The 57,671-nt window shown below is 34.8% G+C and carries 51 protein-coding genes, 2 tRNA genes and 3 pseudogenes (1 of these 56 cut by a window edge); 42 read left to right on the top strand and 14 right to left on the bottom strand.

The annotated features are described in order from the left end of the window. Positions 1 to 80: 80 nt before the first annotated feature. Positions 81 to 392, top strand: a pseudogene (locus ACQH2O_RS02530) (hypothetical protein); the annotation flags it as partial. A gap of 7 nt (positions 393 to 399) precedes the next feature. Continuing rightward, the gene (locus ACQH2O_RS02525; RefSeq protein ID WP_010082231.1) at positions 400 to 1,422 is read left to right on the top strand and encodes an Mrp/NBP35 family ATP-binding protein; all 1,023 of its coding nucleotides are present in this window, start codon (positions 400 to 402) and stop codon (positions 1,420 to 1,422) included. Between the two features lie 74 nt (positions 1,423 to 1,496). On the opposite strand, the gene ACQH2O_RS02520 is transcribed toward ACQH2O_RS02525, so the two are convergent. Beyond that, positions 1,497 to 2,126, bottom strand: a complete 630-nt coding sequence (locus ACQH2O_RS02520; RefSeq protein ID WP_010082230.1) for a hypothetical protein — start codon at positions 2,124 to 2,126, stop codon at positions 1,497 to 1,499. Positions 2,127 to 2,694: 568 nt separating this feature from the next. Between ACQH2O_RS02520 and ubiH the strand changes: the two genes are divergently transcribed. Then, positions 2,695 to 3,843: a 2-octaprenyl-6-methoxyphenyl hydroxylase gene (gene ubiH, locus ACQH2O_RS02515; RefSeq protein ID WP_425385276.1), complete on the top strand. Its 1,149-nt coding sequence runs from the start codon at positions 2,695 to 2,697 to the stop codon at positions 3,841 to 3,843. 442 nt (positions 3,844 to 4,285) lie between these two features. Further along, complete coding sequence (locus ACQH2O_RS02510) at positions 4,286 to 5,248, top strand: IS481-like element ISWpi4 family transposase (RefSeq protein ID WP_425385275.1); 963 nt, start codon at positions 4,286 to 4,288, stop codon at positions 5,246 to 5,248. 2 nt (positions 5,249 to 5,250) lie between these two features. Here ACQH2O_RS02510 and pth read toward each other — a convergent pair whose 3' ends face one another. Both pth and ACQH2O_RS02500 read right to left on the bottom strand, forming a co-directional pair. Further along, positions 5,251 to 5,799, bottom strand: a complete 549-nt coding sequence (gene pth, locus ACQH2O_RS02505; protein WP_070356754.1) for an aminoacyl-tRNA hydrolase — start codon at positions 5,797 to 5,799, stop codon at positions 5,251 to 5,253. Next, positions 5,799 to 6,410, bottom strand: a complete 612-nt coding sequence (locus tag ACQH2O_RS02500; RefSeq protein WP_010962412.1) for a 50S ribosomal protein L25/general stress protein Ctc — start codon at positions 6,408 to 6,410, stop codon at positions 5,799 to 5,801. Before ACQH2O_RS02500 ends, pth begins: the two co-directional genes overlap by 1 nt. Positions 6,411 to 6,555: 145 nt before the next feature. On the opposite strand from ACQH2O_RS02500, the gene ACQH2O_RS02495 reads away from it, so the two are divergent. After that, entirely contained in the window at positions 6,556 to 6,855 is a 300-nt protein-coding gene (locus tag ACQH2O_RS02495; RefSeq protein WP_425385274.1) for an ETC complex I subunit, read from the top strand. A gap of 301 nt (positions 6,856 to 7,156) precedes the next feature. On the opposite strand, the gene ftsL is transcribed toward ACQH2O_RS02495, so the two are convergent. Continuing rightward, positions 7,157 to 7,468 (bottom strand): cell division protein FtsL, encoded by a 312-nt coding sequence (ftsL, locus tag ACQH2O_RS02490; protein WP_010962410.1) that lies wholly within the window; start codon positions 7,466 to 7,468, stop codon positions 7,157 to 7,159. After that, on the bottom strand, positions 7,465 to 8,409 hold the full coding sequence (gene rsmH / locus ACQH2O_RS02485) for a 16S rRNA (cytosine(1402)-N(4))-methyltransferase RsmH (RefSeq protein ID WP_425385273.1): 945 nt from the start codon (positions 8,407 to 8,409) through the stop codon (positions 7,465 to 7,467). Before rsmH ends, ftsL begins: the two co-directional genes overlap by 4 nt. Before the next feature lie 218 nt (positions 8,410 to 8,627). Here rsmH and ACQH2O_RS02480 point away from each other — a divergent pair. Beyond that, positions 8,628 to 9,874 (top strand): annotated as a pseudogene (locus ACQH2O_RS02480) (MFS transporter). A gap of 27 nt (positions 9,875 to 9,901) precedes the next feature. Here the strand turns inward: ACQH2O_RS02480 and map are convergent. After that, on the bottom strand, positions 9,902 to 10,684 hold the full coding sequence (gene map, locus ACQH2O_RS02475; RefSeq protein WP_095742848.1) for a type I methionyl aminopeptidase: 783 nt from the start codon (positions 10,682 to 10,684) through the stop codon (positions 9,902 to 9,904). A gap of 132 nt (positions 10,685 to 10,816) precedes the next feature. Continuing rightward, a complete protein-coding gene (ftsA, locus tag ACQH2O_RS02470) occupies positions 10,817 to 12,055 on the bottom strand; it encodes a cell division protein FtsA (RefSeq protein ID WP_010962406.1) in 1,239 nt (412 codons plus the stop codon). A gap of 138 nt (positions 12,056 to 12,193) precedes the next feature. Here ftsA and def point away from each other — a divergent pair, with 138 nt between their 5' ends. The 10 genes from def (at position 12,194) to uvrC (ending at position 24,453) form a co-directional block, all read left to right on the top strand. Next, a complete protein-coding gene (def, locus tag ACQH2O_RS02465) occupies positions 12,194 to 12,733 on the top strand; it encodes a peptide deformylase (protein WP_010962405.1) in 540 nt (179 codons plus the stop codon). After that, positions 12,723 to 13,544, top strand: a complete 822-nt coding sequence (locus ACQH2O_RS02460; protein ID WP_010082207.1) for a uracil-DNA glycosylase — start codon at positions 12,723 to 12,725, stop codon at positions 13,542 to 13,544. The genes def and ACQH2O_RS02460 overlap by 11 nt, the downstream gene beginning before the upstream one ends. A 934-nt stretch (positions 13,545 to 14,478) precedes the next feature. Continuing rightward, complete coding sequence (locus ACQH2O_RS02455; protein WP_006279675.1) at positions 14,479 to 14,691, top strand: hypothetical protein; 213 nt, start codon at positions 14,479 to 14,481, stop codon at positions 14,689 to 14,691. Positions 14,692 to 14,696: 5 nt separating this feature from the next. Further along, complete coding sequence (gene nuoG, locus ACQH2O_RS02450) at positions 14,697 to 16,745, top strand: NADH-quinone oxidoreductase subunit NuoG (protein ID WP_425385272.1); 2,049 nt, start codon at positions 14,697 to 14,699, stop codon at positions 16,743 to 16,745. Further along, complete coding sequence (gene nuoH / locus ACQH2O_RS02445) at positions 16,729 to 17,754, top strand: NADH-quinone oxidoreductase subunit NuoH (protein WP_038199678.1); 1,026 nt, start codon at positions 16,729 to 16,731, stop codon at positions 17,752 to 17,754. The genes nuoG and nuoH overlap by 17 nt, the downstream gene beginning before the upstream one ends. After that, the gene (gene hemB / locus ACQH2O_RS02440; protein WP_425385271.1) at positions 17,747 to 18,742 is read left to right on the top strand and encodes a porphobilinogen synthase; all 996 of its coding nucleotides are present in this window, start codon (positions 17,747 to 17,749) and stop codon (positions 18,740 to 18,742) included. The genes nuoH and hemB overlap by 8 nt, the downstream gene beginning before the upstream one ends. 146 nt (positions 18,743 to 18,888) lie before the next feature. Continuing rightward, positions 18,889 to 19,647, top strand: a complete 759-nt coding sequence (locus ACQH2O_RS02435; RefSeq protein WP_138265045.1) for a phosphatidylglycerophosphatase — start codon at positions 18,889 to 18,891, stop codon at positions 19,645 to 19,647. A 44-nt stretch (positions 19,648 to 19,691) separates the two neighbouring features. Then, positions 19,692 to 20,531, top strand: a complete 840-nt coding sequence (locus ACQH2O_RS02430) for a glycine--tRNA ligase subunit alpha (protein WP_010082308.1) — start codon at positions 19,692 to 19,694, stop codon at positions 20,529 to 20,531. Positions 20,532 to 20,534: 3 nt separating this feature from the next. Further along, positions 20,535 to 22,652, top strand: coding sequence for a glycine--tRNA ligase subunit beta (gene glyS, locus ACQH2O_RS02425; RefSeq protein ID WP_425385270.1), 2,118 nt, complete (start codon positions 20,535 to 20,537; stop codon positions 22,650 to 22,652). Then, on the top strand, positions 22,636 to 24,453 hold the full coding sequence (uvrC, locus tag ACQH2O_RS02420; protein WP_425385269.1) for an excinuclease ABC subunit UvrC: 1,818 nt from the start codon (positions 22,636 to 22,638) through the stop codon (positions 24,451 to 24,453). The genes glyS and uvrC overlap by 17 nt, the downstream gene beginning before the upstream one ends. A gap of 101 nt (positions 24,454 to 24,554) precedes the next feature. Here uvrC and ACQH2O_RS02415 read toward each other — a convergent pair. Then, positions 24,555 to 24,631, bottom strand: a tRNA-Arg gene (locus ACQH2O_RS02415). A 147-nt stretch (positions 24,632 to 24,778) separates the two neighbouring features. On the opposite strand from ACQH2O_RS02415, the gene ACQH2O_RS02410 reads away from it, so the two are divergent. From ACQH2O_RS02410 to ACQH2O_RS02385, 6 genes are all read left to right on the top strand, one after another. After that, positions 24,779 to 25,552: an ABC transporter ATP-binding protein gene (locus tag ACQH2O_RS02410; RefSeq protein WP_006280146.1), complete on the top strand. Its 774-nt coding sequence runs from the start codon at positions 24,779 to 24,781 to the stop codon at positions 25,550 to 25,552. A 128-nt stretch (positions 25,553 to 25,680) separates the two neighbouring features. Continuing rightward, positions 25,681 to 25,848: a twin-arginine translocase TatA gene (tatA, locus tag ACQH2O_RS02405; protein ID WP_006013840.1), complete on the top strand. Its 168-nt coding sequence runs from the start codon at positions 25,681 to 25,683 to the stop codon at positions 25,846 to 25,848. A gap of 166 nt (positions 25,849 to 26,014) precedes the next feature. Further along, complete coding sequence (locus ACQH2O_RS02400) at positions 26,015 to 26,671, top strand: exopolysaccharide biosynthesis protein (protein WP_010962397.1); 657 nt, start codon at positions 26,015 to 26,017, stop codon at positions 26,669 to 26,671. Positions 26,672 to 26,761: 90 nt separating this feature from the next. Continuing rightward, a complete protein-coding gene (locus ACQH2O_RS02395; RefSeq protein ID WP_010962396.1) occupies positions 26,762 to 27,418 on the top strand; it encodes an exopolysaccharide biosynthesis protein in 657 nt (218 codons plus the stop codon). Then, on the top strand, positions 27,411 to 28,784 hold the full coding sequence (gene cysS / locus ACQH2O_RS02390; RefSeq protein ID WP_425385268.1) for a cysteine--tRNA ligase: 1,374 nt from the start codon (positions 27,411 to 27,413) through the stop codon (positions 28,782 to 28,784). Before ACQH2O_RS02395 ends, cysS begins: the two co-directional genes overlap by 8 nt. A gap of 6 nt (positions 28,785 to 28,790) precedes the next feature. After that, positions 28,791 to 29,210, top strand: coding sequence for a YqaA family protein (locus ACQH2O_RS02385; RefSeq protein ID WP_010962395.1), 420 nt, complete (start codon positions 28,791 to 28,793; stop codon positions 29,208 to 29,210). Between the two features lie 91 nt (positions 29,211 to 29,301). On the opposite strand, the gene ACQH2O_RS02380 is transcribed toward ACQH2O_RS02385, so the two are convergent. Together ACQH2O_RS02380 and gatB are read right to left on the bottom strand one after the other, a co-directional pair. Beyond that, positions 29,302 to 32,139 carry an ankyrin repeat domain-containing protein gene (locus tag ACQH2O_RS02380; RefSeq protein ID WP_425385267.1) on the bottom strand — a complete coding sequence of 946 codons (2,838 nt, stop codon included), beginning with the start codon at positions 32,137 to 32,139 and terminating at the stop codon, positions 29,302 to 29,304. A gap of 225 nt (positions 32,140 to 32,364) precedes the next feature. Beyond that, the gene (gene gatB, locus ACQH2O_RS02375; protein WP_010962393.1) at positions 32,365 to 33,789 is read right to left on the bottom strand and encodes an Asp-tRNA(Asn)/Glu-tRNA(Gln) amidotransferase subunit GatB; all 1,425 of its coding nucleotides are present in this window, start codon (positions 33,787 to 33,789) and stop codon (positions 32,365 to 32,367) included. Positions 33,790 to 34,972: 1,183 nt separating this feature from the next. Here gatB and ruvX point away from each other — a divergent pair. From ruvX to rnc, 16 genes and pseudogenes are all read left to right on the top strand, one after another. Beyond that, complete coding sequence (gene ruvX / locus ACQH2O_RS02370) at positions 34,973 to 35,440, top strand: Holliday junction resolvase RuvX (RefSeq protein ID WP_010082183.1); 468 nt, start codon at positions 34,973 to 34,975, stop codon at positions 35,438 to 35,440. An 83-nt stretch (positions 35,441 to 35,523) separates the two neighbouring features. Then, positions 35,524 to 36,356, top strand: a protein-coding gene (locus ACQH2O_RS02365) for an IS5-like element ISWpi1 family transposase (protein WP_094189578.1) whose coding sequence is annotated in 2 segments (ribosomal slippage) — positions 35,524 to 35,893 and positions 35,893 to 36,356 — 834 coding nt in all. Because the reading frame shifts where the segments join, the coding sequence is not laid out codon by codon here. 26 nt (positions 36,357 to 36,382) lie between these two features. Next, positions 36,383 to 37,126 (top strand): annotated as a pseudogene (locus ACQH2O_RS02360) (cupin domain-containing protein); the annotation flags it as partial. Positions 37,127 to 37,254: 128 nt separating this feature from the next. Continuing rightward, on the top strand, positions 37,255 to 38,463 hold the full coding sequence (locus ACQH2O_RS02355; protein WP_070357004.1) for a hypothetical protein: 1,209 nt from the start codon (positions 37,255 to 37,257) through the stop codon (positions 38,461 to 38,463). Positions 38,464 to 38,743: 280 nt separating this feature from the next. Then, positions 38,744 to 39,973, top strand: coding sequence for a lipoprotein-releasing ABC transporter permease subunit (locus tag ACQH2O_RS02350; protein ID WP_070357005.1), 1,230 nt, complete (start codon positions 38,744 to 38,746; stop codon positions 39,971 to 39,973). Further along, positions 39,966 to 40,697 (top strand): hypothetical protein, encoded by a 732-nt coding sequence (locus ACQH2O_RS02345; protein WP_038199598.1) that lies wholly within the window; start codon positions 39,966 to 39,968, stop codon positions 40,695 to 40,697. Before ACQH2O_RS02350 ends, ACQH2O_RS02345 begins: the two co-directional genes overlap by 8 nt. Continuing rightward, positions 40,694 to 41,914: a hypothetical protein gene (locus ACQH2O_RS02340; RefSeq protein ID WP_007548692.1), complete on the top strand. Its 1,221-nt coding sequence runs from the start codon at positions 40,694 to 40,696 to the stop codon at positions 41,912 to 41,914. The genes ACQH2O_RS02345 and ACQH2O_RS02340 overlap by 4 nt, the downstream gene beginning before the upstream one ends. A gap of 198 nt (positions 41,915 to 42,112) precedes the next feature. Further along, positions 42,113 to 42,985 carry an ATP synthase F1 subunit gamma gene (gene atpG, locus ACQH2O_RS02335; protein WP_425385266.1) on the top strand — a complete coding sequence of 291 codons (873 nt, stop codon included), beginning with the start codon at positions 42,113 to 42,115 and terminating at the stop codon, positions 42,983 to 42,985. A gap of 18 nt (positions 42,986 to 43,003) precedes the next feature. Continuing rightward, complete coding sequence (locus ACQH2O_RS02330; protein WP_010081974.1) at positions 43,004 to 44,338, top strand: TldD/PmbA family protein; 1,335 nt, start codon at positions 43,004 to 43,006, stop codon at positions 44,336 to 44,338. Positions 44,339 to 44,512: 174 nt separating this feature from the next. Next, the gene (locus ACQH2O_RS02325; RefSeq protein WP_006279919.1) at positions 44,513 to 44,764 is read left to right on the top strand and encodes a cold-shock protein; all 252 of its coding nucleotides are present in this window, start codon (positions 44,513 to 44,515) and stop codon (positions 44,762 to 44,764) included. A gap of 35 nt (positions 44,765 to 44,799) precedes the next feature. Continuing rightward, positions 44,800 to 46,026, top strand: a complete 1,227-nt coding sequence (locus ACQH2O_RS02320; protein ID WP_425385265.1) for a DEAD/DEAH box helicase — start codon at positions 44,800 to 44,802, stop codon at positions 46,024 to 46,026. Between the two features lie 203 nt (positions 46,027 to 46,229). Beyond that, complete coding sequence (locus tag ACQH2O_RS02315; RefSeq protein ID WP_070357007.1) at positions 46,230 to 48,536, top strand: AAA family ATPase; 2,307 nt, start codon at positions 46,230 to 46,232, stop codon at positions 48,534 to 48,536. A 64-nt stretch (positions 48,537 to 48,600) separates the two neighbouring features. Beyond that, positions 48,601 to 49,497, top strand: coding sequence for a class I fructose-bisphosphate aldolase (locus ACQH2O_RS02310; RefSeq protein WP_038228077.1), 897 nt, complete (start codon positions 48,601 to 48,603; stop codon positions 49,495 to 49,497). Between the two features lie 5 nt (positions 49,498 to 49,502). Next, positions 49,503 to 49,574 (top strand) — tRNA-Cys (locus ACQH2O_RS02305). Positions 49,575 to 49,695: 121 nt separating this feature from the next. After that, positions 49,696 to 50,763 carry a quinone-dependent dihydroorotate dehydrogenase gene (locus ACQH2O_RS02300; RefSeq protein ID WP_010082053.1) on the top strand — a complete coding sequence of 356 codons (1,068 nt, stop codon included), beginning with the start codon at positions 49,696 to 49,698 and terminating at the stop codon, positions 50,761 to 50,763. Between the two features lie 90 nt (positions 50,764 to 50,853). Next, the gene (gene rnc, locus ACQH2O_RS02295; RefSeq protein WP_006279914.1) at positions 50,854 to 51,552 is read left to right on the top strand and encodes a ribonuclease III; all 699 of its coding nucleotides are present in this window, start codon (positions 50,854 to 50,856) and stop codon (positions 51,550 to 51,552) included. Between the two features lie 338 nt (positions 51,553 to 51,890). Here the strand turns inward: rnc and ACQH2O_RS02290 are convergent, their stop codons facing one another. The 3 genes from ACQH2O_RS02290 to ACQH2O_RS02280 form a co-directional block, all read right to left on the bottom strand. Next, positions 51,891 to 52,433 carry a hypothetical protein gene (locus tag ACQH2O_RS02290; RefSeq protein ID WP_425385264.1) on the bottom strand — a complete coding sequence of 181 codons (543 nt, stop codon included), beginning with the start codon at positions 52,431 to 52,433 and terminating at the stop codon, positions 51,891 to 51,893. 109 nt (positions 52,434 to 52,542) lie between these two features. Continuing rightward, positions 52,543 to 53,073 (bottom strand): phospholipase D family protein, encoded by a 531-nt coding sequence (locus tag ACQH2O_RS02285; RefSeq protein WP_010963125.1) that lies wholly within the window; start codon positions 53,071 to 53,073, stop codon positions 52,543 to 52,545. A gap of 857 nt (positions 53,074 to 53,930) precedes the next feature. Beyond that, the gene (locus tag ACQH2O_RS02280; protein ID WP_022626161.1) at positions 53,931 to 54,755 is read right to left on the bottom strand and encodes a hypothetical protein; all 825 of its coding nucleotides are present in this window, start codon (positions 54,753 to 54,755) and stop codon (positions 53,931 to 53,933) included. Positions 54,756 to 54,922: 167 nt separating this feature from the next. On the opposite strand from ACQH2O_RS02280, the gene ACQH2O_RS02275 reads away from it, so the two are divergent. Genes ACQH2O_RS02275 through ACQH2O_RS02260 form a run of 4 tightly spaced genes read left to right on the top strand, consistent with a single transcriptional unit; the run spans position 54,923 to position 57,213 of the window. After that, complete coding sequence (locus ACQH2O_RS02275) at positions 54,923 to 55,561, top strand: HAD family hydrolase (RefSeq protein ID WP_425385263.1); 639 nt, start codon at positions 54,923 to 54,925, stop codon at positions 55,559 to 55,561. Continuing rightward, the gene (locus tag ACQH2O_RS02270; RefSeq protein WP_425385262.1) at positions 55,561 to 56,058 is read left to right on the top strand and encodes an RDD family protein; all 498 of its coding nucleotides are present in this window, start codon (positions 55,561 to 55,563) and stop codon (positions 56,056 to 56,058) included. The genes ACQH2O_RS02275 and ACQH2O_RS02270 overlap by 1 nt, the downstream gene beginning before the upstream one ends. A gap of 59 nt (positions 56,059 to 56,117) precedes the next feature. Further along, positions 56,118 to 56,594 carry a bacterioferritin gene (bfr, locus tag ACQH2O_RS02265; RefSeq protein ID WP_010081932.1) on the top strand — a complete coding sequence of 159 codons (477 nt, stop codon included), beginning with the start codon at positions 56,118 to 56,120 and terminating at the stop codon, positions 56,592 to 56,594. Position 56,595: 1 nt separating this feature from the next. After that, complete coding sequence (locus tag ACQH2O_RS02260) at positions 56,596 to 57,213, top strand: SURF1 family protein (RefSeq protein ID WP_070357010.1); 618 nt, start codon at positions 56,596 to 56,598, stop codon at positions 57,211 to 57,213. A 30-nt stretch (positions 57,214 to 57,243) separates the two neighbouring features. Here ACQH2O_RS02260 and ACQH2O_RS02255 read toward each other — a convergent pair whose 3' ends face one another. Then, positions 57,244 to 57,671: the end of a monovalent cation:proton antiporter-2 (CPA2) family protein gene (locus tag ACQH2O_RS02255; protein ID WP_425385261.1), read on the bottom strand. It continues 1,291 nt past the right edge of the window; 428 of the gene's 1,719 nt are visible here — the last part of the coding sequence; its start codon lies beyond the right edge, outside the window; it ends in the stop codon at positions 57,244 to 57,246.

The following is a 57,671-nucleotide window of genomic DNA, read 5'->3' as shown; positions in this document are numbered from 1 at the left end:
AGAGAAGCCGTATGAGGCGCAAAGTCTCACGTACGGTTTTGAAGTCGAGTGAGGAGGGGCGACCTTCTTCACTTAGACAACAATATGCAGATGAAACTACGGAAGAAGACTTAAGGAAAATAGCAGAAAAAGCACCAATAATAAAGTTAGCCTACGATGAATTAGACAGGTTTAGCTGGAATGAAAAAGATTTAGTAGCATATGAAGAAAGAATAATGGATCTGCGGAAAGAAGAAGGCATCCTCGCTAAAAAACTTGATGAGGGAAAGATTGAAGGAAAGATTGAAGTAGCAAAAAACCTACTTAAGGCTGACATCTCTATTGATATTATCTCTCAGACAACCGGCCTTCCTCAAGCTGAGATTAAACGACTTCAGGAAGAAATCACCTAAAAGGCTAATGATCAACGAAAAAATTGTAAGAGAGAACTTAAAAAAAGTCATAGAGCAAAAAAGCGGTAAAGATGTGATCGCTCTTGGCATAATATCCTCAATTATTATTAAAGGTCAAGATGTTGGTTTTGTGCTTGAAGTTGCCGGTAACACGCAAGCAAATGAAGAATTAAGAAGAAATTGTGAGCAAGCTGTTAAAGCTATACCGGGGGTGACAAAAGTGACCGTGGTTGCTACTTGTCAAAAACAAACTGGGCAACAAAAAGCTAAATTACATATCGAAGGAGTGAAAAATATAATCGTTGTGGCCTCTGGTAAAGGCGGTGTGGGCAAGTCCACAGTTGCGCTAAATCTTGCTCTCTCATTAGCAAAGTTAAAACACAAAGTTGCGCTGGTTGATGCAGATATATATGGTCCTTCAATTCCTAAAATGCTTGGCGCTGAAAAATTAAAGCCAGAAATACAGGATAGTAAAGCAATGCCTATAGAAAAGTATGGACTGCATACTATTTCAATTGGCTATTTTATCGATAAAGATCGTGCAGCAATATGGCGCGGACCTATGATTACAAAAGCACTTTATAATCTGCTAATGGGAACAAAATGGTCCGATATAGAGTATTTGATAGTTGATACACCACCTGGAACTGGCGATGTGCATTTAAGTCTTATGGAAAATTTTAACTTAACTGGGGCGATAATAGTTTCAACTCCACAGGAGCTCTCTTTAATCGATGCTCGCAAAATTTATGATATGTTTACAAAGCTCAGCGTACCGGTTATTGGCATTGTAGAAAATATGAGTTATTTCATTCAAAGCGGCTCAAAAATATACATATTTGGAAAAGACGGTGCAAAAAAAATGTCTGAGGAGCTGGGCATCAAACTTCTAGGCAGAGTTCCTCTAGATCCACAAATATGCCATGCTTCTGATTGCGGAAATCCTTTAATGTTAAGTGAGGATTTGGCAAAAATTTATAAAGATATTGCTTTGGAAACAGTAAAACATTGCATAGCTGTAAAATTCTAAAAAAAACACAGCTTTACGCAAAGAGACTTTAAGAATTCGTCTGTCCTCTTTACTATAAAATAGATATTCGTCTATCAAATATTATCTTCAACTTGAATATATTTAAAGATGTTTTGTGTATCATCTAAAAAGTTATTCTTTATATTAGTTAATTCCGATTGTTTTTGGGATAGATTATCCTTTATTGTTCTATCAAAACAATCAAGATCTCTGCACTTTAATTGAGAATCCATGTCTCCATTTTCATACAAACCTCGTATAATGTCATAATATGCTCGAGTTTCATCAGTTTCTGGTTGTTGCTTTTCTCTGAATATTGCCTTTAATTTCGAATCTATGTCTAATTCTCTTTTTATAGCTTCAACAGCATTTTCATGATACTTTTCATAATCTTCAAAACTCTTTAATATTTTGTCTTTTGCTTTATCTTGTAGCATTTTTAGCAAATCTTTAGCATGAGATTTTTCAATTTTTTGCTTCCAGTCATCATACGTATATTCTGAGTTACCATGTTTTGTATCTTGACACTCGCCTCCTACATTAAATATTTCTTCGTTGCAGATTTTATCACCCTGGTAAAAGTGATCGCTTATATTGATTTTATCATTAGTTAAAGTTTGTTTGATTGCTGCTTTGTTTTCTCCAAGTTCTTCTCTGTACTTACTAATGCAATTTAACATTTTTGCTTTGCAATCTGTAGTCATAAACTAATACCTTTAATAAAATAAGATCTATCTTAGCATGAAGTAATTAACATTTTATTACAGAAGTTTACTTTTAGGTGTTCTCAAGATGATATAGCTAAAGTGGCTTAGGTTTACCGACAATTTGAAAAACCGTCATTCCGCTACTAGTGAGCGGAATCTATACCGCGCACAACTGTACGAACGTTGTAGTTTGGGCCACCAGTGGGCAGTGCCCAGACACTGGGATCCAGGAATTTTATTAAGTTGGTAAGCATAAAAGTAGCTGTTTTATGTTAAAATACAACATTTTGATGATTATGAAAAAGCTGGATCCCAGTGTCAAGCACTGGGATGACATCATAGAGGCACTGGAATAACATCATCCTTTTTTCTGAATTCCAGTGTCAGCTACTTTCATGACATCGTTTACTATGTGCCACATTGCAATGTTCGTACAGCTATGGAATGAATCGCGGTATGACGTAGGGAAACCTTTCTTGGGTTAGCTATAGGTCTTTGTCTATAAAGTTTGTTTAAACTATTTTCAAAACAGATAAAATATAATTTTACAATTAGCGTAAATAAAATGAATTATGATGTAATCATTTCAGGTGGTGGGTTACTTGGTCTTATTACTGCCATTGGCCTCAGTTGTGACTCTGTGTCTGTAGCTGTGATTGAAAAAAATAGTCTACCACGTGTAGTAGATGATAATCGAGCATTTGCTATTTCTCAAGGCTCGAAAAAAATATTGGAAAAGTTAGGGATTTGGCAGTTTGTGGAAAGTGAAGCTGAGCCAATACTTGATATATGCATATTAGATGCGGTTACTGTGCATTACAATCATAAAATGGTTAGCGAAGAGCCAATGGGTTATGTTATCAACAATGCTACTATATGGAATGCAATCAACAATAATTTTCTAAATAAACTGAATATATACTCTCCACATTCCTATAAAACAATTGCTTGTGATTCAGGATATGTGGAAGTGATTCTTGATAATAACCAGGAATTAATATCATCGCTACTTATCTGTGCTGAAGGCAAAAACTCTAAATTACCAGAGTTATTTTCTATACCGACAGTGAAATTTGACTATAAACAAAGTAGCATAGTATTTAATGTAAAGCATGAACTGCATCACCAAAACTTAGCTGTGGAGCGTTTTTTCCCTGGCGGTCCATTTGCAATTCTACCGATGAAGGGTGGCTATACTTCTTCGATAGTTTGGACAGAAAAATCTGAAATTTCAAAAATGCTAATGGATCTGTCTGAAGAAGAATTTATTATAGAGCTTAAAAAAAGATTTGGTTCTTATTTAGGAGAGATAAAATTAGAGGGTGAAAGAAAACTTTATCCTTTAAGTTTTGTTTTCGCAAAAAAGTTATATAAGGGTAGAGTTTTGCTTATCGGCGATGCAGCACATTCAATTCATCCAGTTGCAGGTCAAGGGCTTAATCTTGGAATTAGAGATGTAGAAAGTATTATAAAGCACGTAGTTGCCGCAAAAGCATCTGGTATTGATGTTGGCAGTAGTTATTTATTAAAGAAAATTTCACGTAACAGATACTTTGATAATTTTACAATGGCGCTTGCAACTGATGGATTAAATAGGATGTTTTCCAACAGAATATTCTGCGCTAAAGCACTAAGAAATCTTGGCTTGATTGCAGTTGAAAATTCAAATTTCCTCAAAAAAAGCTTCATTCGGCATGCTATGGGATTTATATAAATCACTATTTTATAGCTAATGCAAGTCAGGTTTCCCACGGCATACCGCCGCGGTATCTTGGCCGCTAACACGTAGCGGGATGACGAATGTATCTGTTCAGCAGTTGTGTTAAAAGTCAATAGAAAAATTGATGTAGCTGTGGATAAGTACTTTTATCTGTATAAACGTGCTTATCCACAGCTATACTGGCTCTTAGATAGAAACAGACAGAGAGTTATATTCCTCAGTAAAAACCCTGTCATCTCTGACTAAAGAGTTAGCAAGAATAAGCAATTTCCTCATGGCAGCAGTGGAAGCAATTTTATATGGCTTTTTATATTGACTATATAATCTAGTAAAGAAAGGTTTGATATAGGAATTAGGGGGGGAGGGGGGGATGTATGGTCCCAGAGTGTGATGGTATGATAAAATATGAGAAAACAATACCATCAAAGGAGGAATTATGGGACAAATATTACATGGGTGCGCCAAAACAACAGAGACAATTCGTAGAGCAATACAAAATAGTAAAGAGAGCATAGCAAAACTCTCCAGGTACTATAACCTTAATCCAAAAACTATCATTAAATGGAGAAAACGGTCTTTTGCCAAAGACGCTGATATGGGTCCGAAGCATGCAAGATCAACTGTTTTAACTTTAGAAGAGGAGGCTGTAATTGTTGCATTTCGTAAGCATACTCTATTGCCATTAGATGATTGTCTCTACGCTTTGCAAACCTCAATCCCACACTTGACTCGCTCTAGTCTACATCGTTGCTTACAGAGGCACAGCATTAGCAGACTACCAGATGTTGATGGCGAAGTTAAACCAAAAAAGAAATTCAAACAATATCCTATAGGCTATTTCCATATTGATATTGCAGAAGTCAGAACAGAAGAAGGAAAGTTATATTTGTTTGTTGCAATAGATAGAACATCCAAATTTACGTATGTTGAGTTGCATAAAAGTGCTACAAAACCTATAGCTGCTGAGTTTCTATGTAATTTGATTAAAATTTTACCATATAAAATCCACACTATTTTGACAGATAACAGTGTACAATTTACCAACCAAAAACGCCATAAATACGCTTTTCAACATATATTTGATAGAGCTTGTGAAGAAAATGACATTGAACACCGTCTAACAAAAGTTAGCCATCCTTGGACAAATGGGCAAGTTGAGCGTATGAACAAAACTTTAAAGAATGCCACTGTTAAGAAGTATTACTATCAGTCTCACCAGCAACTCAAAGAGCATCTTTATGACTTTGTTATGGCCTACAATTATGCTAAAAGACTCAAAACTCTTAAGGGTCTTACACCTTTTGAGTTTATATCTTTACAGTGGACAAAATCTCCTGAATTGTTCATACTAAATCCACACCATCACACTCTGGGACCATACACTTCCTGTGTTTCGTAATATTATACAATCAAATTGATAAAAGCTGTATTATCTCCTTGCAGCATTAAGTGTATATTTTTTGCTATTTTTTCCACTAAGGGAGTAACATTATCAAAATTTGAAAATTTTGATAACACATAATCTGCTAAGCTTCTTTGATCTTCAGGTCTACCCACTCCAAATCTCAAGCGCCAATAATCGTTGCCAATAAAACTATCTATGGATTTAAGTCCATTATGTCCAGCAGAACTACCACCTTTCTTTACTTTTATTCTTCCAAGTTCCAAATCAGCGTCATCGTGTATGACAACGATATTATCTAGCGATAATTTGTAAAAGTTTCGTATTTTTGCAACAGGGATGCCTGAATTATTCATAAATGAATAAGGCTTTATTAACATAATTTTATTATCATTAATTATGCCAGAGGTTATCAGATAATCGGCTTTTTTAGAGAACGAATGGAAATTCCAATATTTGCAAATTGTATCAACTACGATGAAGCCGATATTATGATGAGTTAACTCATATTGACTACCAGGGTTACCAAGCCCAACTATCAGGTGCACTATTCCTCTGTTTCTGCTTGAGGTTCTTCAACGTCACTATCGGCAGCAGAAATTGTAACAATGGTAAAATTTTCTTCTTCATGAGCTACAAACTTAACACCTTCTGGTAATTTTACATCATTGATATGTATAGATTGGCCAATCATTTTACCGGATAAATCAACTTCAATAACCTGAGGTATTTTATCAGGAGAGCATTTAACAGCAATAGAACGACACAAAACATTAAGCACTCCACCTAATTTGATTCCTGGAGCTTTACTTTCATTCACAAATGATAGAGGTATGTCTATTTTAATTTCACTGCCTTTATCAACAAACTGAAAATCAACATGTTGCACAGTATCCTTTACTACATGCAATTGGATATCGCGAACAAGAGCATATTCCTTTTTGCCCGAAATATTCAGCTCTATCAAATGTGCAGAAAGAGAGCCTGACTTATATTGCTTTGTGAATTCCTTTGCAGACAATGTCAAATTTACATTATCATGGCCCTTTCCATATATGATTCCAGGGATGTTTCCTTTCTTCCTTAGAGAATGCATCGCTTTTGTTTTTGTTATATCACGTAACTCTGCATTAATTGTTACTATTTCCTGTTGCGTCATCGGTTACTCCTATTCAGCTAATCCTTTTAATATAATTTAACAATAATATAACATAAAAATATTTATTTCAAACTTCATTCTTTCATACTAATTGTTTGTGAAAGGATTTATTTAGATATATATTTAAGCTTATTTAACAAGAACTATGGGCATTGACGATAAAGTAGTTTTTAGGATTTATAAACCAACAAGAACTGCAACACAATCTGGTTTAGGTAATACAAATTTCTGGCACCTAAAAATTGAATCTGGCTCTTACTACATTGAACCTTTGATGGGGTGGGTTGGCTCAAAAGATCCAAAAAAACAGATTGTATTAAAGTTTGATTCTCTTGAAAAAGCAGTATTCTACGCAAAAAAACGCAACATTAAATACATAATTGAAATGCCAAAAAATGTTAAGAGGCTGCCAAAATCTTACGCAAGCAATTTCATACTAAAGTAAGTTGCACAACAAATGGTGTTATGCAAGTAGCTGACACTGCTCTCCTTTGTCATCCCAGTGCCCAGACACTGGGATCCAGGAATTTTATTAAGTTGGTAAGCATAAAAATAGCTGTTTTACGTTAAAATACAATGTTTTTGATGATTATGGAAAGGCTGGATCCCAGTGTCAAGCACTGGGATGACACCATTTGTTGTAAACTCACTTTTACTCTATGGTTATACTACCTTGCCGCTATCCTGAACGGATACAAAGTAAGTTTTATTGTGATGTGCTCATCTGTAAAAAATAAGACTTAATCTCACTGTTGATCATGGATTTTAAGTTGTGCTAGCACACTGCGGCCATTTAGAGAGTCAAGATTTTTAACCTGGCTAGCCAGTATTAAAGAGTTATTTTTCAGGTATTTCTTTACAAGGCTTGCAAGTCTTTTTGGATTATTCAAATAGCTCCATTCTGCTTGTAAAACTTTCATATCACTTTGTACTAAATTAATTTCACTTTTTATTTTTATTAGCTCTCTATTTAACGACTGAACATGTAATTTTACCTTAAATAGTCCTACAATGCTAAGAAAAAACATAACTATTGAGATGATGCAGAAAGTTCTCACGACAACCTCTGTATAGCTCTTAGTTTTGCTGAGCGTGAACGCGGATTTGCACTTACTTCTTCTATACTTGCTTCGATCACTTTTTTATTTAGCAGAGAGAATGTCTTGCAATCAGTAGCACATAAATCTTTAAAAAAAGTTTTGACTATACGATCTTCTAAGGAATGAAAGGTGACGACAATTAATTTGCCATTCTCACTTAAAATCTCAGATGCAGCTTTAATACCCTTTTCAAGTTCTTCCAGCTCATCGTTTACCCATATTCTGATTGCCTGAAATGTTCTGGTTGCAGGATCAATTTTGCTTTTTCCACGAAATACCACGGAACGTACAATATCCGCAAGCTCAAATGTAGTTTTGATAGTTTTCTTCTTCCGTGCATTTATTATTGCTCTTGCAATTTTGCGAGAATGACGTTCGCCTCCGTAGTTATATATAGTATTTGCGATTTCTTCTTCGCGTAAAGCGTTAACAAACGTTGAAGCGTTTATATAAGAAGAGTTATCCATGCTCATATCGAGTGGACCATCATGTAAAAATGAGAACCCTCTATCTCCGTTATCAAGCTGCATAGATGAAACTCCGATGTCAAAGACCACTCCATCCACTCCGTTTGATGTCATTCCAGCGCGTGACCAGTTATTTTTTCCAGTATCAAGTACTGGGATGACAGGAGATGGCTCAACGCTGCTTAGTATACTTTTAATATTACTAAACTTCTCAATGAATAGTTTTATTCTATCGGGATATCTAACGCTTAAATCATCATAAAACTTAGTTACCGTTTCATCTCTATCAATTGCATATACCTTGCAATCAGCTGACTCCAATATTGCTTTGCTATACCCTCCAGATCCAAATGTGGCGTCCACGTATATGCCACCATCCTGCGGTGATAGTAGTGATAGCATCTCTTTTAACAAAACTGGAGTGTGTGTCATATCAAAAAATTTAAGTACAGTTGGTGTAGATATCCTACTCTACTCTACTCTTCACATCAATTTTATTTATGTACATAGATTTTCTTGCCAAAATATGGTATCTTATCGGAATATATGAGCAATAATATTAAAATCAAGGTTTAATATTGTTAATATAATATTCACATAACGTTCACATTTTTTTTTATATATAAGATCAAACAGGCTATAGGGAAATTATGCAGCAAATAACAAAAGTAATATTTTCAAGTTTGATTTGTAACACTTTATTGTGGTATGACCACATGCTTTTTGGCCACTTAATAAACATAATAGGTGGTGTGTTTTTTCCATCGGATGATCAACTAACCAGCGTATTGAAGGCTTTTGGAGTGTTTGCAGTGGGTTTCTTAATGAGACCAGTCGGTGCTGCTATATTTGGTCACATTGGTGATAAACATGGCAGAAGAGTTGCCTTATTGCTCTCGATTATATTAATGACTTTATCAACCGTATTAATTGCTTTTGTTCCAGGTTATCAAAGCATTGGAATACTAGCATCAATTCTGGTAGTTTGTTTAAGGCTATTGCAGGGTATATCCCTTGGAGGAGAAGCAGGAAATGCACCATTTTTAATAGAACATGCTCCTAAAAACAAAAAAGGATTTTTTGGCAGCATTGAAGTATTAAGCGCAATTTTTGGTTCAGTATTAAGCCTGATAGCGGTACTCATATGCAAAAAAGTATCTGATTTTGAATCTTGGGGGTGGAGATTACCTTTCATTTTCAGTTTAGCAATGGGATTAATTAGCATATATGTGAGATATATACTTGATGAAAGCCCAGAGTATAAAAGACAAAAAAATCCGTCTAAATTGCCACTAAAAGAGTTATTAAACAATTACAAAAAGCCTGTTCTAATATCAATAGGTATTGACTTGGTTGAAAATGCGTCTCTCTATATATATTTGGTATTTTTCAATGTGCTTACGAATAAAATATTAACAGTAAATACTCATTTTAATCATATAGTGGAAATACTGAGTCAAATTGCGCTCGGAGGATTGACAATATTGTTTGCAATACTTTCTGATAAGGTAGGAAGAGAAAAAGTTATGAAATTTGCATTTATAGCTTTTGTAATAGTGAGTTATCCAGTTTTTTCAATGTTATGTAGTGGCAATTACTTGCTGGCACACATTCTTTTATAATTCCAATAGCTGCATCGCTTGGTCCTGTCAGTGCACTTATGTGCGAATTATTTCCAACAAAGGTTCGGTACAGTGGATTTGGTTTATCAAGAAATATAGCTGCTGGATTTTTTGGCGGCCTTGCACCATTTATATGCACAACAATTATCAAGGTTACAGGACAAGAGACTTCAGCTAGTTTTTACATGATTTTCTGTGCATTAATTGGGCTAGTTGCTATATCGCAAATTAAGGGTGAGCTTTCTTCAAAATTACCCAAAGTAAACCAAGTATAGTTGCAGTATAGCAGAATTTAAAAAAATCTAATTATAAGGTGGGAAATGCCAATTCTTAGGTGATAATGTGAATATTTCAGCACCATCTTTTGTTACTCCAAGTGTATGCTCAAATTGAGCAGAAAGTGAAAGATCGCGTGTTGTTACTGTCCAGTCATCGAGTTTACTGAGCAGAGTCTCATGTTTTCCAGCATTAATCATTGGCTCTATTGTAAAAAACATACCTTCCTTTAAGACAAGATCTTCATCTTGATCATAGAAATGCACTACATTTGGTGGAGCATGAAAGACTTTTCCTATACCATGTCCGCAGTAGCTGCGTACGATAGAATATCCAAAATCTCTAATATATTTCTCTATAGCAAGCCCTATTTCATTTAACTTATTGCCGGGCTTAACTTGTTTGATTGCTTCCATCAACGCATTATAAGTAGCGTCACATAAACGTTTTGCTTTTATTGATGGCTTGCCAACCCAAAACATGCGACTTGTATCACCATGCCAGCCATTTAAAATCACCGTAACGTCAATATTCAAAATATCCCCATCTTTAAGCGGTGTATCATCAGGAACACCATGGCACACAACGGCATTTTTTGAGGTGCAGATTGATTTTGGATACCCCCTATAATTTAGTGGTGCTGGAATTGCACCTGCATTAATTATAAAGTCATGGCATAGATCATTTAATTCATTAGTTGTCACCCCTACCTTTACGTACGGTGCAATGAAATCAAGAGTTTCAGCAGCAAGCCTGCCAGCCTTGCGCATAAATTCAAAATCTTCTTGTGAGTGTATAGTTATGTTCATATTTTCCATGTCTTATTGTAATTGGTACGCTTACTCGCAAGTACATAAACATAATAATTTTACATATTATAAAAATAAGCCCTATGGATCCTAGTGTCAAGTCATTTGTATGAAAGGTGGTAAAACAGAAATCTAGACTGTAACTTTTGATTTAACCCAATTATACAATTTACTCATTTTACCATCCTGACCTAAAATACCAGAATTATTTTTATAAAAAGTGTCAACTATTAGCTTTATAGAGCCTATAGCAGCAGAAAATACAGGATTTTTATCATATTCGCCATCAAGACCGCTACAAGACTCAGGGCACCCAATTCGAACTTGCTTATTGAATATATAGCCTGCAATTTCCTTCATGCTTGTGAGTTGACTAGTTCCACCTGTGATCACTACTTTATTAATTGGATCTTTCTGCTCTTGAAATTGCTCTCTTACCATTTCAAGTATTTCTTCAACTCTTGGTCTTATGATGTTAATAAGCTCAGATTTGAATACTTGAGTAGGTTCATCATTTTCGTTGTTTTGCATTGTAATGTACTCATTCTCATCTATTGAAGTTACGATAGTGCTGCCATACAGTATTTTTATATACTCTGCACGTTCTATGCTTGTGCATAGCCCGTAAGCAATATCTCGAGTGATATGAACACCACCAATTGGAACGCTGCTTGCATACACAAGTTTCCCTCTTTTGAAAATTCCAATTGCAGTGCACCCACCGCCTATATCAACAATAGCAGTCCCGAGCTCTTTTTCATCTCCACTCAGACAGGCAAGACCTGCAGAATATGCAGAAGCAATACAACCTGCCATATTTAATCCACCATTATTGGTAATACAGTTTTCAATATTGGTAAGCGCTGGACGCGAAGCAGTGACAACATTAACATCAGCAGATAGTCTTTTTCCGTACAATCCACCAACTTCTTTTATGTCAGTCATGTCATCTAAGTGATATTTTAGTGGTATATTGTGAATGATAACATTGTCTTCAATATATTTCTCAAATGTTTGAAAAACTACACGTCTTATATCACGCTCAGAAATCTCATGGTTAGCTGCAATAATTTCATTATGTACATTGAAAGATGAGATGCCACATCCAGCAATGTTCACATATATCTGATCTATGGTTTCTTCTGATACTTGTTCAGCTAAACCTATAGTTGATGAGATGGAGTAATTTGCGTGTTTTACATTAGTTATTGATCCACCGTTTACACCTTCTGCAATCTTATAACCCGTTCCTGTTACTTTATAGCTGAAGTTGCCATTTATCTTAACGATTAGACAAATAATCTTTGTTGTACCTATGTCTAAAACAGCAAAAACATTTCTCTTTGGTTTTGCTATTACTGCAGAGTACATTAGTTAACCTTATTACGCAATTTCATTTAAATTGTAGCTTCCTTTAATAATTTATATTTCTATTATAGATATAGCAACATTTTAATATACACTAAATTCTGGACAAAAGGAAAAGCAAAACATAGAATTATAATTTTTATGTCCATATTACCAATTGTAATTGCCCCTGATGAAAGACTAATCACACGTGCCAGTGAAGTAACAGATATAAACGATAAAATTAAAGAATTAGTAAACGACATGTTCGAAACTATGTATGATGCAGAAGGTCTTGGCCTTGCTGCAGTGCAAGTTGGAGTGTTAAAGAGAATTTTTGTTATGGATATTCAGCTAGAAACGATTGAAAATGAGCCAGCAGGATATGGCTCAACTGGCAAATTTTACATGATTAATCCTGAGATTACAGAATTATCCGATGAACAAGTAATTCTCAAGGAAGGATGCCTTTCAATTCCAGAGCAAAGTCATGAAATTAAGCGTCCAAAGTATCTAACTGTGAAATATAAAGACTTAGATAATGAAGAACAAACACTAAAAGCTAGTGGTTGGCTTGCAAGGTGTATTCAGCATGAATTAGATCACTTAAACGGCATATTATATATTAGACATTTATCTAAATTAAAGTATGATATGGCCATGAAAAAAGCACAAAAGGTTAAAAAGCATTATGAGCAATAAAGACCTAGAATTATTAAAATTTTACCATGAAGTGGGCGTTGATTGCACACTAACAGAGGGTGAAGAGGAAAAAAAATTGGAGAGCAAAGAGAGTGTACAACCCTCTGTTATCCAAACTGGGACCAAGAAGAAAGATGCAGATACGCGCTGGGGTGACACTAAAGATGGAAAAGACATGTTTCCAAGTGACTGGATAATCGAAGCAAGGAAACTTGCAAGCAAATGTAATAGTGTGGATGAACTAAGAAGTGCAGTTGAATCATTTGAAGGTTGTGAGATAAAAAAAACTGCAACTAATACTGTCTTTTCCGATGGTAATCCAAACGCAAAAGTTATGCTCGTTGGTGAAGCTCCAGGAGCAAATGAAGACCTTCAAGGCATACCATTTTGTGGTGCAAGTGGAATGTTGCTCGATAAAATGTTAAATGCAATCAATCTTGATCGCACTAAGGTATACATAAGCAATACTGTATTTTGGCGTCCACCTGGCAATAGAAAGCCAACCGACCTAGAGCTTGATATGTGCAGACCATTTGTCGAAAAACACGTTGCACTAGTTTCACCACAAATTTTAATTTTGGTCGGGGGAATCGCATGTTATAGCCTTCTTGACAGCACAAAAACTATATCGAATTTGCGTGGTAGATTTCATACGTACACTAACCAATATTTGTCCAATTCAATCACCACAGCCGCTATATTTCATCCAGCTTACCTACTTCGCCAACCGGCACAAAAACGTTTAGCCTGGGAGGACTTGAAGAAGATTAGGGAGTATCTTGATAACACCAATAACTGCACAAATACCTAATAAAGTGGTAGACCTCTTGCATAGTTTTTTGCAGCATGTTAACAATCGTTAGAAACGAAAAAACTTCCTTGACAAACTCCGCCAGCCCCCTTATCATAAAATTGAAGCTATTGTATTTGCTTTCGCCAATCTGCAGATTAAAAGGTAAGGATTACTTAATGTATCGGCGTCTTATGTTCAATTTTTTGCAGTATATAGATACTGTATGTCTTTACAAAACTTCATCTACATCTAGATTTTTATCTAAATAAGCTGAACGCGCTTATAAAGCGTTACAAGACATCAAAAAATGCCAATACTCGACAGAGATAGTAAAAGACTAGCTAACTCGGGGATTCTTTGTCTTTTTTTCTGCTTAGTAAATTTCTTAAACATTTGCAGCGTAAGTTAGTTGCAATTAAAAGCAGCTTAATCTTGCTTGTCAAGCGTTTAAAACATAAAAAACGCCAATATTTTAAAGCGGATAATAACCCCAGGGCTTCTTTTGCCTTTTTTTTCGTTTGGTAAATTTCTTAATGTTTATAGCTAAACGACAATCGTCATCCCGCAGCGGGATCTATGCTTTGAGATACCGCGAATAAATCGCGGGATGACGTAGAGCTCGCGTTAGCTACACTTTTATGCTTACCAACTCAGTATCCAATCAAAATCCTGGATTTCAGTGTCAAGCACTGAAATAACACCGAAAGGGCTACTGCTGTCTTGGATGGAAACCAGTGTCAGCTACTTGAATCTGCCACGCAAATTGCCTGCAAATTGCAATGTTCGTACAGCTGTGCGTCATGCGCTGGAATGGCATCAAGGGGTAACTTTTTATTTAAACAATGATTGTAAAATGATTATAATAAGAGATCTATTGAAATTTTAAAGTTATTAAATATTGACGCTATATACTTAAGTGTTAAAATAGAATGAAAAGTTTTTAGGAGTTTATATGGCAGCAGGTGGGAAAGCAAAGACAGCTAGTAAAAATAACCCTACTCAGCGTAAGAAAGCTGAGCAAAAAATGTATAAAGATAAACCGGTAAAACCTGTTAGATATATAGATCGTGATTCGCGCATGAATTATATGTCTGCTCAATATGACAACGGCAATCTGGTTGAAGATGAGGTAAGCGGCAATCCTATAAAGTGGGAAGCTGTATAATAGTTGTGGTTAAAGTTACTATTAATTCTAAGGAATGTGAAGTAGAGCATGGGCTCACTATAATTCAAGCTTGTGAAGTCGTGGGCGTTGAAATTCCACGTTTTTGTTATCATGAGCGTTTAGCAATTGCTGGTAATTGCAGAATGTGTTTGGTTGAAGTGGAGGGTGGACCTCCAAAACCAGTAGCCTCTTGTGCAATGCCAGTTGCAGAAGGGATGGTTATTCACACTGATACCCCTAAGGTTAAAAAAGCACGTGAAGGTGTGCTTGAGTTTTTGCTAATTAACCACCCGCTTGATTGCCCAATTTGCGATCAGGGTGGTGAATGCGATTTGCAAGATATCACGATGGCTTATGGGAAAGGAACCAGCAGACTTGATGAGCATAAGAGGGCTGTGCCAAAAAAACACTTCGGACCACTGATTGAGACCGCGATGAATCGATGCATTCATTGCACTCGGTGTGTTAGATTTTTGTCTGATGTTGCAGGTACAAATGAACTTGGAGGAATCGGAAGGGGAGAAAATGTAGAGATTAGCACTTACATAAAAAGGCATATTAGTTCTGAATTATCCGGAAATATCATAGATCTCTGCCCGGTAGGAGCTTTAACTTCAAAGCCTTACTCCTTTACAGCGCGTCCATGGGAGCTATCACATTGTGAGACTATAGATGTGCTAGATGCTGTGGGTAGCGCAATTAGAGTTGATTATCGTGGCCCGGAGGTTATGAGGATATTACCAAGGCTGAGCGAAGAGGTAAATGAAGAATGGATATCAGATAAAACCCGCTTTGCCTATGATGGACTAAAAGTTCAGCGTCTTGATCGACCTTATATAAAAAAAGATGGTAAATTAGCCCCAGTTGATTGGAATGAGGCATTAACTGTTGCTGCAAAGAAATTAAAGAATACAAAATCAAATAAAATAGCTGCAATTGCAGGTGATTTAGCAGATTGTGAGTCTATGCTTCTACTTAAAGAAATGATGCAGAAGCTCGGCTCGGGAAATATAGATTGCAGGCAGGATGGTGCAAAACTTATACCAAATAATCGTGGATCGTATGTGTTCAATACCACTATTGAAGGTATAGAGAATGCGGATTTGTGTCTGCTTATAAATACAAACCCAAGGATAGAAGCACCGATCATTAACGTAAGATTGAGAAAGAGATATTTACAGGGCAACTTTCCTGTTGCAAGTGTTGGTCCTAACATTGAATATTTGTATCATGTTGAGAAATTGGGCGATAATCCTGATATTTTGAGTGAAATAGCAAATGGAAATCATAAGTTCTGTAAGCTGCTGAGTGCTGCTCAGAGCCCTATGCTGATTATCGGTCAAGATGCATTAGTAAGAGACGATTCTGAATCAATTCTAATTCTAGCTGGCAAAATTGCAGAAGAATTTAACATGGTCAGAGATGACTGGAATGGCTTTAATGTGCTGCATAAAGCTGCAGCAAGAGTTGGTGGGCTAGATATTGGGTTTGTTCCTAAAAAAGGCGAAAGGGATATTAATCAAATATTGGAACATGCAGAAAGTGGTGAAATAGAAGTTGTTTATCTTCTTGGTGCAGATGAAATTGACACATTAAAGTTAGAAAACACATTTGTAATTTATCAAGGTCATCACGGTGATAAGGGTGCACATGTGGCAGATGTTATCTTGCCTGGTGCTGCATATACAGAAAAATATGCAACTTATGTAAACACTGAAGGTCGAGTGCAAAGAACAAATTTAGCTGTATTTCCTCCAGGTGAAGCAAAGGAGGACTGGTTAATTATTAAAAATCTCTCGCAATATTTGGATCTCTCCTTACCATATGATAGTTTATTTGACGTGAGAAAAAAATTAGATACTATCGGTCCACAGTTTAGAAATGCTGATCAAGTGATAAAAAACACATGGGTGCCAATTAGCAATGGTAAAATAAATTTAAGTGATACACCTTTTACTTTAAAGGAGTGTAATTTTTATATGACGGATTCAATAAGTCGCGCTTCAAAAATAATGGCAGATTGTACTAAAGCTTTTTATGAACACACTAGTTAATATTTTATTTATTTTAGTACCGCTACTACTTTCAGTTGCATATTTGACATACTTTGAGCGTAAGGTCCTTGCTGCAATTCAACTAAGGCACGGCCCGAGTGTAGTTGGACCTTTTGGGCTATTGCAGCCATTTGCAGATGCTATTAAGCTACTGATTAAAGAGCCGATAATACCATTTAGAGCGAGCACCATACTGTTCATTATGGCTCCAATGCTTACCTTTATCTTGGCATTAATTGCCTGGGCAGTTATACCGTTTGGTGCTGAAGTAATTGTAGAAAATGGCCAGCAAGTAGTTATTCCTAAGGTTATAGCAAATATTAATGTTGGAGTGCTTTACGTGCTAGCTATATCGTCGCTGGGAGTATACGGCGTGATTATTGCAGGCTGGTCAAGCAACTCCAATTATGCATTCCTTGGCGCTATACGGTCGGCTGCTCAGATGATTTCATATGAAGTTTCAATAGGCTTAATAGTTGCTGCAGTCGTTATTACCACTGGAACATTAAATCTTGGAGAGATGGTGGTAGCGAAACACAATATGCCATTTTGGGTTGATTTGCTACTAATGCCTATAGGAATAATATTTTTTATTTCTTTGCTTGCAGAAACTAATCGTCACCCATTTGATTTACCAGAAGCTGAAGCAGAGCTTGTCTCTGGATATAACGTTGAATATTCATCCATGCCTTTTGCCCTCTTTTTTCTTGGAGAATATGCAAATATGATTCTAGCAAGTGCTATGATGACGATATTCTTTCTAGGAGGATGGTATCCGCCGCTGGAGTTCAGTTTACTTTACAAAATTCCAGGTTTAATTTGGTTCATTTTGAAAATAGTTATACTTTTGTTTATATTTATTTGGATTAGAGCAACAATACCTCGTTATCGATATGATCAGCTAATGCGCCTTGGTTGGAAAGTATTTCTACCAATATCGGTGCTTTGGGTGATACTCATTTCAGGGGTGTTGCTCTTTACTGGGAACTTGCCTGGATCCAATGTTTAATTTTCCAAATACAAGATTAAGACGCAGGCGCTCGAGCAAATGGGTTCGCAATTTAACAAGTGAAAATAGTTTATCAGTAAATGATCTGGTTCTTCCTCTGTTTGTTCATGACAGAGAAGAAACAACTGAACCAATTTCTGGCTTACCAGGCGTAAAATGTTATTCAATAGATGGATTAGTGTCTATAGTTAAGGAAGCTAAAGATTTAGGAATTAATGCTGTTGCAATTTTTCCTGTAGTTGATAGTAAACTAAAATCTGAAAACGCTGAAGAAGCATATAATTCTGACAACTTAATCTGCAGAGCAATTTGTGCTGTAAAATTAAAGGTACCTGAAATTGGTATTATTGCAGACGTTGCACTGGATCCATACACTATTCATGGCCATGACGGCATTTTAAAAGATAATCAGATGGATGTAGAAAACGATGAAACTATATCAGTACTGTGTAAGCAAGCACTTGCTTTAGCGAAGGCAGGATGTGATATAGTTGCTCCTTCTGATATGATGGATGGTAGAGTAGGAAGAATCAGAAAATCATTAGATGATAACAACTTTCAAGACGTATTAATATTATCTTATGCAGTGAAATACTGCTCTAGCTTCTATGCTCCATTCAGGCAAGTCGTTGGTTCATGTGGGCTATCACATTCTATAGACAAAAGTGGTTATCAAATGGATTATAAAAATGCGCACGAAGCAATGTGCGAAATTGAAATGGATATAAATGAAGGTGCAGATTTTATTATGATTAAACCAGGTATGCCATATTTAGATATTATCAAAACAGCAAGTGATAAGTTTAATTTTCCGATTTTTGCTTACCAAGTAAGCGGTGAGTACGCAATGATAAAAGCTGCTGCAAATAATGGCTGGCTAGATGATGACAAGGTGATTTATGAATCTTTGATTGGTTTCAAACGTGCGGGTGCAAGTGCAATATTCACTTACGCTGCACTTGATATTGCAAAAAATTTAAGTGCATAAGCCCTATAAAATTATTAAATTTTTGGCGCACGTTCTTCTACTGTTGCTGCATATTACTTAAAGTTTTCCAATACATGTTTTAAGTTGTTGATAAGTCCGTTACAATACAGTATTATAAATAATATAAACCAAGTGTTACTTAGAACATGGGGATTTTTTTTAAATTTTTGGGAAAGATGCTAGGCAAGGTTTTTCCTGCTAAAACAGTAAGCTCTCTTTTAGGAATAGGATATTTACCAAGTTGGCAGAACTATTGGTCTTCTTTTTTAATATTATTTATTGTCGATGTTATATTAATTCTTACATATGGAGGCGAATACTTACTATATAAAATGCCAGACTCAGGAATAGTTGTAGCTGCTGTTTTTACAAAATTGGCAATAGTTATGTTAGTAATGCAATTAATTGGAATATTTATTTTTCATGCTCAAGACCCTTCAGCAAACAGTGGTGAAGAAATAGTAATACAAATAGCGTCAGGGCAAGTACTGACTGTAGCACTTTCAATGCCGGCAATGATGTCGATTTATTATGCTGTAAGTAAACTCTATGGGAATATATGTAAGCAGATGTTTCAATGCCCATTTTGGTTTAATGATTTTATGCACTTTTTCTTTTTTCTTATGATACCTTACGTATTTTTTAATGTCGTAGAAGTGATAAAACCATGGCCAATAAGTTCAATACAGCTCAGCTATAATAATGCAATGTCAATTACATTTGAGGGGATTTTTCACACATTTTATGCGGTGATTTTACTGTATTTAACAGCATTTATATTCTGCGATTTAACTATGCATGATGCAATTGTCCTAAATAAAAGCATAATTCAGTATGTGAGGGAAAGTTCAGCAGTTTTAGGTGATTATTTACATGATACTGTTAAAAAAATAGGTATTGAATAGTACTTATTTATTTATATATTTAGTATAAAAAGTGTACAATTTGTGTGAACTTACAAAGTATAATAAAAGAGTTACAAGATTTTTGGGCTAGTGAAGGATGTGTTATACTTCACCCATACACATCTGAAGTTGGTGCTGGCACATTACATCCTGCAACAATTATGTCTGCAATTGATACAAAACCGGCAAAAATTGCATATCTACAACCAGTAATTAGGCCAGCAGATGGACGCTATAGTGATAATCCTAATCGTTTGTATCAACATCACCAATATCAAGTTATAATAAAGCCATCTGGTAATAATTTACAAGACGTCTATTTAGATAGCTTAAAAGTTCTTGGCATATCTACAGAAAAATATGATATTAAGTTTGTTGAAGATGATTGGGAAAATCCGAGCGTTGGTGCATCAGGACTTGGATGGGAAGTTACATGCAATGGAATGGAAGTAACACAGCTTACTTATATACAGCAAGTTGGAGGGATTGACTGCAAGATGATTCCTGGTGAGGTGGCATATGGGTTGGAACGTTTAGCAATGTGCATACAAGGTGTAGATAATGTTTACGATATAATTTGGAACGATAACGGTGTAACTTACGGAGATATTTTTAAACAAAGAGAATATGAATTTTCTTATCTAGCGTTAGATTATTATGATACTAAAGTGGTACAGCAGCAATTCGAAGATACGGAAAAATTGTGTAAGTTCCTTATTGAAAAGGAGCTACCAATGGCAGCCTATGACCAATGTATTAAAACTAGTCACCTACTTAATCTGCTTGATGCAAGAGGTGTGCTTGGTGTGAATGAACGTACAGCTTATATTGGTAAAGTTAGAGAGCTAACAAAAAAATGTTGTGAATTGTACATGAGTAAATAGCGTATGTCGTTGCAGTTATTATTTGAGTGCCTTTCAGAAGAAATACCACCGAGAATGCAGAATGTAGTTGCAACTCAAGTTAAAAGCTGTATTGCCAATGTTTTTAACAAAAATAATGTAAAATTTACATCAATGGAGGTTTTTATAACGGCACGTCGCATTACCCTATTTGTCGACAACATAAATGCTTTGGAGCTAAAGGATTCCAATAACGAAGTTAAGGGACCAAACATTAACGCACCAAAAAGTGCTATCGAAGGTTTTTTAAGAAAATATCAGAAAAATGAAGAAGATTTGCTCGTTCGAAAAGTAAATAATGAGGATTTTTACTTCATTAAAAGAGAAAGCTGCTCATTTAACATCAGAGAATTCCTCAAAAATCAACTGGAGGAAATGCTCAAAAACTTTTCTTGGTTGAAGAGCATGAGATGGGGCGAAGGAAAAGAAAGGTGGGTTAGGCCAATCAAAAACATTTTATGCATTTTAAATGACGAAATAATACCTGTGTCTTTTGCAGGGATCACAGCATCTAACACAACATATGGCCATCGATTTCTCTCAAGTGGTACAGCGTTAACTGTTAAAGCACCTAAAGACTATTTTGAATTGCTAGAAAAAAACAGTGTAATTCTCCAAATGGACAAAAGAAAGCAATTTATACTAGATCAGATTAATAAATTCACAAAAGAGCAGAATTTACAACTTGAGAAAAATGATTATTTACTAAATGAATTGACAGGGCTTATAGAGTGGCCAATCGTACTGTTTGGTGAAGTGAATCAAGAAAAGTCATTTGGATTACCGAAGGAAGTAATACTTAGTATAGTTAATACACAACAAAAATACCTTGCTTTAAGTAATGGAAAGAGAATTTCACACTTTGTCACTGTTGTCAACGTCAACAATGGTGAAGTTGTTAAAGGGCACGAAAGAATATTAGAAGCACGTCTTGCTGATGCCCAATTTTTAATATCTCAAGATAAAAAGGAAAATCTAGATTATTATGTCAAAAAATTAGGTTCGATATTATTTCATGCTTCACTTGGCAGCGTGGGGGAAAAGGTGAAGCGTATTACGGCTCTGTCAAAGTATATAGCTATATTTATTCCACATGCTTCGCTGATAAAAGTTGAACGTGCTGCATATTTGGCAAAAGCTGATTTGGCAACATCGATAGTCAGAGAGTTTCCAGAATTACAAGGAGTAATGGGTGGATATTATGCTTCTTATTTTCAAGAAGATAAAGAAGTAGTGGAAGCTATAACTGAGCATTATAAGCCAATCGGGCCAGAGCAGGAGTGTCCTAAATCTCCTTCTGCAATTGCTGTGTCAATTGCAGACAAAGTGGATAGCTTAGTTGGTTTAATTGCAGCAGGTGAGAAAATCTCTGGTTCGTATGATCAATTTGGTTTGCGGAGAATGACAATTGGTATAATTAGGACAATACTTGAAAATAATTTGCATGTTCCAATTAGGCTAATGATAGACAAGTCAGTATCTTTATATTCAAGGCTTCTATTTAATAAAAATACAGCGTCAGTTGATAAGCCGAATAGAAAACAAATTTCAGAACTAGTATTTAGATTTTGCTTAGAAAGATTCAAGGTTATTTTAAAAAATAGAGATATAAGGCAAGATGTTGTAGATTCAATACTATATAAAATCGATATTAATGATCTGCTGACAGCAGAAAAGCAAACTGTTATATTGGATCGTTATCTTAGTACTCCAGAAGGTGAACAAATTCTAAGCACTTACAAAAGAGTCAGTAACATGATGAGCAAAGCAAGGAAAAGTGATGGCACTACTTATAGTGCATCTTACGGTAAGAGGTTTTTGATTGAAAGTGAAGAAATTGCGCTATCAAATTGTGCTATAACTGCTTGTAAAAACATAAAACAAGCGATAAAAAATAACCACTTTAATGTAGCACTTGATGAACTTGCTGGTTTTGCTCCGTTTATCAATCAGTTTATGGACAGTATAAAGATTAACTGTGATTCTGATAAGCTGAGAAGAAACAGATTATCTTTGCTTGAAAATGTAGTTTCCATCTTTCATTTAGTAGCAGATTTTAACCTCATACAGGTTAAACAATGGATAAATGCTCAGGCAATATAAAGAACAAATCAAATCATCTCCACAATCCTGTGGCGTGTATAAGATGGTTGGAGATAAGAATAAAGTTTTATATGTTGGAAAAGCAAAAAACTTAAAGTCAAGGTTATCCGACTACCTTCAATTCGAAAACCTTTCTGAACGAATTAGAGTTATGCTCTTACAGGTTATTAAGGTTGAAATATTCATCACTGAGAATGAAATCGAAGCACTGCTTCTTGAAGCACAGCTAATAAAATCATTGAAACCACTTTATAATATTGTGCTCAAGGATGGAAAATTTTATCCTTATATAACAATTTCCAAGCACGATTATCCAAGAATAGCAAAATATAGAGGCAAATTTAAGAAAAATGAGTTTCATTATTATGGTCCCTTTACATCTGCCGCTGCTGTTAAGCAAACTATATTGTCATTGCAAAAAGCTTTTCTCCTAAGAGTATGTTCAGATCAATACTTTTCCTCAACAAAAAGACCATGTATTGAATATCAAATTAAGCGCTGCCCAGCACCATGCATAAACAAAATCACAAAAGACGACTACTGCCAATCAGTAAAACAGGCACGAAATACATTGCTTGGAAGAAATAAGGAAGTGAAAGAACAGTTACTTTTCACAATGAGAAAGTGCAGCAGTGAAGAAAACTATGAGCTTGCTGCTATATATAGAGATCGGGTAAAGTTTCTTGAGCAAATTCAAATACAGCACACGGATTTTTCTTTTGAAAAAGATGCAGATTTCTTCAGTATTGTACGTGAAGAGGATCTAGCATGTATTAGTGTGTTATCGTTTAGAAATAAAGACAACTACGGCAGCACTCCTTACTTTGCCGAGAACTGTGGTGATCACTCAAATGATGAAATTTTATCCACCTTTTTGGTCAATTTTTATAATTCAGCTAACATACCTCCAATACAAATTTACGTTCCAGATTCTATTGTGGATAAGGAAATTATAGAACAAGCACTATATAAGGTTGCTCAAAAGCCAGTAAAAGTTCTGCATGCAAAGAATAAAAAAGAGCGTGATTTATTGAAATTTGTTTATGATAACTCTCAGCATAGCTTAGAGCAGAAGCTTATCGATTATAGAAATAACCTAGAAAAGCTTGAGGAGCTTAGCAAAATCTTCTTGTTACCAAACATTCCAAAGCGTATCGAGGTTTATGATAATAGCCATATTTCTGGAAGCCAGCAAATTGGTGTGATGATTGTTGCAGGGCAGGAGGGTTTTTTAAAGAGTGAGTACAGAAAATTTACTATAAAGGAAAAATTTTCAGGCGATGACTATAAAATGATGAGGGAAGTGCTAACCAGACGTTTCTCCGGCAATATAAAAGGCATAATACCTGATTTTTTACTGATTGATGGTGGACCAGGACATGTTTCCATAGTACAGAATGTACTGGAAGTATTGAATATAAACGTTCCTTTTGCTTGTATGGCAAAAGGTCCTGATCGTAACGCAGGAAATGAAAGATTTTATATGCTGGGCAGGGAAGAATTCAGTCTGGCAAATGACAGCAAAGTCATGCTTTACTTACAATCGCTGCGTAATGAAGCCCACCGTTTTGCGATAACTTCACATAGAAAAAAACGCGATAAACAGTTTATAGTTTCACAATTAAGCAAAATACCCGGCATTGGCAACAAAAGAAAAAAAGCGTTGATGTCTTATTTTGGTTCAGTGAAAAATATAAGCAAAGCTTCTCTGGCTGAAATTCAAAACGTACCTGGAATTAGTAAAGGTTTAGCAGAAGTCATTCTTAAATACGTGAATTATAAGAGAGGAGTACTGGAATGACACAAAACCCGTTTTATTATTAGGGAATTTATATCTTAAAACCGCAAAAAAAGGTGTGCGTATTTGTGAAAAAAAATCTCCATAAAATTTGTGAAGCAATGTGGTGGGACTAGTGCGATTCGAACGCACGACCTTCAGATTAGGAGTCCAACGCTCTATCCTGCTGAGCTATAGTCCCGTATTTCCTACCATTCATGTAAAGTTATAGCAAAAAATCCTTTCTTTTCTAGATTTCTTGCATAACCAATTTATGACGACAAAAAACATTTCTGTACTTCTTGAGTATAATGCTATTATATTTAATAACATGGTTTAAGTAAGATTAATGCTAGTTAACAATATTGGTTATTTCTATAACAATCAAAACGACTTTGCTTTAAGCAATATAAACATTAAAGTAAAGAAAGGAAATGTTGCATGTTTATTGGGGCATTCTGGCTGTGGCAAGTCAACAATTTTGAAATTAATTGCGGGGATAGAAAATCCAAAATCTGGAACTATTTTTATAAATGATAGGTTAGTTGCAAGTAATAAGGCATCAGTCGCTATAGAGCATAGAAATATCGGATTGATTTTTCAGCATTCTGCATTATTTCCTCATAAAACAGTAGTAGAAAATATAACCTTTGCTATCCGCAGCTCTTCCAAGAGAGAAAAGCACCTAATTGCATTGGAAATCTTGAAGTTACTCAATATAGAAAAATATGAAAATATGTACCCTAACGCCTTATCTGGAGGACAGCAACAATTAGTTGCAATAGCAAGAGTGATGGCACAAAACCCTGATGTTGTGTTGTTAGATGAACCATTTTCTAATTTAGATATACTGCTCAAGTGCCGAATAAGACAACATATATTGTCCCTTTTTAGAAGTAAAAATATCCCTGTGCTAATGGTAACTCATGACCCGCAAGAAGCATTGAAAGTTGCAGATTTTATCTACGTAATGAAAAATGGTAAAATTATTCAATCAGGAGTTTCTAGCGATATATACCATAAGCCTAAAGATGATACGCTAGCAAAGTTTTTTAGTGAGCTCTCTTCTACTCTACAGTTAAGCGAAAAGTTTCCACTTATTCGCTGCAAGAAAATAATCTAGTTTGGGATTGTTATAAAATAATTAAAAAACCTTGATTTATAATTAAATAAAGGTGATATAATCTATGTGTTACTTGACTTCAGTCAAGTTTTAATATTTAAAGGTCAATATTTTAAATGGAGGTGAAAATGAGTTTAGGACCATGGCAATTGTTTCTAGTCTTAATAATAATTTTAGTTCTGTTTGGTGCAGGCAGATTACCGCAAGTTATGGGTGATTTAGGAAAAGGCATCAAAAACCTTAAACAGGAGCTTAAGGACTCAGAAAAATTATCGTCTAATGAACCAGATCGTTAGCGTCCTCATACTTCGTGACATGCACCTTAGTGCATGTCATCTGTTTAAAAACTTAGTCAGGTTAAAGAATGAAAGAGATGAAGTGTTGGTATGAAATAAATAACAAATATTGAAATACAGCAACAACTATGTTAGCTTAAGAGGAATATTTTATTAAAGGATAATTGTGCAAAAAAGTGAGAAACTAACTAAAGATAAAAAACTAGCTTCTGATATTCTAAAAGAGGTTGCAGATACCAATAACAATGATAGCAATAAAGTAACTTTGTTTGACATTAAAACAGCTTTGCATGAGCGCGGTTTTGGTATTTTAATAATCATCTTCTCCTTGCCGCTATCGGTGCCTATACCGGTTCCACCTGGTTATACAACTATTCTTTCTATACCTTTAATCTTATTCTCACTGCAGCTTCTATTTGGATTTGATTCTCCTTGGATGCCCAGTTGGCTAGAAAGAAGATCTTTTCAGCGTTCAACACTAGCTCTTGTGGTAGAGAAAACTTCCCCTGTATTAGAAAAAATAGAAAAATTCATGAAGCCAAGACTGTCTTTCATTTTCTATGGGCCTGGTGAGAAGATTCTGGCTTTTATGATGTTGCTTTGTGCAATAATAATAGCTCTTCCATTACCTTTTACTCACTTCCTTCCTGCAATTGGCACAACTCTTATTTCACTTAGCATTATGAGTAAAGACGGGTTTCTATCCATATTGGGAGTTTTAGTATCATTGTGCGCGTTGTTGCTTACTCTTGTTGTAATAGTCAAAGGACCACAACTTATAACCGGAGCACTTTCTCTTCTTAAAAGCTTTACAACACTTTAACAAAAGAACGAATTACTAGCGCAAAATGAATAATGCATATTGAAATAAAACAATAATTGTGTTAAGAATTATTTTTATCAAAGGTTTTTCGTGTCAAAAAATGATAAGTTGACTAAAAGTGATAAATTAGCTTCTGATATTCTAAAAGAAGTTGCAGATACCAATAACAATGATAGCGATAAAGTAACTTTGTTTGACATTAAAACAGCTTTGCATGAGCGTGGTTTTGGTATTTTAATAATCATCTTCTCCTTGCCGCTATCGGTGCCTATACCGGTTCCACCTGGTTATACAACTATTCTTTCTATACCTTTAATCTTATTCTCACTGCAGCTTCTATTTGGATTTGATTCTCCTTGGATGCCGCATTGGTTGGAAAGAAGGTCTTTTCAGCGTTCAACACTAGCTTTTGTGGTAGAGAAAACTTCTCCAGCATTAAAAAAAATAGAAAAGTTCATGAAACCAAGAATGTCTTTTATTTTCTATGGGCCCGGTGAAAAGATTTTAGCTTTTGTAATGTTGCTTTCTGCATTATCGATAGCTCTTCCATTGCCTCTTACTAACTTCATTCCTGCAATTGGTACGACTCTTATTTCGCTTGGCATTATGAGTAAAGATGGGTTTCTATCCATATTGGGAGTTTTAATATCATTGTGTGGGCTATTGCTTACTCTTGTTGTAGTAGTCAAAGGGCCACAACTTATCATTGGGGCATTTTCTTTTCTCAAAAGCTTCGTATATGGTTAGGCTTTACAACACCTTAACAAAAAAAAAGGAGCTTTTTACACCTATCGATAAAGATCATGTGAAAATGTATGTTTGCGGACCAACAGTATATGACACAGCACATATAGGCAATGCACGGTCTGTTGTTGTGTATGATGTGTTATTTCAGCTACTTAAGTTTTGTTATGGCAAAGTTACCTATGTGCGTAACATAACCGACATTGATGATAAGATAATTAATGCAGCAAGTGAAAAAAATAGCAACATAGAAAGTATCAGCACATATTACACCAAGGCTTTTCATGAAGATATGAGAAGCATAAATTGTGCAGAGCCAACACACGAGCCAAAAGCAACGAAAAACGTAGATTATATTATAAAATTAATTGAACATTTGCTGCAATCAGGCCACGCTTATGAATCTGACAAACATGTGTATTTTAATATAGAATCTTACCATGAATATGGTACTTTATCAGGAAAAAAAACTGATGAATTGGTTCCAGGTAGCAGAGTTGAAGTTAATGAAAATAAAAAGCACCCGGGAGATTTTGTGCTGTGGAAGCCTGCAAATGATATTGACTACAAACTTTCAAGTTATTGGAATAGCCCATGGGGAGAGGGCAGACCTGGATGGCATATAGAATGCTCAGCAATGTCATATGCTTACCTTGGCAAAGATTTTGATATTCATGGTGGCGGCATAGATTTACAATTTCCTCACCATGAAAATGAAATTGCACAGAGTAAGTCTGCATTTGCTGGATCAATGTTTGCAAAATACTGGATACATAACGGTTTTCTTACAGTAAATGAAGAGAAAATGAGCAAGTCCTTATTTAATATAGTCAAAGTAAGAGATTTGCTAGATAGTGGAATAAAGGGTGAAGTAATACGCTATGCACTGCTCAAAACTCACTACAGAAAACCACTTGATTGGACAGAAAACGTTATTTCTGACGCACAGGAAACCTTAAATAAATTTTATCGGCTATCACGTGGTTTAGATACAATAAATATTGATGAAAGTAACGCAGAGATTTCTAAAGATTTTATAGACGCTTTAAAAAACGACTTAAACATTCCTGAAGCTCTAGCTATATTACATGAAATGGCTGCAAAAATTAACAAAATGAGTAATGAAAGTGAAAAGCTAAAATTAACTGAGAGTTTTGTTAAGAGTGCCAGATTTATTGGTCTTCTTGAGTCAAGTTATGAAAAGTGGTTTGCTGTGGATGTAAATCATCAAGAAATAGAAAGGTTGATAGACTTAAGAAAAATTGCAAAAAAAAATAAAAATTACGATACTGCAGACAAAATAAGGGATCAGTTGAAACAAATGGGGATTACAATTTCTGACAATGAAGATGGTACAACAACCTGGTAAACTCATATGGAAAATTACTTTCTGTTATTCACAGATAGTCTAGTATCATCATTAGTCTTACCCATACATCAAGGTTTTGTGTTCAATACCATGCTTTATTTCAGGTCGTATCACACTCCACTACTGATGTTATTTTTTGGAGTACTAGGATCAAGCCTTGGTGGAATAGTTAACTGGTATTTAGGTAGAATAACAATCTCTATACGAAAATCATACCGCAAACTAGAGAACGAGCATAAAACACCAAAAATCGTAAAAAATCTACTGATTTGTGCAGTTACATTACTTTCATGGGTGCCAGCACTTGGAAGTGTGATTCAAATTTTATCAGGTTATTTTAAGTTAAACCTTTATACCCTTGCCCCTTTAATCATTCTATCTAATTTCTTCTATTTGTTATATCTAATACTTACTTTTGGAGTATAACAGCTATAGTACTACAGCCATTAAAGCCCACTTCTGTCATCCTATGCCCTGATAGAAGCGGAGCTATAAATTAAATGCAAAATTTCAGTAGTCACAGGATGGATGCACCATGAGCTAAAAGCCATTCCACAAGATCCCTATGATCAAAATCAGTGGCATAATGTAATGCTGTCATTCCCCTATTATTCTTAGCATTAACATCTGCTTTGCGTTTTAGTAGCACTCTAGCCGTGTCAAAATTTCCCATAATAGCAGCAAAGTGTAGCGGAGTGTTGCCATTTTCATCTTTAGCGTTAACATCATCCCCTTCTTTAATGAAGTATTTTGTTAATTTTTCACTTCCAATTTTAGCAGCATGGTGCAGTGGAGTTTTATTGCATTCGTTCTTAACACTAACATTTGTGGTGTGTTTCAATAGTGTCTTAGCTAAAGCAACCATACACATCCCATCGTCAATAGAATTTGTATCACGAGCTGAAAGTAACTCCACAAGTTCTTGGTGATCAAAATCAGTGGCATAATGCAATGCTGTCATTCCCCTATTATTCTTAGTATCAACATCTGCATTGTGTTTTAGTAGCACTCTAGCCGTGTCAAAATTTCCCATAATAGCAGCAAAGTGTAGCGGAGTGTTGCCATTTTCATCTTTAGCGTTAACATCGGCACCTTTTTCAATGAGGCATTCTATCGTTTCTATACTTCCACTTCTAGCAACATAGTGCAGCGAAATTCTATTTTGTTCGTTCTTAACATTAACATCTACATTATGTTCTAATAGTACCTTAGCTACGGCAACCCTACCCATCTTAGTAGCAAGATGTAGCGAAGTATCGCCATCTTTATCCTTAGCATTAACATCTGCATTATGTTTTAATAGTACCTTAGCCACGTCAACCCTATACATCATAGTAGCCCAGTGTAACGCAGTGGTGAAGCCACTTTCATCTTTAGCGTTAATGTCCGCCCCTTTGCCTATAAGGTATTCTACTATATCAACCCTTCCATCATAAACAGCCTGATGTAACGGAGTGATACCATATCTGCTCTTAGCATTGACATCTGCACCCTTATTGATAAAATATTGCACTATGTCCAATCCTCCACTCTCAACAGCTGAACACAATGGAGTGCTGTCAGATCCATCCCTAGCATTAACAACACAATTAAATTTATCTGGGTGTTTTTCTTCCATATGTGTTAATACGCACCTAACTGCCTCATAACTGCCACTTTCGGCAAGTGAATGCAACGGTGTATATTTCCATTTACCATAAATAGGATTAAAGTAAAATTCGTCAATTAACTCACCATACTTACTCACATATCCCCAAACAGATGCAACAATAGAATTATCTATTAATACATCATAACTGTTTATCAATTCTAGAGCTTTCCTTAAGACCTCTTCTTCTCGGCCTTTCTCTTGTAATTTTAATCTAGTCACCTTTTGCACTAGTCTGTAAATATTTACTACTCCTTTCCTTAATTTAATCATTGAATATCGATTAAGTAACTCAACAGCATTCCACAACGCTTCTTTATCATTAGCTACTTGCTGTGAAAAGATTTCTTCTATATAAATCTCATTAGGAGAAAAATAGGCCATTATCTCGAGAATGCTCAATGCTTCCGGCCCAAATTTTTTTTGCACTATAGCATCAATTGTAATTTTCCAAGTTATGAAAGTTGCCTTAGCATAACGATCACTTTTATATTCGGACTTAAAGTCAAGTAGCTTCTCTGCTATCTTTTCACACTTTTTCAGATAGCCACCAACTCTAATCCTTTTTCTACCCCTATGACTAAATACAATATTTTCTTCACTAATATATGTAACCGCTAGTTTTAAAGCCAATTGGGAATATTGTAGTTCCTGTGCTAGCTTTTTTATTTCCTTATTCTGTAAATTGTTTTCTATATTCAAAGCCCTTTTAACAAATTCTAAAGCTTCTATTTCATCAAATTCATCTGATTCTTCTATATCTCCTTCTTCTCTTGCTTTCGATTTTTTGTCACGAGGACCATAAGGTTTCTTATGGGGTCTTTGCTTGTTATTTTGCGCTGTTACAGCTGCATGTATTTCATTCAGTGTTTTACTATCCTTATGCTGTTGTTTTGCTATTTTATCAATTCCTTTATTCCCTTTCTTTACCCCTCGTTCTATCCCACATAGAGTGCTGGCCCATAGCTCCACTTTTTGGAAAAATTCTTTTCCTTCTTCTGGCGAAAGAAAACGTCCTTTTATATCTTTCACCCAGTCTGATATTTTCTCCAGAAGGTCATTGCAAAAGATTTCATTGTCACCAACATAGCCAAACTTTTTGGCCAATCTACCACTCATCTCACCTTTAAACAATTCTTTTAGCTGACTTTCATTGGGCAAATTAACCGCAAACACTAGTTCATTTAAAAAGTCTTCGACTTCTTTATCACTGACTTCTCTACCTACCTTACCCTTTATAAAATCCTTATTTTCCTGCAAGTATGAGATAATACTATTATCAAATTTATATCTTACACCATCACCTACATCCAGAAACTCATCTTGTGTGTCTATTCTTATAACTGAAATTTCCTTTTCTTTATTCTTTCCACTCGACATCATTCTCAGCTTTCTCACTTCATGTTGTGCTGAATCTGTGAAATCAAAATCAATATTCGTAACAATAGCAAAATACTTCATCTCACCCTTAAACTTTCCATTACTTTTGATCTTTAAATAAGCAATAAAGTATTTCAACAAATTAAACTCACCACTCTTTGTTAATAAGCTACCTACACTGATTTTTTCAGTTCCATCTTGTTTGTGTTTGACTTGCACAAACCTATGTATTGTTGTTTTATTTTGCTTACATTGGAGAACAACATCATCAAAGCCTGCAGCTGACTTCAATTCTGTAGCTAAGCGGAAAGGACATTTTTTATCCATCACACGCATGAGAAATAATATGAGCCACAACTCTTGATAGTCAATACCATGGCGAGAACATTTTGCCCCCTAAACAGGATGATCTTCAAGCATCCTCAACCTCACATAATTTTAAAAATAGTACCAACAAATGGTAAAAAAGTTATATGTCATGATATACAGATATCGTAGCGTAAATCTGAGAATATCTACGAGATGTGCTGTTATGTAAATAAAAAAATGTGACTAATTACTTAATCTTTCACTCAAAATTGAATTCACGACATCAGGGCTGGCTTTTCCCTTGGTAAGTTTCATAACTTCGCCGACAAAGAATCCGTATAACTTTGTTTTACCGCTTTTGTATTCTTGAACTTTATCTTGGTTGTTATTGATGATTTTGTCGATAACTTCTGATATTTGACCTCTATCGGTTATTTGTTTTAGGCCTTGCTCTTCTATAATTAAAGATGCAGGTTTGCCAGTTTCAAACATACTATCGAATACCTGCTTGCCAAGTTTAGCAGAGATTGTTCCATCAACGATAAAATCTAAGAGTTCGGACAAAGCATTTGCTTTGATTGGGGAGCTCACAATATCAATACCTGCTTTATTCAAACGACCAAAAAGCTCTACGGTTAACCAGGTAACGGCGAGCTTTGAATCATGTTTTTTTATCAATTCCTCAAAATAATCAGCAATTGCTTTATCGGAGGTAATGACGTTTGCATCGTATTCATTGATACCCAATTCCTCAATGTATCGCAGCTTTTTTTGATCTGGCAACTCGGGCAAAGATGATTGAATTAAATCAATTTTATCCTGGCTTACCTCAACAGGTAATAAATCAGGCTCAGGGAAGTATCTATAATCGCTTGCATCCTCTTTGCTTCTCATCACTTTTGTTTTTCCCGAAGCAACGTCAAACAATAAGGTATCTTGACTTATTTCTTCTCCACTTTCTAAAATTTCAATTTGTCTTTGTATTTCATAGTCTATAGCTTGCACAATATAACGTATCGAGTTCAGATTTTTTATTTCACAACGAGTGCCAAATGTACTACTGCCTTTTAGGCGGACAGAAACATTTGCATCACAACGAAGTGATCCCTTTTCCATATCACCATCACACGAACCAATGTAACGCAAAATCTGCCTCAATTTTTTCATGCATTCTGCAGCTTCCGCAGATGAACGGAGATCTGGTTCTGAAACAATTTCCATTAAAGCAACCCCTGCACGATTTAAATCTACATAAGTTTTGCTTTCCTCATGAACGCTCTTTCCTGCATCTTGCTCTAAATGAATTCTCGCAATTCTTATTTCCTTTTCATTGTCGTTGATAAATACTCTACCATTTTTAACTATTGGCTCAAAAAACTGGGTTATCTGGTAACCTTGCGGTAAATCAGGATAAAAATAATTTTTCCGATCAAAGTAAGAATACTTATTAATTTCTGCAGAAAGTGCAAGACCAGTGCGTATTGCTTGCTCTATGCAGTAATAATTTAGTATTGGCAGCGTACCTGGCATTGCCGCATCAACTAGAGAAACTTGAGTGTTATGCTCAGCACCAAATTCCGTTGATGAGCTAGAAAATAGCTTCGTATTAGAAGAAACTTGAGCATGCACCTCAAGCCCAATTACCGCTTCCCAATCCTCTTTCGTCATGTATTTTATTTAAATGATAATCTTAATATTCTGCAAAATTAGCACAAAAAGTCAAAACAAAACTCATGTTAGCTAAGTGGTATGCAGATTGTTTTACCCATAGAAACGGGTTAAATGCAAAAGATTACTTGACAAGCTTCGCCAGCCCTCTTATCATAAAATTGAAGCTATTTATTTATCTTCTCTGTACAGATTAAATGACAAAAAAACTCACGTATCTGGCGTCTCATGTTTAATTTTTTGCACTATGTGCACCTTATGTCTTTATCAAACTTCTACCTACATAAGCTGAAACGCGCTTATAAAGCGTTTAAAACATAAAAAAACGCCAACTTAAAAAATGGATAGTGAATAACTAGCTACCCTAGGGTTTCTTTTGCCTTTTTTTCTGTTTAGTAAATTTCTTAACGTTTATAATTTAGATTAGTTGCGGTTTAAAAGCAACTGAATCGCGGTTATTAAGTGTTTAGAATAAAAAAACGCCATACTTGAAAGTATAATGTAAGTAATTAGCCAACCACGGGGCTTCTTTTGCCTTTTTTTTCGTTTGGTAAATTTCTTAATGTTTGTAGCTAAACGATAACCGTCATCCCGCTACTTGTTAGCGGCCGAGATACCGCGAATGAATTGCGGTATGACGTAGGATTGCTGTCATTCCAGTGCCAAGCACTGGGATCCAGCCTTTATTATTTGGTTGAAATTAAGTCTTCTGGATCCCAGTGTCAGCTACTTGGATGACACCATTCTTTTTCCTGGATTCCAGTGTCTGGGCACTGGAATGACATCCTCCCTTGTGGAGATTGCTCTCAAATCACAATGTTCGTACAGCTATGCAAACACAAAGGTGTCATTCCAGCGCGTGACGCTGGAATCCAGTTGAGCTATTTCAACAAAAATACTGCATTTTGAGATGAACGTCTATTCTCACCAGACTTATTTACAAGTATAACAATTAAAGTCTGGATTCCAGTGTCAAGCACTGGAATGACATCATAGGGGCACTGCCCTTTTGGATGGAAACCAGTGTCAGCTACTTAGATGATACCTTTTTTCTACTTAGTTTGGGTTATGCAAGAAGTCTATTGCATTCCTGAGCAATTTGATTCATTATTCTTTTTGTAAAAAATTTTCTTAACTTTCTCTCCACTTTTTTGGTAAGGTCACTTTAAAGGAAGTCTAATAGATGCTACATAGAAATCCAGATGAGTTTCTAAAGTCTATTCCAAAAGATAAGCGCATAATGTGCCTTGACATGGGAGAAAAGCAAATAGGCATAGCATTTAGCGATAAAACACAGCTCATAGCCACAGCTCATAGCATATATCACAGAAAAAATATGAGCAAAGATTTAGGTTATCTGCATAGAATATTCAAAGAAAATGAATCTGGATCAATGGTAATAGGACTACCATTAAAAATGGACGAGCAAGAAACTAAATGGTGTAAAACTATAATCCAATTCGCAAATAAAATAATAAAAAAATATAAAGTAAATATATACTTACAAGACGAAAGCTTCTCAACATCTATCGCAACTCATACACTAAAAATTACTGGAATATCAATCACAAAATCGAAAAAAATAGATGATAAAATCTCCGCATGTATTATTTTGCAACGAACGTTAGACAAGATAAATACAATCAAATAGTTTTTCCAGATCTGGAAATCTTCAGAGGTTGTCCGGAAACAAGTAAAAGGCTATAATATCTGAAATTTTAGTACGGGGTAAAGATGAGAAAAAAGTATCCAACAGATCTAAGCGAAAGGGAATGGGCAAGAATAGAAAAACACTTCAGAGTATCATACAAGAAAGGAGGAAGGCCGCCAAAGTATAGCAAAAGAGAAATATTAGAAGCAATTTTCTATGTATTGCGTACAGGGTGTCAATGGCGGTATTTACCAAATGATTTTCCGCTATGGAAGACTGTGTATGAGCAGTTCAGGCAATGGAAGAAGCAGGGAATTTTTGAGAAAATGAATTATGAAATTACAAAATATAGTAGAAGAAAAATAGGAAGGAATGAGCAGCCGAGTGCCTGTATAGTAGATAGTCAATCTGTAAAGACTACAGAAAAGGGGGGATCAAAGGCTATGATGGAAGTAAAAAAGTAAAGGGTAGAAAAAGGCATATAATTACAGACACTCAGGGTTTTATACTAGGTTGTTACGTAGGCGCTGCTAACGAAAATGATAGAGATGGTATTAAAATAGCATTAAACAATATGAGAACAAAATATACTAAAGTTAAAAAAATGTGGGCTGACATGGGATACCAAGGAAGAAATTTAAAGAATCACATAAAGGAAGAATATGACATAGATATTGAAATTGTTAAAAGGCCTCCATGTAGATTTTGGGTGCACAAAGATACGCCACCTGAGCTACTACCAACAAGAGAACAAGGGTTTAAAGTACAGCCAAGAAGATGGGTTGTAGAAAGGACTTTTGCTTGGGTTAATAGGAATAGAAGGCTATCGAAGGAGTATGATTTACTCACAACATCCACTGAGAATTTCATATACCTAGCTATGAGTAGGGTTATGTTAAAGAGGGAATATGCTTGAATTTACTAGTTTCCGGACAACCTCTTAAAGCAAAACGCTACATAGATGAGATTAAAAAATCTGCCCCGAATCTTTACAATTTATGTTTTAAATATTTCACACCGCAAGAGAGATTTCTGTATTTAAAACAACGAGATTTTGCAGGAATTGAAGGCATATCCATTGATTACTTGGTGATGGAGAAAGCAAAAAACGTTGCAATGATAGAAGCTAATTTCGATTGGTTGGATGTTGGAACTTGGAATTCAGTTTTAGAATTGAGTGAGAAGTTTAGTAAAGAACCGGCATCATTTCAGCATGTGATTAGAGAAAAAGAACCAGTTTCAACGACAGAAAGTAATAAAAATTTATTGAGTGGAGCTTGTAAGCAACCAAACAAAAGTCTAATTTCATTTATTCATAAAGTTAAGAAAGTAAAGGTGATAAGGAAAGAAGTTAAACCATGGGGATTTTGTAGTATAATTTTAATGAGCGAAAATTTTCTTATAAAATATCTTTTTATCAATCCATTAAGCTGCACTTCTAAGCAATTCCATCACTATAGAGATGAATACCATATAGTGCTATCAGGAGTTGGATATGTTAGTTTAGAAGACAAAGAATATGCTATAGCAAAGGACCATATGATAGAAATCCCAAGGGAAGTTTCCCATAGGATTGAAAATAGAAGCACAAGCTTTCCACTTGAAATAGTTGAATTTCAGATAGGAGAGCATTTATCTGATAATGATATAGTGAGATTGGATGATGTATATGGAAGAATATGGTAACGCCATAAATGCATTTGTTGGCAATTTATAATATGGGTATAGCTGCTTTATGTAAAAAATAATATTTACTAAATCTTAATATTTTAAACCTATACCCATATTTTAATAAATAATGAGTTGTAATTAATATGAAGGATCCATTTAAAAGTGACAATTATAGAGAAAATCTCGGTTTCCTTAAAGAAGCTATAAAAGCAAGAGATGAGTTAGTAACTATTAGACATTATAATAAAACGGTAAGGGATTTATCTCAGGCATTAAAGCGTTTTACAGATAAGGCAGAAGATGTAGCTAAGTTTGTTATACGTAGTGACTCAATTGATTATGTAAAATCGATGAATGGAAAGCCATCAGGTCTTAAGATATTAAAGGAAATATTGAATAGAATCTCGGGAAGAAATGTTCCAGTTAAGAATATAAGTAGTTTTATTGATAAATTACCTCCTCCTACTTCAATGACAATCTTTGAATATCTAGAGGCTTATCGTAAAATTTCAGGTTTGGAGCAAGTTGAAAGAGGAAATATTGCAATAGCTCCAGAAAAGCCAGAACGCAGTTTTCTAAAAGAAGATAGACAAGTAGAAGTTAATTATAATGATTCAGGCCATGGAAATTCATTAGATGAAAAGCCTGGATACAAAGAGATATCAAATTATCAAGAGAAGAAGAGTAAAATTTTAACAGAAAATTCACAAAGTTCAAAATCGCCTAGAGAAGAGCTAATTTATGTAACAGTTCCTAAAGAACATATGGAAGCAAAAAGAGAACTTAAACAAAAACAACAATCTAAACCTCCAATATTGCCAAAACCATCAATAGCACCCCCATTGCCAAAAAAAATGTTTACTGCTGGTCAAGAAGTTAGACAAAAACCAAAAGTAGTAGGAACTGTTCCTAAATCAACTAAAGATAAACCTGAATTACCACTAAAACTTAAAAAGTTAGGTCATACTGATCAAAAATCAAGCACAAAGCTAGAAATGGTAGTATCTTCTATGGAAAAAGAAATTAATTATAATATCGATATTAAAGTACAAGAGATAAGAAAAAAATTCAAACAAAATCAAGCAAAAGAAAGTCCTAATGCGCAAACTATTGAAAGCAGGACCCCTCCTGTTGCACAAGTGAATATAGATGTGGAGAAAAAAACTAGGCCATCACCAAAAGTTGCTTCCCAATCTCGCTTATTTCCAATGAGGGATGAAATATCTCAGATGAATCCCTTATCAGCAAAATCTGATCCGAGACCTCATGTTAGCAAAAATGCTCTTCTCACAGATGTAAATGTAAAGCAACTAGTTGTACAATTTGAAAATTATGGAAGGAAAGAATTATAACTTATTGAATAAACCCAATAATATTCTTGATTTTTTCTATGTTATAAAAGCACAAGCTCTCCACTTGAAATAGTTGAATTTCAGATAGGAGAGCATTTATCTGATAATGATATAGTGAGGTTGGATGATGTATATGGAAGATTTTGAAATTCTAATGTTAAAGATACTCTATAAGTCTGCTAAATTTAAGGAAGCAAAAATCTCTAGTTTTTAAATAAAGAAAAGTCTACAATTATACGAAGTTTCAAAAATATAATGTCTAACCTCAAAATATTTTGTAATGTCCATTGCCTTTGAAATTACTATGGCTGCTTGCTATTTGCGAGCAAGAAATGCCAGATTTTGCTCTATAATGACTTTGTTCTCTATTATCGGCATTGCCCTTGGAGTTGCAACACTAATAGTGGTGATGTCTGTGATGAACGGATTCAGAGCAAAGTTGCTTGACTCAATACTTGGCATTGATGGCCATATTAACGTTTATTTTGATAGGAACATAAATTCAGATTACTACGCAGTTTCAAAATCTATTGAGAGAATTCCTGGTATATTAAAAGCTACTCCTATGACCAATGATCAAGTTATTATTGTAGCAAATGGTAAAATTGCAGGTAGCGTAGTGCGAGGTGTGTCAACTAAAGATTTGCTTGATAGTACTGCCGTTACAAATAATGTAATTATAGGTGATGTAAAAAAATTTGATGAAGGGATAATAATAGGAGCACGCTTAGCAGAAGTTTTGAACATTGACTATGGCGACGAAATTACGTTTATATCATCTGAAGAATTTGATGCATTACTTGGTGAAATGCCGCGAATGAAAAAATATAAAGTTATAGCAATATTTGATATGGGTATGTTTGAGTATGATAATACCTTGATATATATGCCTCTAAAATCAGCACAAGCCTTTTTTAATTATAAAAATAGCATAAAAAATATAGAAGTACTTGTAGACGACGTTACTAGAGCTGATAAGCTGGCAGATGCTATAGAAAAAGAAATAGGAATGGAAGCTGAAAGTTGGCAATCACAGCAAAGCCATTATTTTAGTGCTTTAAAAACTGAAAGAAATGTGATGTTTTTAATTCTCACTTTGATTATAGTTGTAGCAGCGTTTAATATTATCTCAAATTTAATGATGATAGTGCAAGAAAAGAAATCCGCGATTGCAATTATGCGTACATTTGGTGCAACAAGTGGAAGCATTATGCGTATATTTTGCGCTTGTGGTCTATTAATCGGTTTTACGGGAACTTGTCTTGGCTGTATTATAGGTGTCGTTTTTTCTCTCAATATCGAAAGCATTAGAGTGTTTTTAGAAAACATTACTAACGTCAAGCTGTTTGATCCTATGATATACTTTTTTTCAAGTTTGCCAGTGATATTAGTACCCCAAGACGTAGTAAATATTTCTGCACTTGCGTTACTCTTATCATTTTTAGCGACAATTGCTCCTGCGTTGCAGGCAGCTGCACAAGATCCTGCGGAGATACTACGTTATGAATGATACTCAGCAAAAGTACATAGGTTGGTTCTTAATTGTATTGTTATTTACCGGTTACATCACAATAAATAACATAATCTTTTTAAAAATAAATCAGCAAGAGAGTGAAAACAATGTGAAAGCTTTAACGGAAAACATGGATGAATTTAGAATGTTGCTTGAAGTTAATCAATCTAGAATAGAAAAAAAGATATTTGACCTCAAGAGAAGTCAGCATACTCAATGTGAGCAAGGTGATAATAACTCAAGATGTAAGAACCTTGCAAAATTGCTATTACTTGTGGTTAAAATGAAGAATTCGTTATTGCGAGAAGCAAAATTTGATAACCATATAAATTCAATAAAGCCTTTGATATCAGAGCTTGACGATCCAGAGATAGAAAATGCAGTAGATGAATTAGAAAATTTGAAAGAGATAAATACCTTACACGAATTGAAGTTATCTTTTGAAAAAACTATTGATACTATCGATTACAACAAAAGTACATTGTCTAAAAAAATCATTTCAAACTGGATAAAGGTAGACGACCGAAATGATCCATTAAGAGTAAAATTCGCAGAAATTGAGGAGTCAATAAATGATAATGATTGGCAAAATATAACTGTTACAGTAAGCAATTTAACGCATTCAGAATTCAAGCTATGGCTGAATAAATTGAATGGTTTTATTGTAGCTTCTAAGAATATTTCAACAATATATCATCACTTATTACAATATATCTCATGATTTATTTTATAATTTTCGCTTTTTCGTTTTTATTTGGTATATGGGTCAAGGTAAGTGGTGAAGTAATAAAATTGGAATTAGGCAATTACACTATAAGTATTGATCTATATTTCATTATTTTTACTTGTGTAGTTTTATTATTTTTATTAATTACACTTGTACGCTTTTTTTCCTCCATTTCATCAACATTTGCCAACATAAGAAATAGAAGAAGGGATAGGGAAGAATTGCTTCTCTTTGAAGCTTTCTTTAGCATAGACTTAGACAATATAGAGAATGCCCAAAAGCTAGTTAAAAGTCTGAGTGAGGAGAGCGATAGGTTGTCTTTAATAAAGCTCTTTAACTCAGGTAAGACGGGAAATTACAGCTTTTTCAGTAACGGTTTAACAAATATTGCAAATAAAAATCGTAACTTAGCTCTACTTCTAGCCAATAAGCTGATTGTCCACCTCAAACAAGAAAAAGTAGTCTTTCAAAAATTTATAGAATATTGCTCTAGTTCAATTAACGATAAAATGCTATCTATTCCCTTTCAAATAGAGCATTGCATATTGAAAGAAGATTGGATTAATGCAATTTTGAGGTTGAAGGAAGCAGTTAAGTCCAATATTTTTCTCCCCTTTGATCATAAAGAAATGTTTGCAGTGTTTTATTGCGCTTTAGCAAAGCAATATGAAAGTAAAGGAAATTTTAAGGAGGCTATAAAGTCTTTATTTAGAGCACAACGTTATAGTGCAATTTTTCAGCCCATCAATTATTTAAAGGCAGAATTATATATTAAACTTGGAAAAATCAGAAAAGCTTCTGCAGTGCTAGAGGCAGAGTATACAGTAAATCCTACTCCTCAGTCAGCTAAAATGTACATCAATTTAAATAGTAAAGGTGCTGAAAGACTATACAACTTACGCCCTGATTATTATTTTAGTTACTGTTTACTTGCTTTGTCCTCAATGAGTTCAGGTAAATATGATCTTGCAAGTCAATATTTAGATACTGCTATGAAAAAAGCTAATTACATGTCAATCTACTTTATTGTAATACAACTCAAGGTTACATTGCAAGAACACGACAAGGTAATTTATTGGCTAAACAAGATGGGCTCAGAAGCTTTGCCTGATCCAGGCTGGAAATGTAAAAATTGTAACAGGGAACTAGAACAATGGGATCATAAGTGTTCAAGTTGTAATAGTTTTAATTGTGTTTATTATATATTATAAAATTCCACAAAGTGTAGAAATTACCATTAGGCTACTTTCACATTGATATTGCTGAAGTTAGAGCACTTTCTTAATATAATCCTTATCTCCAAACAATAAACCTGCAAGTTTCTTAGCTAGACTTGGTTTTAATGTCAAAAAAACTTGCTTTTAGACACTAACAGTTATATATTTTAATAAATCAGGGTTGTATACAAAATGAAGAGCTTAAAGGAATTATCCTTAAGAATTAAGAATATTAGGTCTGTACAGAAAACCACGAAAATAATGCAAATGGTTTCTGCAGCAAAGTTGTTACAAAGCCAAAAGAAGTTATTAAATTCAAAATTATATGTATCTAAGCTGCATAACATTATTTTTTCATTAATGCTATCAGTTGATCAAGAATTACTGGCAAAAATTCTAAATGTCAGTAACGACGGTTCTTACCTAGTATTCATTATTGCGTCTGATCGTGGCTTGTGCGGCAACTTTAACTCTTCTATTGTCAAATTTAGTCAAGAGCGTGTAAATAAGTCAATCGCAAATGGCAAAAAAGTAGATATTGTATTTCTTGGTAAAAAAGCTTTTGATGTAGGTAAAAATAGATTTGACTCTAAAAGTATCTTAAAAATTGAAAATAGTAAGGGAATCACGTTAAAGCACGTAGAAGCTTTGGTTGATGGTATAGATTTAAGTAAATACGATAAAGTTAAAGTTTTTTATAGTAAATTCTATAATACCTTCACGCAAAAACCAATGTTGGAAACAATAAAACCATGGAGTAAAGACTCATCCTTGATTGATAGCTCTCTGGCTGTTCCAACAACAGATTACGGCTATGAGTATGAACCACAAAATATTGAATTTATTTTAAAATCTTTGGTTCAAGATTACGTTGTAATTGCTCTTTACTCTGCTTTACTTGAAAGTGCAACGAGTGAGAATAGTGCTAGAATGGTTGCTATGGAATCAGCAAACAGAAACACTAAAGAGATACTGAACAAATTAGCATTGCTTTATAATCGTTCTCGTCAAGCAGCGATTACGACTGATTTAATTGAAGTTATAGGTGGTGCAGAATCTTTATAGAAATCTAAGGAATAGAAAATGAATATATTAAATATTGCAGCAGATATTACTAAACTAATAAAAAAGCAAAATCAAGATGCGGAAGTTACAATATATGAAACTAATAAGACTTCAGTTTCTCAGCGTCTATCAAAAATTGAGCAAATATCACAATCTAAAAATTGCACTGTAGGAATCAGAGCTATAGCAGGTAAAAACAAAGCTGCGTATATTTCTACAAACGATTTGAATAATCTGAGTGATACAGTAAGCCAAGTGGTAGAAATGGCAAAGAATGCGCCAGAAGATCCTTGCATTAATTTTGCTGTAAATGGTAGTAATTATATCTCTTCTGCAGATTTAAGTATCTCAGATAATAATGTTGTAACCGTTGATAACCTAAAAGAAATTGCTGAAGCTGCAGAAAATTCAGCCCTTGCACATAAGAGTATCACTAATTCTGAAGGAGCCTCTTCTTCATACGCTTTAGTGAATACAGTATTATCGACTGTTTCTGGTTTTATTGGCTCGTTTAGTAAATCAACCTTTGCTAATCAGGTCTCTGTTGTTGCTGGAAGAGAAAGTGAAATGAAGGTTGGTTACGATTATGATATAGCATGTAATTTTAGTGATTTAAAGTTGCCAGAGTTAATGGGAAAAGAAGCAGCAAAAAGAGCAGTTGATCAATTGAATTCACGTACAATGAAAACTGGTAAATTTCCAGTTATTTTTGAAAAAAGAGCAGCAAAAGGGCTAGTAAAAAGTTTTGCTTCTGCTATAAATGGGAGCAGTATTATAAGCAACAGTTCTTTCTTGAGGGGTAGTTTAAACGCTCAGATTTTCAACGATAGAATTAATATTATCGATGATCCATTGTTGCCAAGAGGCATAGCATCGAGACCATTTGATGGAGAAGGGATAACTAGCAAGAAAAATATATTTGTAAAAAACGGAATATTACAAAATTGGATTTTAGACTTATACTCGGCTAGAAAATTAGACTCAGAAACAACCGGAAGTGCAACTCGTGCAAGTAATGCTGCAGTTATTCCTGCAGCTAGTAACCTCTACATTGAGAATGGTGATGTATCGTTTGAAGAATTAATTCAGGAAGTGAAAGAGGGAATATATGTAACTGATTTATTTGGTTTTGGTGTCAATTTAATCAATGGCGATTACAGCCAAGGCGCTTCCGGATTTTTTATAGAAAATGGAAAAATAACGTATCCAATACATGAGATTACCATTGCTAGCAATTTGAAGGATATGTTTAGCAATTTAGTCGTTGCAGATGATCTAACTTTTTGTGGGCAATTTAATTCACCAACGATTAAAGTTAGCGAAATGACGGTTGCAGGTTCGCTTAACGATTAAAAAATTTATTTGCATCAAGTACAACAATTGTGTATTATTGTCATGTAATGTTAAGAATAGACTATGGAGTATAAAGGTTTAGTTTCAATAGCTAAGCTTAAAGCATTCTCAATCGTAATTTCAAAGTTTTTCATCACATTAGTAATGTTAGTTAATAATTTAGGAGTTGTTTAAATGGAATTTGGTAATGTAAAATGGTTTAATGCCGAAAAAGGCTATGGTTTCATCAAGCCAGAAGGTAAAGGGGGTGACGTTTTTGTACATATTAGCACATTGGAACGTTCGGGAATAAGACCTGAGGCACTTAAAGGAGAGAATAAAGAGAAGGGAATAAAAGGAGAAAGGGTGAGTTATGAGGTTAAAGAGGAGCGCGGTAGAAACGGAGAAGATAAAAAATCTGCAATAAATTTAAGATTGGAAGATTAATCTATTATGAAGTCTTTTAACAGGATTAACGTATTGTGAATAATTTTCATGAGATGGGTCTCCCAGCTTCGCTTAGACAAGCTCTAGATAAAAATAATCTTTTCGTCCCAGCTCCGATTCAAATACAAGCGATTCCCTTAGCGCTACAAGGTAAAGATATTCTCGGATCTGCTCAAACGGGGACTGGAAAAACTTTAGCATTTGCTATTCCGTTGGTTGCTAAGTTGCTGAATGAGCCTAACACTGGTTCAGCTTTAGTCATCGTGCCAACCAGAGAGCTTGCGCATCAGGTAACAAATGAGATAAGAAAACTCTTATCTCAAAATTCTGCACTAAGGGTCGCTTTGTTGATTGGTGGTGAGCCTATTTTTAGGCAGCTAAATCAGCTTCAGAAAAAACCACAAATTGTAATAGGTACTCCTGGTCGTATTATAGACCATATTGAGCGTAAAACTTTGATTACTCGCAATGTTAGCGTTCTTGTGCTTGATGAAACGGATCGTATGTTTGATATGGGCTTTGGAGTTCAGATTGAAGAAATTATGAAGCATTTGCCTAAAATAAGGCAAACTCTTATGTTTTCTGCAACTCTTCCTGGAGATATAGTAAAACTTGCTGAGAAGTACCTTAATCGACCAGAACGTATTTCTGTTGATTGTGAGGTTACAACTTCTGTAAAAATTAAGCAAGAAATTGTTTATGCATCAGAATCAGAAAAATATGAAAAGCTTGTTACACAACTATGTCAGCGCGAAGGATCAATCATTATCTTTGTCAAAACAAAGCGAGGAGCGGATCAGCTAGCTAACAGATTGCACAAAGATGACTATAGCGCTTTAGCAATTCATGGTGATTTAAGGCAGCACAAGCGCGAAAGGGTCATTAATTCTTTTCGTCGTGGCCGTAATCAAATCATGGTTGCAACAGATGTTGCTTCTCGCGGCCTTGATATTCCCCACATTCAACATGTTATCAATTATGATGCACCACAATCGCAAGCTGACTATATTCATCGTATAGGTAGAACTGCACGCGCTGGAGCTGAAGGGTATGCGCTATCTTTTGTTACACCTCAAGATAAGAGAAGACTGCCTGCACTGGCAGACAAAGAAGGAGAGCTAAATTTTGATTGTAGTGTGCAATTTAAAAAACGTAACAGCAAAAAGGTCTTTAAAAGGCCAAGTACGTTAAAGACTAAATACGGTAGAAAAAAGATCAATGCATTTAAGAAGAAAAGCAGAGTACTAGAAAAAGCGTATTAAATAGGATTTACCTACAATTTGATAAGCGTAAAACTTGTCATTCCGCTACTCATTAGCGGAATCTATGCTGAGATATTGCGGTGCTATGACGTAGATCCAGAGTGGGATTCAAATTGGCTACAGCGAACTGCTGGATTTCAATTTTTTTAATAATTGTGTGCTATTCATTATATATGAGTTCCCACTTTTAAAGAGAATAGGAGATGATTTCCAAAAACTTAGAGGCAAGTTTGAATAGAGCACTATTCATTGCTTCTAATTTTAATCTTAAATATGCGAAAGTAGAACATTTATTGCTGGCGTTAACTAAAGACGTGGATGTAAATTACGTTTTATCAAGATGTAATATCAGAGCCGATGAAATCATCAGTATGGATAACATTCTATCAAGATGCAATATTAAGGCTAATGATTATAATAATAATATAAAAGGGTTTTTACAAAGCAGTTCTGAATTGATTATCAGTGGAGTTAAACCTAGCTCAATGTTTCAATGCATAATACACAGAGCAATAATACGGGCTCATAGCTTGGGGAAAAAAGAAATAAATGGAGCAAGTGTTCTAGTAGAAATTTTGTCTGGGCAAGATTTATACGTTGAAGATCTATTGCAGAAACAAAGTGCGAAAGATTCCAATTTGATTTACCACATATCTAACATGAAATACTCTAACGATATAGATGAATACACCACTAATCATAAAGTAAAACTTGATAAAAATAATGATGCTCCTACTACAGTAAATAAAGGTGAGCTACTAAAAGATGAGGAAATTCTACAAAGTTATTGTAAAAATTTAAATGACTATGCAAGAAGCAAAAAAATAGATTATGTTATTGGTCGTGATTATGAATTAAATCGCACTATAGAAATATTATTGAGGCGTAGAAAAAACAACCCTTTATATGTTGGAGATCCAGGTGTTGGCAAAACCACAATAGTTGAGGGTTTGGTACTCAAAATCATTGAAAACAGTGTTCCAAGTGCGCTCAGGTCCAGTATAATTTATGCTTTGGATTTAGGGTCACTCCTTGCAGGGACACGCTATAGAGGTGATTTTGAAGAGAGAATAAAATCTATAATAAAAGCGATTGAGGCAAAACCAGGTGCTATCCTTTTTATTGACGAAATACACACTATCATTGGAGCAGGTTCTACAAGTGGTAGCTTTCTTGATGCAGGTAACCTACTCAAACCTGCGCTTGCAAGAGGTACACTGCGTTGTATAGGTGCAACTACATATAGAGAATACAGCAATAGTTTTGAAAAAGATAAAGCATTAGCGAGGAGGTTTCAAAAAATTAATGTTAAGGAATCTTCTGTTAACGAAACGATAAAGATACTAGATGGTATAAAGCACTACTATGAAGGGTATCATGGAGTATATTATACAAAGAATGCCATTAGGTCTGCGGCTGAACTTTCGCATAAGTATATTACTGGGCGAATATTACCTGATAAAGCGGTTGATGTTATTGATGAGGCAGGGGCATATTGTAAATTGCTAAGAAACAGGGGTAAAATTGTAAATAGTAGAGATATTAAGAATACCATTACTAGAATTACAAATGTGCCTTGCGGATCTGAATCTGATGATTTGCAGAAAGTAAAGTCTTTAAAAGCTAATCTAGAGAAGGTGATTTTTGGCCAAGAGCAGGCAATAGAATCTCTTGTTAATTCTATTAAAATTGCTAAATCTGGGTTGAGAAATTACAATAAGCCTTTAGCAAATTATCTTTTTGCAGGGCCAACCGGTGTTGGTAAAACCGAGCTAGCAAAACAATTAGCAGAAAGCATGGGCATGAATCTTATACGCTTTGATATGTCCGAATATATTGAGTCTCATACGATATCAAGGATGATTGGTTCTCCTCCTGGATATGTAGGTTATGATCAGGGTGGATTACTCACAGAGTCTGTATCTAATAATCAATATAGTGTTGTGCTGCTTGATGAAATTGAAAAGGCTCATAGCGATATCTATAATATATTGCTACAAATTATGGATTATGGTTGCGTTACAGACACTTACGGACGTAAAGTTAACTTTTCCAATATAATCTTAATTATGACAACTAATGCAGGAGCAGCTGAACGCAGCAAAAGTTTTGTTGGCTTTGGGCATAAAAAATTTAACACTGGTGATAGTGAAAAAGCGATAGAACAGGTTTTTAGCCCTGAATTTCGTAATCGTCTTGATGCGATTATTTCTTTTTCTGACTTAAATGCGGATATAATTCTGCATATTGTAGATAAATTTATTCAGGAACTGAAAAAGCAGCTGACGCAAAAAGGCATAAACTGCTTGGTAGAAGATGAAGTGAAATCTTATCTTGCACAAACAGGTTATAGTAAGGAAATGGGAGCACGTCCGATAGAGAGACTTATTGAAAAAGAGATAAAAAGTTACTTAGCGGAAGAAATACTGAATCGTAAATTAATAAAAGGAAAGAAATTAAGAATCTATATGAATAAAGTAGAAAATAAAATTGCTTTTGATATAGTTTAAAATCCTTGTATTGAACTTCATCTTTGTTACAATCTACAACTTAAATTCAATTTGAATTATAGTGATAAGTGATAAAGTAAAACAAGTCCTAAGCTACTACGAAAGTGAAAACCCTGGGGTAAAAGCAAATCTTACTCGTATTCTCATGCATGGAAAGCTTGGCGGCACTGGCAAGTTAGTGATTCTGCCAGTAGATCAAGGATTTGAGCATGGTCCAATTAAAAGTTTTGAAGTTAACCCTGATGCTTATGACCCACATTATCATTTTCAGCTTGCGGTTGATTCGGGAGTAAGTGCATATGCTGCTCCACTTGGTATGATTGAAGCTGGTGCTGCAACTTATGCTGGAATGCTCCCACTTATTTTGAAACTTAATAGTTCCAACTCTTTACATTCAAAGGATCTAACCTCTGATCAGGCAATAACCTCTTCTGTGAAAGATGCGCTGCGTTTGGGATGCTTAGCTGTCGGATTTACTATATATCCTGGTTCTGCTAAGTGTTTCGATATGATGGAGGAAGCCCGTGGAATCATAGCTGAAGCCAAATCTTATGGACTTGCAGTAGTGCTATGGTCTTATCCACGCGGTGAAGGGATTTCCAAAGAAGGTGAAACAGCAGTTGATGTTATTGCCTATGCTGCGCACATGGCAGCTTTGCTTGGCGCTAATATAATAAAAGTAAAACTTCCAACTAAATATTTGGAAAGGGAGAAAATAGAAACAGAAAATATTGAATCATTATCTAAAAGAATTGAATATGTTAAAAGGTCTTGTTTTGCAGGGAAAAGAATAGTAGTTTTTTCTGGTGGTGAATCGAAGGAAGTAGATAACATATACAATGAAGCGAAAGAAATTAAGCAGGGTGGCGGTAATGGTTCAATCATTGGACGTAACACTTTTCAACGCAAAAGGGAGGAGGCTTTATCTATGCTAAAAGATATAATGGATATCTACACATAAAAAACGGCTGGGTGGCAGAATGGCTTATGCGGAGGACTGCAAATCCTTTTATACCGGTTCAATTCCGGTCCCGGCCTCTTTCATTCTCTATATCTTGTAAAAGTTAACAGTAGCTTTAAGTGTGTAACCTATAGAGAAAGCTTGTCCATAGTAAAATCAATTTCTTTTCAAGTTATGGTTATACTCTTATAGCGTTTCATGGTAAAAAATAAACTAAAAATAAGCAAAGTGTTTTACAAACGTAATTTACTATTTTTACTACCGCCCGAAGTTGCTCACTCTTTGGCAATTATGGCATTAAAGAAAATGCCTTATAAGAATCCTATAGAGCTACCAGAATCTTTGAGTGTGAATTTTTTTGGTAATAAGCTCAGAAGCCCCGTAGGTCTGGCTGCAGGTTTTGACAAGAATGCAGAAGTTATAAGGCCTATGCTCTCATTTGGTTTTGGGTTTATTGAAACTGGTACTGTAACTCGTAATCCACAATATGGAAACAAAAAGCCAAGAATTTTTCGGTTAATTAAAGATCAAGGGGTAATTAACAGATTGGGATTTAACAATAAAGGAATAGACTATTTTCTTAAACAAATAGGTGAAACCAAGCTTGATGACTGCATTTTTGGCATCAACATAGGAAAAAACAGTACATCAAAGGACCAAATCAGCGATTATGTTGACTTAATAAAGATAGTATATGGAAAGAGCAATTATATAGTGCTGAACATCTCATCCCCAAACACGCCTAATTTACGCAATCTGCACAATAAGCAAGAATTATCGGAATTGTTGAAATCCGTAACTCTAACCCGAAAATCAATTGATAATTCTAAATCCATACCAATAATATTAAAAATCTCACCAGATGTAGATCAGCAAACGAAAGAAAATATCGCTGAGCTTGCGTTGGAATATAAGATTGACGGATTAACAGTAAGCAACACTACGGTAAGTAGAGATAATCTGCATTCTCACCATAATGAGAGTGGTGGGTTGAGTGGCAAACCGCTGTTTAAACTTTCAACCGAGTTATTGGGCGATATGTACAAATTTACTAAGGGCAAAATATTATTGATAGGGTGCGGAGGAATCTCAAGTGGTGCTGATGCATATAAAAAAATAAAGGCAGGAGCTTCTTTGGTGCAGTTGTACACTGCTCTCATATACCACGGACCTCAAGTTGTAAACAAAATTAATCTAGAACTTGCAGAACTAATAAGGAGAGATGGATTTAGTAACATTAATGAGGTGGTGGGTTGTATACATTAATTTTGAAAGTTGGTGGTATTATTTTAATAAAATAAAACTAATTCTCTGGTATAAAGGTGGTAGAAAGTGCTTTTCTTTTAAATAATGGGTATGAAGAGTTTGAATGATGCAATATCTAAGATCATTGATTATAAATTTACAAATTATGCAATATTAGAAGAGGCACTAACTCACCCAAGCGTAAATAAAAGGAATAGCAAAAACCAGATTGTAAGCTACGAAAGACTAGAGTTTTTGGGCGATAGTGTTTTGAATATGGTTGTATCTGCCACACTGTTTAAACTATTTCCTGAAGAAAAAGAAGGAGCATTGGCAAAAAGAAAGACGGATTTAGTTTGTGGCAACACCATTGCTAATGTTGCTAAAGAAATAAAATTAGGCAGCTTTATCATCATGAATAATAGTGAACGCTGCAATGGAGGGAGATGTAACTTAAAAAATTTAGAAAACTCGCTTGAAGCACTAATAGGTGCAATTTATATTGATGGCGGGCTTGAAAATGTTGAAAAATTTATTATCCAATATTGGGAAAAGCTAGCTAAAGGCATGCTTGACCCCCCTCAAGATCCTAAAACCTCACTGCAAGAGTGGACTCAGAAAAACAAATTGCCTTTACCAGAGTATGAGCTTGTAAAACAAACTGGACCAGCGCACAATCCTGAATTTACTATATCAGTTTGCATAGAAGATTATGGTAAAGTTTCTGCATGCGCTTCTAGTAAAAAGATTGCTGAACAAAAAGCTGCTGAGTTGATGCTAGAAAAAATTGGAAAAGACGCTTCAGTTTAGGCAAAATAGGCATTAATGTAAATTTTAAGGAAGCTAATAGCGTTTAGGGTAAATGGTCAATTTAAGGAGAAGCATAGTATTATTCATAAAAAAGTTGATTTACCAAAAATCAAGCCTTATGTAGTGGAATATCAATGGCTGTTGTCGGAGATGCGGAAAAAAAGAAATAGCAAGTTACCAAAAGGTGTTATGCCAGATACATTTGGTCCAAGAGTTGTTTTGTGAAGTTGACAGAGTCAATGAGAATGAAAGTTTTAAAAAATAGCATATTTTTTAATTATAAAAATTTGATATTAACTGTTGTTGGTTGATTGAGTAAAAACCAGTGAATGGTCACGTTAAAACATATTTTTAAATTTCTGCCAAAATCCTGGTTTATTATCATTAACCTTTGTAAATGTTATATTTAAACTGTATTTCGGATCATTTGGCACGCCGTATTTTATGCTAAATGTTGAAACTTTATCGTTATTGTAAATATGTACATCATCATATGATAGCTTTGTTGTGTAACACTTTACATACTTTTGCTTATCATGCACTAAATCACCTGACTCCCTTTCTAGTTCCACAAATTTCGTTTTTTTCTGACATTCCTTCATTTTTATTAAATCCTTATCTAGTGATATTGAAACTGGCAACGTATTTCCAGCATATTCTTTAGCTAAAAGTTCACTTTGAGGATACATTTTTATTTCCCTGCCAAAATGTGAGTCTATGAAATTATTACTCCAAAATTTATCGCCAGAATGCACGTACTCATCAGTAGCATACGGCACCCCACCATAATTGGATTGAACTTTGTAATCTCCAACACCGTTGTTTTGAAAAAAATCATGAATAGCAGTGTAGCTACCGGCAGCATCATTTATATAATCCATTACTTTATTCCTTAAATTTTTAGTTCATTATATCATAATCATTATGCCAATCAATCAAAAAAGCTCTCCCTTGCTGTTTTTAAAACTGATTTTGAGCAAGCGCTCTCGATTAGTTGGGAGCGTATTTGTAAGATTGTGACATTCGTGCCTCCCAGTTTTTCACATACTGCTGAATCAATTCAGGATAATCTGTAATAATTAATAAATTTTCAGCATTTCCTTTTTTAGCTGTCTTACTAAGGTTAAATGACCCTGTGATGACTTTTTGATTGTCAGCAATCATTATCTTATTATGAGCAATCTTTGGCTTATCATCGATCCAAATTGGTACTCCACCTGAAAATAATTCATTTATAACACTATATTTTGAGTAGAGTTGCGATTTATCTAAGATGACTTTAACATCAACACCGCGTTCTTTAGCATTAATCAAAGATTTTGCAACTGTTCCAAGAGTAAATGTATATTCTTGAACTAAGATAGATTTTTTAGACTGATCTATTACGTTGATTATCGGTACAGCACAATCTTCTCCAGGTGAAAAGCAAACCGTAGCTTTTGGGCAGGGCGAAAATATAAAACCCGCATAGTAATACAGAGAAAAACACATTAACAAGAATAAAAAGTGAAAAAGCCTCACAACAACCCACCCCCGGATATACGGCGATAGGCTACATTATAATTTAATCACCTGTCAATAGACTTCTTGCATAGTTTTTGGCAACAACCGTTAGAAACGAAAAAACTTACTTGACAAACTCCGCCAGCCCCCTTATCATGAAACTGAAGGTATTCAGTTATCTTCATCTGTGCAGATTAAACAGCAAGAAAACAACGTAGTTGGCGTCTTATTTTTAATTTTTTGCACTATGTGCACCTTATGTCTTCACAATATTTCTAGGTTTTTACCTACACAAGCTGAAACGCGCTTATAAGTCGTTTAAGACAGTATAGTACGCCAATTTGCAGGATTAGGGAGTGACAACTAGCTAACACGGGGTTTCTTTTGCCTTTTTTTCTGCTTAGTAAATTTCTTAAACATTTAAACTAAGGTGAGTTGCATTTAAAAGCAGCTAAATTGCAGTGTTTAAGACTTAAAAAACGCCAATGTTCTAAAATAGATATTAGCTGGGGCTTCTTTTGCCTTTTTTTTCGCTTGGTAAATTTCTTAATGTTTATAGCTAACATGAAGCTAAGTACGAACTTTGTTCAATACAACAAATGGTGTCATCCCAGTGCTCCTTTTTTTGTCATCCGAGTAGCTGACACTGGGATCTATTTTGCATGTAACTCCAATTGTGTTTTGGCATAAAACGCGACGCGTATTAGACTTATTTGCAAGCAAAGCTTGCTAGATCCAAGTAGTCAGGGCACTGGGATGACATCATAGGGACACTGGGATGACACCCTGACAATCGTCATCCCGCTACTTGTTAGCGGATGAGATACCGCGGCGGTATGACGGTTTGTGGCGGTATAATGAAGCTTGAAAGCGGATCACCTTTCACGACCCGTGTTTACTTCATTCACTTTAGGAGTATTAACAGGCGTTATTGCCGGGTTTTCAAGCTTTGTTGCCTGCTTCAAACCCTCGCTTACACTTTTGTCCTTTAAAATTTCATCAAGCTGCTTACTCTTTTGTTGCTCTTCGTTATTTGACGTATCTCTTTGAGCATCTTCTTTCATGCCACGAGCATTCTCTACATCCTTTTCACCTTCACCTAAAAATTTTTCTAATATTTTCTTAACAAAGCGCTTCAGAAGACTCAAAAACCCTTCTTCTTTTTGATTTTCTTGTGGTTGAGGCGTGTTATCTTTTTTGTCCGGCTCAGTGTTGAGCTTCTCTTTTACAGAACTCTTGCTTACTGAGGGATTAACGGTTTGTGAATCGTGCTCTGATGCTGTTTGCACAGAAGCTTCAGTAGTCTTTTTTTGTGTATTATGTTCAAGGTCTTTAACTGCTGTTGTAGTTTTTCTCGGAGTGTCTTGGAGTTTTTTGTCACTTTTTGGCTCTGCAACTTTTTCACTTGTGAAGATGCCCTTCCCTTTATATTGTTGGTCAAGCTCAGCAATTCTTTCAAAATCTTGACGTACTTTTTCATCTGCACGTCCTTTTTGACTTTCAAATTTCTGACTCAATTCTGCAACGTTTTTCATTTTGTTCTCAAGCTCCTTACTTTTCACAGCTTTTAGAGCCTCTGTTCCTTTTGCGATATAATTAACCTTCTTTTCTAATGAGGTACCTTCTGGAAAAGCACCTGGAGAACGTTCAAAAACATCTTTAAACTTTTTTTCAACACTTTCTTTAGATGTCTGGGCCATACCTGTTACCTATTAAAACATATCATATAATCAGTATATTAGCTAATTATATAAAAAACAGTTAACATAACTTGTGGTAAAAAGTGTTTATCAAGGGCGTCCTATTTATATCTTTTTCATTAAAATGCTATTTACTTATTAAGTTAAAATGTATAATTATATAAGAGATGAAAGATAGCTCATTAGCAGTAATATTCGATTGGGATAATACCTTAGTTGACACTCAAGATAATATTTTTAATGCTATTAAGCATACCATAAACTCAATGGGGTATAGTAATAAAGCTGCTGATAGAAATTCCCATGAGTCGAGAAAGAGCTATATGGTCAATTTATTTGGCGATCAGTGGAAAAAAGCGAATCAGATATATCAACAATATTTAGATGATGCACTATTGCAAAACATTGCTTTGAATCAAGGAGTAGAGAAAATGTTGCAGACACTGAAAAGCCACAATATTTATCTAGCAATAGTAAGTAATAAGAAAAATACTAATTTACGTAAAGAAGTTGCCTATTTTAAACTAGATTCCTACTTTGAAAGAGTGGTTGGGTCATGCGATACTGCAGAAGATAAACCATCTGCAACCCCACTGCTATTTGCACTAGAAGAGAGTACGTTGCCTATAAATAGAGAAAATGTGTTTTTCGTTGGTGATAGCATCACAGATGTTCTGTGTGCACAAAATGCCAATTGTTTACCTATTATATACGGTCAATCAATAAGCGGTTATGAAGATTTGTTATGTTTTCAACATTTTGATAAACTTACAGATTTTATAATAAAGTATTTAGAAGATAGGTAATGACCACTGTTACAGAGATTGCCAGTATAATAAGACGCTTTTGCGCATATTTGATAGATAGAGCAATTTTATTAATTCCAAACTTATTAATCAGACTATTGTTAAAGAATTTTCCGTTAATTTCATCTATGTGTATAGATTGCAGTTACTTCACATATTTTATATCTTCAAAAGCCCAAGCAACTCCTGGTCAGCAATTAATGAACATACATACCATAAGCTTGGACGGTTCTAAAATAGATTTGAGTTTAGCATTTGATAGAAGCATTTCTCAGTTTTTTCTTTCTCTATTATATAACATAATAGTTATCCTCATCGAGCTTTTCCAAGAACAGGACGTGTTAATAAACGCTTTCGATATATTAATAGTGCTACTCACTATATTAAAGGTGCTGCTCACTCTTTGCTGGTATCTAGTTGCTTGCTTCTCTAAGAAAAAACAGACATACCACGACATGCTATTTAATACGGTTGTTATCAAAGGAAATATTAAATGAGTTGCTATAACTATCGTTATCATATAAATTATGCTGATGAATTGAACTAAGGGAAGATTATGAATGAAGAGATAGTAAAACATTTGAACAAATTATTGACCAATGAGCTAACTTCTGTACGCCAGTATCTTTTGCATTTTGCGATTCTCAAAAACAATGGAATTAATAGATTTGCAGAAAAGGTAAAAAATGAGCTTAACGAAGAACTTGAACATGCAAACAAGTTGGCAGAAAGAATTTTGTTATTCAAAGGAGTTCCAAATTTTCAGGATACAAACGAAATATCAAAGCATGATGGAAAGTTTACAAAAGACACAATACGGAAAATCTTAGAAGCTAATTTGAAATTAGAGGGAAAAGGTATTAAGGATATCAAAGAAACGATTTCTATCGCTGAGAAAGAAAAAGATTTTGTTAGTGTAATGTTATTAGAAGAGATGTTAAAAAATGAAGAAGAGCACTTCCATTGGATTGAAAAACAGATTGACCTTATTGAACTAATGGGTGTTGAAAACTATTTAAGAACACAAATATAGAGTGTTAAAAAAAATAGTATTTATTTTAATTGTACCTTGCTTGCTCCTTTTTTTATTAGGATTATGGCAAGTATTCAGATTGAACTGGAAGAATAATATTATCAAAAATATGAGTCTTCCTGTTGTTCATCTGTTGCCCAATAACGACCTTGAAAAATTTAACTATAGGCATGTCAAGATTGATGGGATTCTAAGTGACATAGAACTATATGTTTTTGCAGGGCAACACGGCTATCACGTGCTGTCTCCTATGTTGCTCACCACTGGACGTTACATGTTGGTGAATAAAGGAATAGTCGGAGAAAAAAAGGAGAAAAAAGTAAAAATTGAAAAAGTAGTTGCAGATGGAATTTTATATTGCGATAGCAATAAAAGTAAAAATTGGTTTATCAAGAACGATACTGCTTCGAATACATGGTTTACCCTGAGTACAGAAGAAATTTCCAATGAGTTAGGTATTAAGCTAGAGAAGTGTGTATTGTGGCCGAACAATTTTGGCAGCAAAGTAGCTATACAGCCAATGAAGCATTTGGAATATGCAATCACTTGGTTTGCACTTTCCTTAATTTGGTTGATTATGTGCGTAATTTACTATAGGCAAAACCTCAATAAAGCTTGAAGCTTTCTGTACATAAAATTAGAGAAGTAGTTATTCATCTTTATCACTACCAAGGTCTTTTAACATACTGTAATTGCCTTTTCTGAATCTACTTTTTAAAGACGTAACTCCACTTTCGCTAATACCACTAAGGCTCAGTGCAGCTCCACCTAGCTGCAATCCTATCTCAGATGTTTCAGGAATAATTTTACTAGCTCCTAGATCTCTATAAACCTCCACATTACTCAGATCTGGTAAGCGTATTACAATATTTACATGCGGAAAATTTGCTGCAACTAAAGAAACAACTTTTTTTATAGTAACTTCATTCTTTATTGAAATAACGAGAGCTTGAGCTCTTTCTATTCCTACCGATTTTAAAATTTCACATCTTGTAACATCTCCAAGATATATAGGAAAACTATCACTTTTTCCTTCTTTGACTATTTTCGATTGAATATCTACAACAACGTAACTTA

It is taken from the genome of Wolbachia endosymbiont (group B) of Schoenobius gigantella (genome assembly GCF_964031005.1).
GTDB classification, from domain to species: Bacteria; Pseudomonadota; Alphaproteobacteria; order Rickettsiales; family Anaplasmataceae; genus Wolbachia; species Wolbachia pipientis.
This window is presented reverse-complemented; position numbering and strand designations above follow the sequence as displayed.

Coding starts and splice junctions, on each gene's coding strand:
- ACQH2O_RS02500 (WP_010962412.1), bottom strand. CDS start 6,410: ATGACGCAACAGGAAATAGTAACAATTAATGCAGAGTTACGTGATATA.
- tatA (WP_006013840.1), top strand. CDS start 25,681: ATGAGTTTAGGACCATGGCAATTGTTTCTAGTCTTAATAATAATTTTA.
- ACQH2O_RS02410 (WP_006280146.1), top strand. CDS start 24,779: ATGCTAGTTAACAATATTGGTTATTTCTATAACAATCAAAACGACTTT.
- def (WP_010962405.1), top strand. CDS start 12,194: ATGTCCATATTACCAATTGTAATTGCCCCTGATGAAAGACTAATCACA.
- ACQH2O_RS02270 (WP_425385262.1), top strand. CDS start 55,561: ATGACCACTGTTACAGAGATTGCCAGTATAATAAGACGCTTTTGCGCA.
- ACQH2O_RS02385 (WP_010962395.1), top strand. CDS start 28,791: ATGGAAAATTACTTTCTGTTATTCACAGATAGTCTAGTATCATCATTA.
- ACQH2O_RS02380 (WP_425385267.1), bottom strand. CDS start 32,139: ATGGATAAAAAATGTCCTTTCCGCTTAGCTACAGAATTGAAGTCAGCT.
- ACQH2O_RS02300 (WP_010082053.1), top strand. CDS start 49,696: ATGGTAAAAAATAAACTAAAAATAAGCAAAGTGTTTTACAAACGTAAT.
- ACQH2O_RS02350 (WP_070357005.1), top strand. CDS start 38,744: ATGTCCATTGCCTTTGAAATTACTATGGCTGCTTGCTATTTGCGAGCA.
- ftsA (WP_010962406.1), bottom strand. CDS start 12,055: ATGTACTCTGCAGTAATAGCAAAACCAAAGAGAAATGTTTTTGCTGTT.
- ACQH2O_RS02325 (WP_006279919.1), top strand. CDS start 44,513: ATGGAATTTGGTAATGTAAAATGGTTTAATGCCGAAAAAGGCTATGGT.
- ACQH2O_RS02330 (WP_010081974.1), top strand. CDS start 43,004: ATGAATATATTAAATATTGCAGCAGATATTACTAAACTAATAAAAAAG.
- gatB (WP_010962393.1), bottom strand. CDS start 33,789: ATGACGAAAGAGGATTGGGAAGCGGTAATTGGGCTTGAGGTGCATGCT.
- ACQH2O_RS02315 (WP_070357007.1), top strand. CDS start 46,230: ATGATTTCCAAAAACTTAGAGGCAAGTTTGAATAGAGCACTATTCATT.
- ACQH2O_RS02355 (WP_070357004.1), top strand. CDS start 37,255: ATGAAGGATCCATTTAAAAGTGACAATTATAGAGAAAATCTCGGTTTC.
- ACQH2O_RS02510 (WP_425385275.1), top strand. CDS start 4,286: ATGGGACAAATATTACATGGGTGCGCCAAAACAACAGAGACAATTCGT.
- map (WP_095742848.1), bottom strand. CDS start 10,684: ATGAACATAACTATACACTCACAAGAAGATTTTGAATTTATGCGCAAG.
- atpG (WP_425385266.1), top strand. CDS start 42,113: ATGAAGAGCTTAAAGGAATTATCCTTAAGAATTAAGAATATTAGGTCT.
- rnc (WP_006279914.1), top strand. CDS start 50,854: ATGAAGAGTTTGAATGATGCAATATCTAAGATCATTGATTATAAATTT.
- ACQH2O_RS02525 (WP_010082231.1), top strand. CDS start 400: ATGATCAACGAAAAAATTGTAAGAGAGAACTTAAAAAAAGTCATAGAG.
- ACQH2O_RS02280 (WP_022626161.1), bottom strand. CDS start 54,755: ATGGCCCAGACATCTAAAGAAAGTGTTGAAAAAAAGTTTAAAGATGTT.
- bfr (WP_010081932.1), top strand. CDS start 56,118: ATGAATGAAGAGATAGTAAAACATTTGAACAAATTATTGACCAATGAG.
- ACQH2O_RS02435 (WP_138265045.1), top strand. CDS start 18,889: ATGGGGATTTTTTTTAAATTTTTGGGAAAGATGCTAGGCAAGGTTTTT.
- rsmH (WP_425385273.1), bottom strand. CDS start 8,409: ATGACACACACTCCAGTTTTGTTAAAAGAGATGCTATCACTACTATCA.
- ACQH2O_RS02460 (WP_010082207.1), top strand. CDS start 12,723: ATGAGCAATAAAGACCTAGAATTATTAAAATTTTACCATGAAGTGGGC.
- ruvX (WP_010082183.1), top strand. CDS start 34,973: ATGCTACATAGAAATCCAGATGAGTTTCTAAAGTCTATTCCAAAAGAT.
- ACQH2O_RS02340 (WP_007548692.1), top strand. CDS start 40,694: ATGATTTATTTTATAATTTTCGCTTTTTCGTTTTTATTTGGTATATGG.
- ACQH2O_RS02345 (WP_038199598.1), top strand. CDS start 39,966: ATGAATGATACTCAGCAAAAGTACATAGGTTGGTTCTTAATTGTATTG.
- ACQH2O_RS02290 (WP_425385264.1), bottom strand. CDS start 52,433: ATGGATTATATAAATGATGCTGCCGGTAGCTACACTGCTATTCATGAT.
- ACQH2O_RS02455 (WP_006279675.1), top strand. CDS start 14,479: ATGGCAGCAGGTGGGAAAGCAAAGACAGCTAGTAAAAATAACCCTACT.
- ACQH2O_RS02495 (WP_425385274.1), top strand. CDS start 6,556: ATGGGCATTGACGATAAAGTAGTTTTTAGGATTTATAAACCAACAAGA.
- nuoH (WP_038199678.1), top strand. CDS start 16,729: ATGAACACACTAGTTAATATTTTATTTATTTTAGTACCGCTACTACTT.
- cysS (WP_425385268.1), top strand. CDS start 27,411: ATGGTTAGGCTTTACAACACCTTAACAAAAAAAAAGGAGCTTTTTACA.
- glyS (WP_425385270.1), top strand. CDS start 20,535: ATGTCGTTGCAGTTATTATTTGAGTGCCTTTCAGAAGAAATACCACCG.
- ubiH (WP_425385276.1), top strand. CDS start 2,695: ATGAATTATGATGTAATCATTTCAGGTGGTGGGTTACTTGGTCTTATT.
- hemB (WP_425385271.1), top strand. CDS start 17,747: ATGTTTAATTTTCCAAATACAAGATTAAGACGCAGGCGCTCGAGCAAA.
- ACQH2O_RS02520 (WP_010082230.1), bottom strand. CDS start 2,126: ATGACTACAGATTGCAAAGCAAAAATGTTAAATTGCATTAGTAAGTAC.
- uvrC (WP_425385269.1), top strand. CDS start 22,636: ATGCTCAGGCAATATAAAGAACAAATCAAATCATCTCCACAATCCTGT.
- ACQH2O_RS02275 (WP_425385263.1), top strand. CDS start 54,923: ATGAAAGATAGCTCATTAGCAGTAATATTCGATTGGGATAATACCTTA.